Below are 51,342 nucleotides of genomic sequence, written 5' to 3' on the forward strand. Positions count from 1 at the left end.
CTGGAGTAGTATCAAGTCCGGCAACACGAACTGTAAGTCCAACAACAAATACAACATATAGTGTTACTGCATTAACGGATGCTAATTGCGCTTCACAATCAGGAGACAGAACGGGAAGCGCGGTTGTAAGTATCAAAACAACCATTTGGAAAATAACTTCTCCAGCTACCACACCAGCTTGGACAAATGGTTATCCGGATGCTACAACTGCAGCGATAATTGAAGCTTCTTATACTTCTGGTGGAAGTGATATTAATGCTTGTTCCCTAACAGTGAATAGTGCAACAGTTGTAATCTCTTTTGGCGATACTGTAACGCTGAGCGGTCCACTTGTAGCAAACGTTGGAAGTTTTGTGACATTTAATAATAATGCCAATTTAATACAAACTGGTTCAACATACACAAACTCGGGTGCCATTATTATTAAAAGAGATAGTTCTCTTTTGTATCGACTGGATTATACTTTGTGGTCATCTCCGGTTGCGGCGCAAAAACTGTTTGCTTTCTCGCCTTTAACTTCAATAAGTCCAACGGTACGTTTTTATACATATAATACTGCAACCAATGTTTATAATTCGGTTGTAGGTGTTTCGGCCGGGGCTGCTAGTACAGATGTCTTTGCAATCGGAACCGGATATCTAATTCGTATGCCTTATAATTGGCCAACTTATGTTAATTCATCCATTCAGGGAACTGCTTGGACGGGGACTTTTACAGGAGTGCCAAATAATGGTGACATTCAAGTAGCAGTATCTCTTTTAGGAACACCAGCAACTATAGGCCCGCCCCCTTATCCAGATAGATATGGCTATAATGCAGTAGGGAATCCATACCCGTCAAAAATTAATGTTCACAATTTTATAGATGCAAATGCTAATATCTCAGGGACATTATATTTCTGGAGAAAAACAAATACTACCGCCCCTTCGACTTCTTATGCAACCCTAACCAAAACTGCTTATGTAGCTAATGGTGCAGCGGGAGGTGATACTGGCGCAGGGTTCTTTCCTACAAGTCTAGACGGATCATCAGAACAAAACTGGGTTATAAATATAGGTCAAGGATTTTTTGTAAAAGCGACAAGTGGGACTACCATAAGCTTTACCAACGGTATGAGAAGAAGTTTAAATACCAATCAGTTTTTTAGAAATTCACAAACTACTACTACGGTAAACAACGGTTTGTATTGGTTGAATTTAACAGACAATACGGGAGTATACAGTCAAATGGCTGTAGGTTATAGCGCTGAAGGAACCCTTGGTTATGATAGAGGAATTGATGGTGAAAATATAAATAGGGAATTCTATTTAACCAGCTTGATAGGTGCGGATGAATACTCTATTCAAGGAAGACCTGATTTTGATTCGAGCGATATTGTTCCATTGTCATATAAAGCAGTTACTGCTGGGAATTATAATATCGCTATTGATCATACAGCTGGTTTATTTACAGATGTTAGTCAACCAATTTATGTAAAAGATAATTTAACAACGACTTATCATGACTTAAATACAGGAGCCTATAATTTTGCTACAGATGCAGGAACTTTTAACGACCGTTTTGAAATAGTATATGCGTTGCCATTAGGAATTGAAAATCCAATATTTACGGCTAACAGTGTGATTGTTTATAATCAGAATAATGAATTGATAATTAATACAGGTAGTGTAATTATGGCTTCTGTCAAGATATATGATATCAGAGGTAGATTATTGCAAGAACGAAAAGGAATTAACGCTAGTCAAACTTCAATGACCGCCGGTTTAGCAAACGAAGTGCTCTTAGTTCAAATTACTTCAGAAGATGGAGAAATGGTGACCAAGAAAGTAATCAAGTAAACATACTTACATTTTAAAACAAAAATCCTCACTAGTCATAGTGGGGATTTTTTTTGCTACATAGTTTGTTCATAACTACTGTATTACTTAGTTGTCTGATTTATACAGTTAAACTAGTTTAATGCTAATTTTGCCGAAAGATTATAATATAAATCACATTTAAAATACTTTTGAATATTTTAATGTTTATTCATTTTGTTTTATATAAATAAAATGATTACAAAAAATTTTAAAAAAAGCATTTAAACGCATAAATACGCATTTTATCGATAAATCATTTTTTTTAAAATGCGAACCTGGTATATTTGAAACTTAAAATCATTAATAAAACAAAACCCCAAATTCAAATAGTTAATCTATGAAAACTTTACACAAGCTATTCATTTTATGTATTATGCTAACGATGTATAATGGTGTAGCACAAACAGCAGGGCTGATTTACAAACCGGCAGGTAATGCATTAGGCAAAAGTGTTTTAGATCCAAATAATGATGGATTTGCATCGCCTTCTATATCAGGATTTTCAGGAACAGATTACGGTACCGGAAGTGAGTTACAAATGATAGCGTTGCCCGTTATTGTTGATGAGCCACTAGGCGATTTAACAACTGGTTCCGCTGGCGGTCATACCGATATTGTTACCAATAGTTCTGGTTCAAGACAATCATGCTATGTATTGGTAAAAAATGTAGACGGTATAGATTATCTTATTGTACGTTTTAGAATGGGTGGTAATTCCACTTCACCAAAAGCATATTCTATTTTATTTGATACCGACGGAAGTATCACTAATAATTATTCAGCATCAAATCCTGGTTTTGAACGAGAGGTTGTTTTGTCTGCAACTAATTCGGTTTCTGTTTATTCGCACAACGGAGCAGGAGCCACATTATTGCAAAGTTATAATGTTGATAATTATCAACAGCGGTCTGTTGCTTTGAGTACGGTTGGTGGAAACGCGGATTATTTTTATGATTTTTTTGTGCCTTTATCGGCAATTAATGCGGCAAGTGCCGTTCGTATGGCCGCTATAACTGTAAACTCACTTTCGAGTGGATTAGCGGGAACCATTTCAGATATAAATGGTCTTAATGATACTAGTTACGGTGGTAATCCAACTGCTATATTTCAAGCTGTCATAAGTGCTTCACCTCCTGTAACCTTAACTTCTTTAACTACAGGTTATTCGTTTCCCAATTTGATTACTTCAACACCTGTAATTACGAGTGTTTTGACCACTGCCAGCACAACTGTTGTAGGAACAAGTCAAGAAGCCAATGGAACTACCATTACTGTTTATAAAAATGGAACAAGTATTGGAACCACAACAGTAACTGCAAACGCATGGACTTTAACAGGAGTTTCGGGTCTGGTTGCTGGAAATTTAATAACAGCCAAAGCCACTGCTACAGGTAAAGATATATCAGCGGTTTCTAATACCGTTGAGGTCACAGCGGTGCAAACGTGTTATACACCAGCACCAATCAATTTAGTTAGAAATACAGGTCAAATAATTACTGGAAATTATGCGCATGCTGGTGGAGGAACTATTGTAGCGAGTACTGTTAGAATAAGACTTTATGAACAAGTGAATGCCACTACCTTTACAGAGATAAATGCCGCTTCAACAGTTTATGTAGCTACTAATGGGACATGGTCTTTTTCAACGGGTTTGGGACAAAGTGTTTTTAATACTACGACAATTATTGCTACCGCTACCTACAGCGGATGTATTTCAGGATATTCTGCAATAAATAAAAAAACATCTGGAAACGTAGGTACTACAACGGCTACGCCAACAATGGTTACTACTCAAATTATAGCTTCCCCATCGGTAGCAAGAAGCGTTCAGGTAACTAATAATGATGCAACAGCAAGTAATTTAATATTGTATATAAACGGATATCAAGTAGCAATTTCGCCAACAACGATAGCTTCAGCTGCATCCTATACTTTTAGTTATACTGGTTTTATACAAGGTGATATAGTAACCGCAAGAGCACAATCGACAACGATTGATTATTGGCTTTCCAATCCGACTACTGGTGTAATTGTAATAGCATCGGCAACGCCAAGTACAGCTCCAGTAATAACAGGAAGTTATACAGCGGGTGCAGGGAAAACCGTTACAGGAACTAGTGTTGAAATTTCGGGAACCGTAATTACTTTGTATAAAGCAGGTACTACTTTACTAGGAACCACAACAGTAAATTCTTTTGGGAATTGGTCTGTTGCTGGCTTGACTTTAGCTACAAATGATGTGCTTACAGCTTATGCCAAAGCAACTGTGAAAACTTTAAGTTCGGTTTCAAATTCTGTGACAGTTGCCGCTTCTGTGCCAACAGCACCTACGGTAACAGCACCTATAACGGCGGGCCAAACCACAATTAGCGGAACAGGTGGATTAGGAACAATTACAGTATATGTTGATGGTTCTTCCATTGGTACTACCACAGGCGCAAGTTGGACTTTATCCAGTATAAACCCATTGTATGTTTATAGAGGAGGAGTTGTTACAGCAACAAATACCGTAAGTGGCGTGCCTAGTGTATCTTCCAATCAAGTTACTATTCAAGGGGTGGTTAGTTTTTGTATTACAGATACAAGCGGAAATCCTATAACGACTAAATTATCAGAGGATCCGTTTTCTATAAGAATTACAGCAATGAGTGGTGCAAACTGTACCGGTAGCGTTTTCACAAGTTTTACCGGAACCGTTACAATTAGCAGTTCCAATACTATTGTTTCCGGCGGCGGAACAACGGCTAGTTTTGTAAATGGAGTTTTAACCACCACAATTGCAATTGGAGGTTCTGGAACAGGCGTTACAATAAATGTTGTTAATACGAATGATCCAACAGCAACTGGTACAACTTCATTGAATGTAACGGCTATAACGGCTGTTGTTTCTTCAAATCAAACTATTTGTTCGGGAACAGCACCAGCTAATTTAACTTTAGCAACCAATTTGAGTAGTATTGTGAAATGGCAAAAATCATCGGATACCTTGTTTACTTCTCCAGTAGATATTGCAAATACTACAACGACCTTAACGGGAGCAAGTATTGGTAACTTAACAGCAACAACTTATTTTAGAGCAGTACTTTTAACAGGAAGTAGTTCGACTGTATATTCTAATTATGTAACCATAACCGTTACCCCGGTATCAGTTGGAGGAACAGTTTCAGGAAGTGCAACAGTGTGTACAGGAACTAATAGTACCACAGTAACTTTAAGTGGTAATACAGGTAGTATTACGAAATGGCAATCTTCAACAGTAAGTGATTTTTCATCTGGTGTTACCGACATTGCTAATACAACTACAAGTTTAACGGCTACTAATTTAACGGCTACCGTGTATTACAGAGCGGTTGTTACTAATGGTGTTTGTACTTTTGCAAATAGCGCTATTGCGACAGTAACGGTAAACCAAGTTCCAACAGCTACAGCAGGAGGAAGCCAGACCATTTGTCAAACCGGAACTGCTACAGTAAGCGGAGCAAGTTCAACCAACGGTACAAGATTATGGACACATAACGGAGCAGGTTCAATAACTAATGCTACTACATTAACTCCAACTTATACTGCTGCGGCAGGCGATGCAGGAAACACAGTAACCTTGACGATGACAGTTACAAACAGTCCTTGTACAGCAGCAACTGCTACTTATACAGTGAATGTCAGTGATACACCAACAGCTACAGCAGGAGGAAGCCAGACCATTTGTCAAACCGGAACTGCTACAGTAAGCGGAGCAAGTTCAAGCAACGGTACAAGATTATGGACACATAACGGAGCGGGTTCAATAGCTAACGCTACTACATTAACTCCAACTTATACTGCCGTAGCAGGCGATGCAGGAAACACAGTAACCTTGACTATGACAGTTACAAACAGTCCTTGTACAGCAGCAACAGCTACTTATACAGTAAGTGTTAATGCCAGCTCTGTTGGAGGAACTGTTACGGGAGGTATAGCAACTTGTTCAGGAACAACTAGTGGATTGTTAACTTTATCAGGCCATATAGGAACAATAGTACGATGGGAATTTTCAGTTAGTCCTTTTACTAGTTGGACTACTATAGTTAATACTGCTACAACCTATGCTTCGGGAGCATTAACTCAAACAACCCAGTTCAGAGCTGTAGTACTTAGTGGTGTTTGTTCTGAAGCTAATTCAGGACCGACTACAGTTACTATAAGTAGTACTACATGGGACGGAAGTACTTGGAGCAATAATGCGCCAACTTCAACTACCTCAGCTAATTTCACAGGAAATTATACAGCTACTACTGATATCGTTGCTTGTAATATTACAGTATCTAATAATGCAGTCGTAGTAATTTCTAGTAATTTTGATGTTACATTAAATGGTGCTTTGACTGTATCATCAGGTAGTTTTACCCTTAACAATACTGCCAATTTAATTCAAAATGGTACAAACTTTACAAATTCAGGAAATATTATTGTTAAACGTAATAGTTCTGCATTAATACGTTTGGATTATACATTATGGTCATCTCCAGTTTCCGGACAAGGGCTATATGCTTTTTCACCGTTTACTTTTGCAAATCGTTTTTATGTGTATAGAACAACTAGCAATTTATATAATAACGCTGATATTGGATTTAATATAACCGGTTTAAATGGAAATGGTGTTAACGGTACAGATAATAACAATGTTCCATTTGCTTCAGCAAAAGGATATTTGATTAGACTGCCATGGAATCATCCAACCGCAGCAGCTGTTTGGAATGGTACTTTTACAGGTGTTCCAAACAATGGGAATATAACTATTGCAATGACTACAGGATATAATGCAGTTGGAAATCCATATCCATCAAGAATTAATGTTCACAATTTTATTGATGGAAATACTAATATTTCTGGACCATTATATCTTTGGAGAAAAACAAATGACACTGCGGCAACTTCATACGCAACACTTACCAAAACAGCTTATGTTGCCAATGGTGCAGTTGGTGGAGATACAGGAATAGATCCCGATACAGGAATAAGTTTTTTCCCAAATGGAGGTGGACTTGAGGCCAATTGGGTTATTAATATTGGACAAGGGTTTATTGTAAATGCTACAAGTAATACAAATTTAACTTTTACCAATGGCATGAGAAGAAGTTCAAATACAAACCAATTTTTTAGAGGACCGCAAACTATAAACACCGCAAATAATGGATTGTATTGGTTGAATTTGAATACTGATACGGGTATTTATAGCCAAATGGCTGTAGGGTATAGTCAAGAAGGAACACTAGGAGATGATAGAGGTATAGACGGAAAAAATATTAATCAGGAATTTTATTTAACAAGTTTGATAGGAACGAATGAATATTCTATTCAAGGGCGTCCAGAATTTCAAGCTACTGATAGTGTTCCATTATCTTATAAAGCTGTAACAGCGGGTAATTACACCATAACCATTGATCATGTTGATGGTCTATTTACAGGTGGTTCACAACCTATTTATTTGAAAGATAATTTGACTACAACTTACCATGACTTAACTACGGGAGCTTATTCATTTGTATCAACAGCAGGAATATTTACTGATCGTTTTGAAATAGTATATGCCTTACCACTAGGAACCGGAAACCCAATCTTTACAGCTAATAATGTTGTTATCTACAATCACAATAACGAATTTGTAGTTAATTCAGGTAACATTATTATGTCTTCTATTAAAGTATTTGATATTAGAGGTAGATTGTTGCAAGAGCGAAAAGCGATTAATGCTAGTCAAACTACAATTGGTAGTGGAATAGCAAATCAAGTTTTGTTAGTTCAAATTACTTCTGAATACGGAATAACAGTTACCAAAAAAGTAATTAGATAATTGAATTAGAAATACAGTTAAAATAAAAAATCCATCTTATGATGGATTTTTTATTTTGGAAAGGAAATTATTTTTAACCTTTTGAGTATTTAAGCGGTTCTTCTGTTTTTTTTGAAGGTATAAATTACAAATAAAACACCGGCAATTGCTAATAGAATCATTTTTCCATTAATAGGTGCTGGCTGTGGGTCATCACCTTCAAGTCCACCTCCACCTTGATCATCTCCAGGTTGCGCAAAAGCGACAAAATCAGACAATAAGATAAACGACAACAAATATAATTTCAAAAGCTTTTTCATAGACACTTTATATATAAGTGGTAAATATACTAATCATTTTTAAAAATAAAAAAAATAGTGCGTTAATAAAAGATTATTAATCAAATTCAGAAGTAAAGAATAATTTCACAGTAGGGAATTTGCTTTGTGTCATTTGTATAGTGAATTCAGAATCAGCTAAAAATACTAATTGACCATATTTATCATGCGCTAAGAATTTTTGCTTGATCCTTTTGAACTCTTTAAATTCTTCACCTTTTGGGTCATCGGGTTTTACCCAACACGCTTTGTGAACCGGAAAATTTTCATAACTGCATTTAGCGCCATATTCATGTTCCAAGCGGTATTGAATAACTTCGTATTGAAGTGCACCAACGGTTCCGATAATTTTTCGGTTATTCATTTCTAATGTAAACAATTGCGCTACACCTTCATCCATTAATTGGTCAATTCCCTTGTCTAATTGTTTTGCCTTTAATGGATCAGCATTATTGATATATCTAAAATGTTCCGGTGAAAAACTTGGAATTCCTTTGAAACTAATTATTTCAAATTCGTTTAAGGTGTCTCCAATTTTAAAATTCCCGGTATCGTGAAGACCTACAATATCTCCGGGATACGAGATGTCAACAATTTCTTTTTTCTCTGCAAAAAACGCATTTGGACTTGAGAATTTCAAATTCTTATTCAATCGTACGTGCATATAAGGTTTGTTGCGTTCAAAAGTTCCAGATACAATTTTTACAAACGCCAATCTATCTCTGTGTTTTGGATCCATATTAGCATGGATCTTAAATACAAAACCAGCCATCTTTTGTTCTTCAGGTTTCACTAAACGAGTTTCGGATTCTTTTGCTCTAGGCGCGGGTGCAATTTCAACAAAGCAATCAAGCAATTCTCTTACTCCAAAATTATTCAAGGCGGAACCAAAAAATACAGGTTGTAGATTTCCTGCTAGGTATTGCTCTCTGTCAAAAGCCGGATACACTTCTGAAATCAATTCCAGTTCATCACGAAGTTTAGCGGCTGGTTTTTCGCCAATGATTTTCTCCAATTCCGGACTTTCAATATCAGAGAAAGCAATAGTGTCTTCAATATTTTTGCGGCTATCACCACTAAACAAATTAATGTTTTGTTCCCAAATATTATAAATCCCCTGAAAATCATAACCCATTCCAATTGGGAAACTCAAAGGTGTTACATTTAGCCCCAATTTCTGCTCTACTTCATCCATCAAATCAAAGGCATCTTTTCCTTCTCTATCCAACTTATTAATAAAAACAATTATCGGAATGTGACGCATTCTACAAACAGAAACCAATTTTTCGGTTTGTTCCTCAACACCTTTGGCAACGTCAATTACCACAATAACACTGTCAACAGCGGTTAATGTTCTAAACGTGTCTTCGGCAAAATCCTTATGTCCTGGTGTATCTAGAATATTGATTTTTTTACCTTTATAATTAAATGCCAAAACAGAAGTCGATACCGAAATTCCTCTTTGACGCTCAATTTCCATAAAATCGGAAGTGGCTCCTTTTTTGATTTTATTATTTTTAACCGCTCCAGCTTCCTGAATAGCACCACCAAACAGCAATAACTTCTCTGTTAGCGTGGTTTTTCCAGCATCAGGATGCGAAATAATTCCAAAGGTTCTGCGACGTTCTATCTCTTTTAGAAAACTCATGATTTTGATAAATTGGTTGCAAAAATACTATTATTTACTGATTATTTCCACATGGTTTATATTTCAAATCTTTCTATAGGTTTTTCGTGTTAATAAAATTTTGTTAATACTAGTCACGATAGTTGTATAATGTGTTTGAATTGTTATTTTTGTTAATTGTTACCTTGCTTTCCTAAAGTATTTTTCGGAAGTTATTAAACACATGATTAATAGTTATTTAGTATATAAATTTTTTTTAGCATGAATATCAAACAGTTTTTTTTAGGGTTCTTCTTTTTACTCTCATTTGCAAGTAATGCACAAAATAATACAAAGGAAGTTTTGTTTACAATCAATGAGAAACCTTATTATACAGATGAGTTTTCTAGGATTTACAAAAAGAATTTAGATTTGGTAAAAGATGATTCTCAAAAAGATTTAAATCAATATTTAGAACTTTTTGTTGGATATAAGTTAAAAGTAAACAAAGCGTATAAACTTGGTTTGCAAGATGGAGCACAATACAAAAGTGAGTTAAAATCATACAGAGCGCAATTAGCCAAAAACTATTTTAACGATACAAAAATCACTCAGGAGCTTATAGAAGAAGGATATAACCGACTTCAAAAAGAAATCAGAGCTTCACACATTCTTATTTTAGTAGATGAAAACGCCTCACCCGAAGACACTTTAAAGGCCTATAAAAAAATTGAAGACATCAGTAAAAAAGCAATTGCCGGAGAAGATTTTGCAAACTTAGCTGTTCAGTATTCGGAAGATCCATCTGCTAAAGAAAACAAAGGAGATTTAGGTTATTTCTCCGCTTTCAGAATGGTTTACTCATTTGAAAATGCAGCTTACAAAACACAAAAAGGAAAAGTCTCTAAAATAATCAGAACACGTTTTGGATACCATATATTGAAAATTAATGAAATAAGAGCCAATCGCGGTGAAATTACGGTGGCTCATATTATGATTTTAAAACCAAAACCAGAAGAAACTGAAAAAGATGCTGAAAAAACCATCAACGAAATTTATCAAAAAATTCAGCAAGGAGAAAAGTTTGAAGATTTAGCCAAACAATTCTCAGAAGATAAATCCTCTGCTTCAAAAGGCGGCGTATTAAATAAATTTGGTTCTGGACAATTGAGTTCTGAAGAATTTGAAAATGTTGCTTTTTCTCTTGCGAATCCTAATGATATTTCAAAACCATTTAGCTCTGATTTTGGGTGGCATATTGTTAAGTTAATAGAAAAACATCCCATAAAATCAATGGATGAAATGAAAAATGAGTTAGAAGCTAAAATCGGTAAAGACGATAGATCTAAAAAAATCACAGCTTCTTTAAACGAAAAACTCAGAAAAAAATATACCTATAAAAAAGATGCTAAACAGTATGGACTGATTTCAAAATTAGTAACCAACGATTTTTATGAGGCAAAATGGGCACTTCCGGCAAACGCAAGTGAATACACTACTGCTTTACTCACTATTAATGAAAAGAAAATTGAGGGCAAGGCATTCTTGGATTTTATAGACAAACAACAAAAAGCAGGTTTAAAAGTAAAGCCGTTATCAAAGTTAGTTGACACTTTGTATGATAAATTTTTGGACGAACAATTGACCGCATACTATGATGAAAATTTGGAAACTGAATTTTCTGATTTTGCAAACGTGATGGAAGAATATCGTGACGGATTATTGCTTTTTGACTTAATGGAAAAAGAAATTTGGGATCGTGCTAAAACGGATACTTTGGGTTTGAAAAAGTTTTATGATGAGCATAAAATGGAGCATATGTGGAAGAAAAGAGTTGAGGTGACAATTGCTTCATCTACTAAACAAGACATGATTAAAAAAGCCCAAGCATTTTTGAAGAAAAATGAGAAGCCACAAGCTATTAAAGATAAATTGAATGTTGAAAATGTAATCAACGTAATGACAAATAGCGGAGTTTTTGAAGAAGGAAGTGATGGGTTGCCAAAAACAATGAAATACAATCCTGGCGTTTCAGACGTTTTTAAAGAAGGAGAATATTATTTTGTGACCAAAGTGGATAAAGTGATGCCAGCCGGAGTTAAAACAATTGAGGAGTGCAAAGGCAAGCTTATCAATGAATATCAGCAATATTTAGAACAAAGCTGGGTGTCCGATTTAAAAAAGGAATTCACCATTAAAGTCAACCAAGAAGCTTTTGACCGTGTAAAAAAACTTCTTAATCAATAAAATGATTCGAAATAGTTTTTTCCTCATTTTTTTAATGGTTTGCTCCTGTGATTATTTCAAACCAGAACAAAAATCGCAGTCAATTGCGCGAGTAGGTAAAAATTATTTGTACAAAAGTGATATTGCAAAATTAGTTCCTGCCGGAACTTCAAAAGAAGATAGTTTGCTTTTGGTTCGTGATTTTATTGATCGTTGGGCAAGTCAAAAATTGCTGATTGAAGCTGCAGAGAGAAATCTAAGCGATGCTAAAAAGAAAGAGTATAGTTCATTAATTAAACAGTATGAAATCGATTTATACACTAGTGCTTATATAGAAGAAATAGTAAAAAGCACTGTTGATACAGTCGTAACCCAAGAGGAATTAAAAAAATATTACGAAGAAAATAAGGAAAATTTCAAAGCCAACGGAACATTAGTTCGATTGCGATATGTCAATCTTTCAAAAGAGAATCCGCGTTTTGAAACCATAAAAAATAAGTTCTTTAATTATTCAAAAAAGGACAAAAAGTTTTGGGACACTTATGCTTTACAATGCAAGAGTTTTGCAATGAATGATAGTGTTTGGGTTGACATGAGTCAAGTATATGCGAAGCTTCCTGTTATAACACCCGATAATAGAGATGAAGTAATTCGACCGGGGAAAAAGTTGCAAATTCAGGATAACGATGATACGTATCTGATTAAAGTAACAAATGTATTAGATAAAAATCAAATTTTACCATTTGAGTATAGTAAATCAACGTTGAAAGAAGTTCTGTTGAACAAAAGAAAATTACAATTGATTAAAAAATTTGAAAAGGATATCACCAATGATGCCATTAAAAAAAATGATTATGAAATATACAAATAGCAAACTTACCATAGCAATTATCGCAATTCTTTGCTCAGTAGGCTTTGCCAATGCGCAGGAAATTATTAAAGACACTGTGAAAACGAAACCTGTAGCAAGTTCTTTTAAAAAGCAAAAAATTGATGGAGTTATAGCAACAGTTGGTGATTATATTATACTCGATTCTGATATTGATAAGTCTTTTTTAGAGTTGTCAAGTCAAGGAAATTCTATAAAAGATATTACACGTTGTCAAATGTTAGGCAAATTATTGGAAGACAAATTGTATGCGCACCAAGCGGTTCAGGATAGTATCATCATCAAAGATGAAGAGATCAAAGAAAAATTAAATGAGCAGGTTAACTATATGGTTGAACAATTGGGTTCAATGGATAAGGTGGTTCAATATTTCAAAAAAAGTACCGAAGACGAATTCAGAACAGAATTATTTGACATCATTAAAACAAATAAATTGGGTGCTGAAATGCAAAGAAAAATCATTGATGGTGTCGAAATTACTCCGGAGGAAACACGTAATTTCTTCAAAGCTATTCCGCAAAATGACTTACCCGTTTTTGGTGCTGAAATGGAAGTAGCGCAAATTGTTGTAGCTCCAAAAATTTCGGAAGAAGAAAAACAAAGAGTAATAAACAGGTTAAAAGAAATTAAGGCTGAAGTATTGGCAGGCTCAAGTTTCAAGACAAGAGCTGTTATCTATTCTGACGATAGAGGTTCAGCATCTAGTGGAGGTTTCTATAAAATTAACAGAAAAACCCAATTCGTAAAAGAGTTTAAAGATGTTGCTTTTTCATTGGGAGAAGGTGAAGTCTCTGAACCATTTGAAACAGAATACGGCTATCACATCATTATGGTAGAAAAAATTAAAGGACAAGAAGTTGAATTAAGACATATCTTGATGATGCCAAAAGTTTCTGACCAATCTTTGAAAGATGCCAAAGAGAAAATCATTACCATAAAAAGAAAAATCGAAAACGGTGAAATCACTTTTGCTGATGCGGCAAGAACAATGTCTGATGAAAAAGAAACACGTACTAATGGAGGTGTTTTGATTAATCCTAAAACACAAGACACACACTTTGAATTAACCAAAATGGATCCGAGTTTGTATAGCGAAGTTTCTAATTTGAAAGATAAAGCGATAACAGCGCCGATTTTAGATGATGACCCAAGAACCGGAAAAAAATATAAAATCATCACGGTGACTGACAGAATTGATCAGCACACAGCTGATTATGCAAGAGATTATGTGAAAATAAAAGATTTGGCACTAAAAGAAAAACAAATCAAAGCCATTGCCAAATGGACTGATGAAAAAATCAAAGAAACCTATATCAAAATAAATGGTGAGTATAAAGATTGTGCCTTCACTAACAATTGGTTAAAAAAATAGTAATTAAATTTAGATTATCGAAATCCTAATTCCTTAATCCTTAAATCCTAAATAAATATGTCAGACGTTGCAGCCATTCAAAATTTAGTTCAAAAAAGAACGGAACTTAAAAAAGAAATTGCCAAGATAATTGTTGGTCAAGACGATGTGATTGATCAAATTCTATTGAGTATATTTTCGGGTGGACACGCACTTTTAGTTGGTGTTCCCGGTTTGGCAAAAACATTGATGGTGAATACGATTTCACAAGCATTAGGATTAGATTTTAAAAGAATACAGTTCACACCCGATTTGATGCCTTCGGATATTTTGGGAAGTGAGATTTTGGACGAAAGCCGTAGTTTTAAATTTATCAAAGGGCCAATTTTTGCCAACATTATTTTGGCAGATGAGATTAACAGAACACCACCAAAAACACAGGCTGCTTTACTGGAAGCCATGCAGGAACGCTCGGTAACCATTGCAGGTCAGAATTATAAATTAGATTTACCATACTTTGTTTTGGCAACCCAAAACCCAATTGAGCAGGAAGGAACGTATCCATTGCCTGAAGCACAATTAGACCGTTTTATGTTTGCTATCAAATTGGATTACCCATCGTTTTCTGAAGAAGTTGATGTAGTTAAAAGTACTACATCGGATCACAAACCAGTAATTAATCCATTGTTTACGGCTCAAGAAATTATTGATTTTCAACACTTAGTTCGTAGAATCCCAGTGGCAGATAACGTAATCGAATATGCGGTTACTTTGGTAAGCAAAACACGTCCAAATAATCCGTTGTCTAATGATTATATTAAAAATTATATAGATTGGGGAGCAGGACCAAGAGCATCACAGAATTTAATTTTGGCCGCTAAAGCCAATGCTGCTTTCAACGGAAAATTTTCACCAGATATTGAAGATGTAAAAGCTGTAGCAACCGGAATTCTTCGTCACCGAATCATCAAAAACTACAAAGCGGACGCCGAAGGAATCACCGAAGAAATGATTATTGATAAACTACTTTAACCCGTTGGGTGTAATTAAATAATAGCTATAAATAGAAAAGGTTTCCCTAAAAAATACAGCCAATTATTAAAGAAGTGTCAGTCTGAGCTCCGCTTGTGCTGACTAAGGGAGTATCGAAGACCATTAAAAAGATACATTTCGACAGGCTCAATGTGACAACTTGCCATTAATTAACACTAAAAAAAATTACACCCAACGGGTTACTTTAGTCCTTTTTGAAGTAACGCATCCAACTCTTTGTCGTAAAAGAACAAAAACATACTTCCCATCATATCTTGACTGATTTGGGTAGTATTGTTGACTTCCAATACAATTTCATACTCATGATTTTTGTACAACCAAATGCCTTCCACAGATGAAAAAGGGTCAATGCTTGTTAAGCCAATTTTTCCTTTGTGATTCAAAATTTTGCTGCTGAAAATTGCTTTTTTTCCCGTTTTGTCATACAATGAAATTTTGGTTGCAAATGGATGAACGTGAATCGCTGCAGCATGCAAACGTAAACTATCCTGAATTTCTAATTGACGGTTAACCCTACTTCTATAGGTGTTTTTCCCAACAGGAATTACCCAATGACCTGAAAGTTTATTACCCTTACCATCATCATACGTATGGTTCTTGGTTTCAACAGGAATGCATTGATTTGTGCCTGGATCTAAAGGAGATTTATATGGATTGGACTGATTAAATGGAAGCATGATAAAAGCCGATCTGCTCATCAATGGTTTCAAATTTTTTTCTCGTGAATAGTTGATGTCTACTTCATGGCGCATCCAAAAATTAGCATCCGGAATATTGTGATTTAAAGATTGTGTGGTTACATACAAGAATTCATTTCCTTTCATCGGAACACCATAACCTGCAGGGAAACTGAAATTTTCCATACCATGCGAAAGTGATGTCAATCGTGGATATTGCTTGCCAATTCTTTTATTTAAATGAAAAGAACTATAATAGTTTACATCATTGAAATCAACATTGGTATGACAAATAAAATCCTTTGAAATAGCCTTTAATGTTTTTGAGTCTAAGGCGTCGACATGAAAACCCGTCAGCCAAAGCAAAGTTGAATCCTGCGAAAGTTGAACATAATTAGAAGCTTTTGGGCCTTCCATCGATTTATAAATTCCATCAATATAAAACTCAGGCGAAATCATTCTATAGGTTTCCGATTGGTTTTCAACCTTCCAATTTGGATTTACGACACCTAATTTTTCAAACAAAAAAGATTTTACAATAGCCTTGTGACGAGTGGGTAATTGCCAATACCAAATTCCGCCTCCAATTATGGTAAGCAAAATTAGAACTCCTAAAATTTTATATATCTTTGATTTTCTCATCGATGTCAAATTTACATTTTTATATGAATGATAGAAAACAAATAAACGCAAAAAGATTTTTTGGACTCGATTTTTTACGGGCACTTTCTATAAGTTTACTATTGTTTTCGCATTCTTCATGGATTTATAATTCTACTGGAATTCTGGGAAAATTGCAAGACGCAAGTGGTTTTTTAGCTGTCGAATTATTCATTGTCTTAAGCGGATTTTTAATAGGAGGAATACTTTACAAACAGTTTCTTCATGAAAATTACAGCCTAAAAGATGCCGGTTTATTTGTGTCCAGAAGATTAATGCGTGTTTTACCAAGTTACTATTTGGTCATTCTGATACTTACCCTAATTTATTTGTTTTTCGGTTTTTCTGTGTCAGAAGTATGGAAATATCCTTTGATGATACAAAATTTCAGTTCGCCAATTCCAGCTTTTTTTCCTGAATCCTGGAGTTTACCCGTTAAAGAAATGGGTTATATTTTTGTGGTGATTTTATTGGTAATGATTTCAAAGATATTTGGTAAAGCTTCGAAACCTATTATGTTCTTATTTGTTATTCTTGGGCTTATTGCTTTTACCTTTCTTTCGAAATTATATTATGACATTCACTCTACTAATTTGTCGATGACAAGCTGGAGTTTTGATATTCGTTCGGTTGTGATTTATAGAATTGATTCGGTTTTGATTGGAGTGCTTTTTGGCTATTTTTATAACAATTATGCAGCATTTATAATGTCAAAACGAAAACTGTTTTTTGCCCTTGGTATTTTAATTTTCATAGTATTGTTCTTGTGCATAATGGTATTTAAATTAAGGTTAACCAATGCATCTTGGTTTTGGAATATTCTATGTTTGCCATTGCTTTCGGTAGCTATTTGTATGTCTATTCCGTTTTTACTGAGTTGGGAATTACCATCAAAAAGAATTGGAAACGGCATTACTTTTATTTGCAATATTGCCTATTCTATTTATTTAGTGCATTACAGTATAGTGCTTTTTCTATTGAAATATTTTATAGACACGACAGATTTCGGCCTATGGCAATTGAATATTTTTGCTATCTTGTATGTGTCAATAACAGTTGGGTTGAGCTATCTTTTTTATAATTATTTCGAAAAACCCATCAACCAGTTCAGAGCTAAAAATTTAAAGTTGAATGACAAATAATACAGCCAGAGTTTTTGGATTAGATTTAATGCGTGCGATGGCGATTTGCATGGTTTTATGTTCGCACATACTTTGGATTTATAATCCGGAAGACGGAATTATTAGGCAGCTTTTTGCGCTTTTTGGATTCCTGGGCGTTGAGTTTTTCTTTGTATTAAGTGGGTTTTTGATTGGAAGAATACTCTATGGCATCTACATCAAGGATGATTACACTATAAAAAGTGCTTTGTATTTCCTCAAAAGAAGATGGTTTAGAACATTACCCAATTATTTTCTAATACTGATCATCAATATAATAATTACTACTTCTTTAGGATATTCGATGCCTGAACTTGGCTTATATTTTATTTTTCTCCAAAATGGATTTTCCAAAATGTCAACTTTCTTCCCGGAATCGTGGAGTTTATCTGTTGAAGAATGGGCTTATGTAGTTTTGCCTATTTCGCTTTTAGCATTCTCATTTTTATTTAAACCCAAAAATAAAAACCGTTTTTTTTTAGTAATTGTATTGTCATTGATAACGTTATTTATTGGTTTTAAAATCGCCTACCACATCAATACAAAAACTACCACGCTTGATGAATGGAATGTTTCTCTAAAATCGGTTATGATTTATAGATTAGACGCTATTTTTATGGGAGTTTTATCCAGTTGGATAAGTATTAATTATGAAAAAAACTGGAGTAAGTTCAAATTTTCATTGGCGTTTATTGGCGTTTTAATTATGATATTTATGTATTTTGGAATGGGTTTTTTACGGATTTTACCCGCAACGTATCCTTTTGTATGGAATGTAGTTTATCTTCCTTTGGCATCGCTTTCTATTGCATTTTTCGTCCCTTTATTTTCTCAAATGGAAACTTCAATCCTAATTCTAAAACGTCCAATTGTATTTATCAGCAAAATATCTTATTCTATTTACCTGCTTCATTATAGTGTAATCATGCAATTGTTGATGTTGTTTGTTGATAGAGAAAAAACGGCTTTGTTTCAACTTCATTTGATAACTGTAGTTTATCTCACTACTACAATTGTTTTGAGTTATCTTTTTTACCGTTTTTATGAAAAACCAATGATGAATTTGAGGGATAAGAATTAAGAATAGTCATTTTGCATTGCTTTTATTGAAGTATTTGTAAAAAAGTATTAGTAAAAACAGTCATTTCGCAAAATAGTACTCCGATTCAATATATTTTATTAAAAACTTTTATAGAAGTACGACGTTTTCGTAAATTTGCACAGCACTTGAGGCCTCATGGCCGAACAGAACGCAGTTAAATAATTAAACCCAATATACTATGGCTTTTGATATTGAAATGATTAAAAAAGTTTATGGAACAATGGCAGAACGTGTTGACAAAGCGCGTGAGTTAGTTGGTCGTCCATTGACACTTTCTGAAAAGATTTTATACTCACATTTATGGGAAGGAAATCCAACACAAGCTTTTTCTCGCGGAAAGGATTATGTTGATTTTGCTCCCGATAGAGTTGCTTGTCAAGACGCAACCGCTCAAATGGCATTATTGCAATTCATGCATGCCGGAAAAAAGACAGTTGCCGTTCCAACGACAGTTCACTGTGATCACTTAATTCAGGCAAAAGTTGGTGCTACTACTGATTTAGCTGTTGCCAATTCACAATCAAAAGAAGTTTTCGATTTTCTTTCTTCAGTTTCTAATAAATACGGAATTGGTTTTTGGAAACCAGGTTCAGGTATTATTCATCAAATCGTTTTAGAAAATTATGCATTTCCTGGCGGAATGATGATTGGAACCGATTCACACACAGTAAATGCTGGTGGTTTAGGAATGTTAGCTATTGGTGTTGGTGGTGCTGATGCCGTAGATGTAATGTCAGGCATGTCATGGGAATTGAAGTTTCCAAAACTAATCGGAGTAAAATTGACCGGAAAATTAAACGGTTGGACTGCTCCAAAAGATGTAATCTTAAAAGTGGCTGATATTCTTACCGTAAAAGGTGGAACTGGAGCTATAGTTGAATACTTTGGTGAAGGTGCAACTAATATGTCATGTACCGGAAAAGGAACTATATGTAATATGGGTGCCGAAATTGGAGCAACAACTTCCACTTTTGGTTACGATGATTCAATGAGACGATATTTGGCCGCGACCGATAGACAAGATATTGTGGATGCTGCAGATAAAGTAGCGGATTATTTAACTGGCGATGCTGAAGTGTATGCCAATCCGGAACAATATTTTGACCAAGTTATCGAAATCAATTTATCAGAATTAGAACCACATATCAACGGACCTTTTACGCCAGACAGAGGAACTCCGGTTTCAAAAATGAAAGAAGAAGCTGCTGCGAATGGTTGGCCATTAAAAATAGAATGGGGATTAATCGGTTCTTGTACCAATTCATCCTACGAAGATATGGCACGTGCCGCATCTATTGTGGAACAAGCTGTTGCTCACGGAATCACTCCAAAAGCAGAATTCGGAATTAATCCAGGTTCAGAACAAATTAGATATACCATAGAAAGAGATGGCATCATTGCTACTTTTGAGAAAATGGGAACCAAAGTTTTTACCAATGCTTGTGGCCCATGTATCGGACAATGGGATAGAGCTGGTGCTGATAAACAAGAAAAAAATACCATTGTGCATTCGTTTAACAGAAACTTCTCTAAACGTGCTGATGGAAATCCAAATACACATGCTTTTGTAACTTCGCCAGAGATGGTAGCTGCTTTAGCGATTTCGGGAGATTTGAGTTTTAACCCAATTACGGATACTTTGTTAAACGATAAAGGGGAAGAGGTAAAACTAAATCCACCTCACGGTGATGAGTTGCCAAAAAGAGGATTTGATGTTGAAGATGCTGGTTTTCAAGCTCCGGCAGCTGATGGTTCTAGTGTGCAAATTTTAGTGAGTGAAACGTCAGACAGATTACAGTTGTTAGCACCATTTGATGCTTGGGACGGAAAAAATATTAAAGGGGCTAAATTGCTTATCAAAGCATTTGGAAAATGTACAACGGATCACATCTCTATGGCTGGACCTTGGTTGCGTTTCCGTGGTCATTTGGATAATATTTCTAATAATATGTTGATTGGAGCAGTGAATGCTTATAATCAAGAAGCTAATAAAGTTAAAAACCAATTAACTGGAGCATACGATGCAGTTCCTGCTGTGCAAAGAGCATACAAAGCAGCTGGGGTTTCTACAATCGTAGTGGGAGATCATAATTATGGCGAAGGTTCTTCTAGAGAACATGCTGCCATGGAACCAAGATTTTTGGGAGTAAAAGCAGTTTTGGTAAAATCGTTTGCACGTATTCACGAAACGAATCTGAAGAAACAAGGAATGTTAGCGTTGACATTTGCTAACGAAGCGGATTATGATAAAATCCAAGAGAACGATACAATCAATTTCTTAGACTTAACCGAATTCACTCCGGGCAAACCGTTGTCTTTAGAATTTGTTCATACCGATGGTTCAAAAGATGTAATCTTGGCAAACCATACATACAACGACAGCCAAATTGGTTGGTATGTTGCTGGTTCTGCCTTAAATTTGATTGCTGCAGCGAAAGATTAATCAATAATAGATGATAAAAAATGCTCAACATTTGTTGAGCATTTTTTTTGAACTTAATCTAGCAAATAAAAAAAGATAAAAAACTCTTTTTATTTTTAAATATAATTTCTACATTTGTATAATAATTAGCAATCCATGTTTTCAAAATCTTGTGAATACGCGATTAAGGCGATGATATTTGTAGCCCAAAAATCTAAAGATGAGGTTAGGGTAGGAGTAAAGGAAATTGCGAAAGGTATTGATGCACCTGAACATTTTATTGCAAAAATATTACAGGATTTAGGCAAAAAAAAATTAGTGAATTCTGTTAAAGGCCCAAATGGAGGATTTTACATGGATCAAATAAATTTAAAAAGCTCTATTGCAGATGTTGTAAAAGCAATAGATGGGGATGGAATTTATAAGGATTGTGTTATTGGTTTAAAACTTTGTTCTGAAAAAAATCCGTGCCCAGTTCACTTTGAATTTAAAGAAATCAAGAAAAATTTAATTACAATGCTTGAAGAAAACACTATCGCAGATTTTAATGACAAATTAGATACAGGAAAATTTTTCCTCAAAAATCAATAACTTTTTTTAATATAATTAAAGATAAAAAGATATTAATATATTAAAATTTTATTTTCGACAAAGCCCGTTAATTGTATAACAACTGATAATAGTTATGTAACTCAATTCGAGATATAAGAGCCACCTTTATGTAATTTATTGAATAATACTAAGTTATAATTAAAGGTTAGTAAAGAAATAATTTTAAAATAATACAAGGAAATATGAAACTAAACAAAAAATTAACCATCACTTTTTTGATAACCTTTTTAATGTCAATAAATATTTATGCACAAGAAGCAACTAATATCATTACTGATAATTCGGATACTTTAGGTTTGTGGTTGGTGTTTTTGGTATTGGTAATTCCAACCTTACTTTTTATTGGGAGTTTGTATGTTAAATTTAAAACTAAAGTTGAAGAAAATGAAGAATGGAATAAAACAGGAACTCAAAACCATTTTTCTGAGTATTTGAAAAGCTTGAGTAAAATTCAAGTTCAAAAATTGCTAAATTTCAAAAATCAAGATGCTTCCACTTCTAAAAAAAGCATTTCTGAAAAAGCTAAATTATTGTCGTTTTTACTTTTAACTTCAACAACATTATTTGCAGAAGATTTTAAAAATCAAAAGGATAATTTCTTTTCCCAACCCGGAATTATTATCACTATAATTTTAATACTAATTCCAGTTTTGCTTGGTGTTGCTTTTGCTATGGTAAAAGCCAATAACACAATTAAGCGTTATTTAAATAAAGAGAAATTTGCAGAAGCGGAAGAATTTGCAACCCATTTGCAAAATATTGACACATCAAAATTAGAAGAAACACTTCACAATAGAGAAGCTGCGTTGGACTTTAAGTTAACCAATAACGAACTTTCCGGAACAGAAAAAGCCGAAGACAAAATAGGAATTCTAAATAATATTAGCGACAAACACCAAGTGCATTTCACTGCTTTGAAAAAAAGAGCAGTTCAAAAACCTAGTTTGGATCCTGAAATTGCAAAACTAATTTTATGGTATTTTGGTTGTGCTACTTTTTGGTTGGTTGTAGGAACAGGAATCGGAGAATATCTTGGGATAAAATTTGTAGCACCAGATGTGGATCATCAGAGTTGGTTGAGTTTCGGACGATTGCGACCAGTTCATACCAATATTGTTTTTTGGGGTTGGGCGTCAATTGCAATGATTGGGTTGGGATATTATGTGGTTCCAATTGTAAGCAATGCTAAAATTTATAGTGTAAAATGGGGATGGTACGCATTGGTATTAACCAATTTGATGGTACTGTTTGGAACCTTTTGCCTAATGTCTGGTATCAATAATGGCGGTGGTGAATTTAGAGAATATATTTGGCCGGTCATGGCGCTTTTTGCAGTTGCGCTTATTCTTACTTTGGCAAATTTTATTCTAACAGTAGCAAGACGAACGACCAAAGAAATTTATATTGCAAATTGGTACATTGTTTCTGCTTTAATTTTTACAATAATTGTGGCACTAACCGCTTATTTACCTTTCTGGCAGGACGGCGTTTCAGAAACTATTGTGCAGGGATATTTTATGCATTCCGGAGTAGGAATGTGGTTTACACTATATACGCTTGGTTTGCTATATTATTTTATTCCGCAACAGCTTAATAGACCAATATATGCTTATAGTCTTGGGATTTTAGCTTTTTGGACACAAATATTATTCTACACCATAATTGGTACACACCATTTTATTTTTGCACCATTGCCTTGGTGGCTTCAAACTGTTGCAATTGTGGGAAGTGCGGGAATGATAATTCCTGTGGTAGCTGGAACTATAAATTTTACGATGACTTTTAAAGGTCAATGGAACAAAGTAGCTACAAGTTATACTTTACCTTTTTTCCTGGTTGCAGTCATTTATTATTTTATTGTGTCATTACAAGGCACAGCTGAAGCATTTAAGTTTACCAATTTAATATGGCATTTCACCGATTTTACTGTGGCACACGCGCATCTTGGTTTCTACGGAATTATAACGTTTGCACTTTGGGGTGGATTTTATGTTGTGATACCACGATTAACAGGAAAAGAACCACCACAACACTTGGTTGGAGTTCATTTTTGGTTGGCTCTAATCGGATTATTGTTTTATTCCATACCATTATCGATAGGTTCTACTTTAAGAGGACTAATGTGGATGGATGGAAAACCATTCATTGATAGCGTTGTCTTAATGTTTGACTTTTGGATTTGGCGTGCCATTGGTGGAAGTTTAATGTTTATTTCTCACTTAGTTTTTGCGTATAATTTTTATCAGATGACTACAAAAGAAAAGGAAGAAATGGATGTGAAAGAAGAAGCATTTAAGATTCTAGAGCAACAAATCAAATAATTTATAGCCATGAATATTTTCAATAACCACAAGCGATTATACATTACAGCTGGACTATTATTTGCATTTTTAACCTACTTGACGGTAATAATGCCAGCATTTAAAAATCAATACAACAATTTGCCTTTGCCAGGAACAAAGCCACTTTCTGGAGATGCTAAAGCTGGAAAACTACTATACATAGCTGAGGGTTGTGTAGGTTGTCACTCGCAACAAGTTAGAAATGTGGAAATGGATAAAGTGTTTGGAAGCCGTCCTGGAATGGCTGCTGATTACGCAAATATTGGTCGGACAAGCATTTGGCAAAATACAGCAACATTGATGGGAACTGAACGAACTGGACCAGACTTAACGGATGTTGGAAACCGTCAACCAAGCATAGATTGGAATTTAATGCATTTGTATCAACCAAGATCTGTTGTGCCACAATCGATAATGCCTTCTTATAAATGGCTTTTTGAAATGAAAATAAATCCAACTAAAAATGATGTTGTTGTAAGCATGCCAAGTCAATTTCTAAATGGGGAAACAGGGAAATTAGTAGCCACAAAAGAAGCCTTGCAGTTAGTTGCTTATATTCAATCATTAAAACAAACACCATTGCCACAAGGAATTATTGCAAATGATTTTTTATATAAAAAAGCAATTAAAATAGAATTAGGCAAAGATGGTTCTGCATCGTTAGACGGTAAAGCCCTTTACGAAGCCAATTGTGTTGCCTGTCATCAAGCCAATGGTGAAGGACTAAAAGGAGCTTTTCCACCACTAAAAGGAAGTCAAATTGTAACCGACGGAAATCTGGAATTATATGTAGATATTATTATGAACGGGTATGACGCCAGAGCAGAATATGGTGTTATGGCAGCCGTTGGAACCAATATGAATTTTACAGAGAAAGAAGTAACTGCGATTATCAATTATGAGAGAAGTTCGTGGGGAAATAAAGGTAAAAAAGTCACTGAAGAAGAGATAAAAAAAGTCATGGATTTTGTAAAAATTAAGGCTTCGGCATCAAATCAATAATTATGAAAAAAACAATCACATTTTTATTTTTACTACTCATTCAATTGGTTGCATTTGCTTGTCCGGTTTGCCAAAGAAATCAGCCTAAAGTACTTCGTGGTATAGTTCATGGCTCTGGACCGGATAGCAATTGGGATTATGTAAGCATTTGGATCACAATTATAATCTCAGTAATTGCCTTGTGTCTTTCTATAAAATGGTTAATCAAACCTGGGGAAAAAAATTCAGACCACATTAAATATTCAATTTTAAATTAAGAAATTATGAGCACTAACAGTTCAATAATTGTTTTTTTGGATAATGAAACCAAACCTTTTGGCGAATTTAATGCACCAATAAATTTTGAATTAGATACCCGAAAATTAGTTGATGGGGATCATGTTTTAAAAATTGTAAGCAAAGATCCAAATGGAAAAGAAGGTATTCGGTTTATTCCTTTCAAAGTTAGAAATGGTCCTGCAATTGCCATTGAAGGCATCAAAGAAAATGAAGTTGTTGACGGTATAATTCCATTAATGATAAATGCTTACAGCAAAGGAAATCAAAAACAATTTTTGATAGAAGGAAGCGAAACACCACAATCTACACCAGCTTGGTTTTGGGCTATTATTATTGGTTTTATAGGGTTCGCCATATATTACTTTATTACAGCAATGAAAATCGATTTATAAAAAAAATGCTCAACATTTGTGAGCAATTTTTTTATTTTGTTTTCTTCTTATACTTTTCTTTTAGTCCTGACTTCCATTCAACCAAATCATAATAAAAGTCTACTGAAACGAGATTGTCTTTTTTTCTAACAACACACTTCCCGGTTACATCAGCTTCATCTCCACAAATGGTTGTTTTTGGGCCAACTGTCAAATTATCATTAGCATACAATTGATAAATTTTATAAGCTATATCTTGACGAATCGTCATTTTGGAATTGTAAGTGCTGACGATAATCATTCCTTCTCCAGAACGCGCTACAAACTCCATTCCGTTATGACCATAATTGTAGGTTTGTATTTTTGTGTCACCTTCATTAAAGGCAAAACAGCTCATAATCAATAAACTAAAAAATACTTTTTTCATATGTTGTAAGTTATTTGGGGTAAAAATAGGGGCGAAAAATAATGATTAATTTAATATAAAACGGATTAATTTGGAAAATATTGTGTTTAAACGATAAAAACCGTCTAATCAACGAAGAATAGACGGTTTTTCTGAACTAATAATCTATTAATAATAAGTATAGCGTCTAACTTTTGCTATATATTTTGCCAAACGAATCACCTGATGGCTGTATCCGTATTCATTATCATACCAAACATAGAGTACAATATTTTTTCCGTCGCCCGAAACAATTGTCGCATTGCTGTCATAAATAGATGGTTGTGCAGTACCAACAATATCAGAAGAAACCAATTCGTTGTTCAAAGAATACCTAATTTGCTCTACTAGTTCACCTTCCAAAGCATATTTTTTCATAATTGTATTTACTTCCTCAACGGAAGTTTCTTTGTTGACTTCTAAATTCATAACAACCAAAGAACCATTGGGTACAGGAACACGAATAGCATTCGAAGTTAACTTTCCGGCTAAACTCGGCAGTGCTTTGGCGACAGCTGTTCCGGCACCGGTTTCCGTAATTACCATATTTAAAGCGGCTGCACGACCACGACGATATTTTTTGTGCATGTTGTCTACTAAGTTTTGGTCATTGGTATACGCATGAATAGTTTCAATATGACCTTTTACCACACCAAGCGAATCTTCAACCACTTTTAAAACCGGAGTAATAGCATTGGTTGTACATGATGCAGCTGAAAAAATGTCTACATTATCCGGGTTGTGCTCGTTATGATTTACACCATATACAATATTAGGAACACCTTTTCCCGGTGCCGTCAATAATACTTTATCAACTCCTTTTGAAGATAAATGGCGTTTTAATTGTTCTTCGGTTGTAAAAGCTCCGGTGTTATCAATTACTAACGCATCTGCAATTCCGTATTTAGTATAATCAATTTCTTCCGGACCATTAGCCGTAATAACATGAACAGTAGTTCCGTTAATGATTAAGGCATTATTATCAGCATCGGCTTGGACCGAACCATGAAAATCTCCATGAACAGAATCATAACGCAATAAAGAAGCTCTTTTTTCTAAAGAGGAAGCATCATTTCTATCACGAGTGACTATGGCACGAAGACGAAGTTGTTCCCCTTTACCCATTTTGCTCATCATTTCACGAGCTAACAAACGGCCAATTCTACCAAAACCATATAAAACAACATCTTTTGGTTTTAGGTTTTTAAAATCTTTGGCATTTTTTAATTTGTCAATAACAAAAGCGCGGCTATCATCATATTTATTATCTTCAAGATGATATTCATACGTTAATTTTCCGATATCAATTCGCGAAGGCGGCAAGTCTAAATTTAGAATGGAGCGAGCAATTTCAACAGAATCAAAGATGTTGATTGGTTTTTGAACAAACTCTCCGGCATATTCGTGAAAGTTGATAATATCGCTCACGTTTCTATCAATTAACTGATTTCTAAAAAGAACCAATTCGATTGATTTGTCATACCATAAATCGCTTATAATCTTAATTAATTCAACGCATGCTTTACGTCTGTCAGCCTGAAAAGATAATTCCTTCTCGTATAACTTGTTACTGTCCATAAAAATAAATAAGTGTTTAGTTGTGTGTAAAAAATAAATTTTGGCGCAAAAGTATAAAATAGAAGTGTTTTACGAAAACGATTTCGTAACTTTTTTATGGAGTTAGAATTTTTACCACATAGAATTATAGTTTTTTGAAACTTTATAAAGTTGCTTTGCTCTATTTTCAGAACGCAGTAGCTGTATTTTATACCTAAGTTTCGGAAAATTTCTATGAAATTCTTATTTTCTATGTTTCTATGTGGTAGAATTTAGTTGCCTTTATAAAACAAAAAAACCAGTCCAAATTTTGAACTGGTTTTAATGAGTATTAACCTTTTAACCTTATAAAATTACCTGAATGATTTGTCCTATTTTGTTAATCATTTGAATGCTAACATTTTGATTTTCGTCTTTTTTATTTAAAAGGCTTGAAATGGTCTCCACATCAGTCGCTTTTACATTATCAACCGAAAGAATAATGCCTCCTTTTAATTGATCATAGTAAGGTCTCAGATTGTCGTTGTTGATTTCTTTGATGCGAACACCATATCCAATTTTGAATTTTTTCTTATCCGAAGCATCGATATTCTCCAACTCCAATCCTTTAAATTCGGTAGTCAAAATATCATTTTTGATTAAAGTAACTAATGCTGTTTTGGTTTCTCCGTCTCGAAGGAATGTTACTTGCACTTTATCGTTTGGTCGTTTCGTACTGATGTATCCGGAAAGTTCGGAGAAAGTATTAATTCTTTGACTGTCTAATTTTTTGATGATATCGCCTTTTTGCAAACCTGCTTTTTCGGCACCTGAATTTTTAGTTACTTTATTAATATAGAAACCTTCGGTATCATTTACTCCTAATTCTTTAGAAGCTTTACTGTTCAATTCGCCTCCTTCAACGCCAAGAATACCACGTTGTACATTGCCAAATTCCATAATATCTTCAATGATTTTTCGAGTAATATTTGATGGAATTGCGAACGAATAACCAGCATAACTTCCTGTTGGAGACGAAATCATCGTGTTAATTCCAATTAATTCACCGCGAGTATTAACCAATGCGCCACCGGAATTCCCCGGATTTACTGCAGCATCGGTTTGTATAAAAGATTGAAGACCATTGTTTTCTAAATTTCTGGCTTTCGCCGAAACAATTCCGGCAGTAACCGTCGAAGTTAAATTATACGGATTTCCAACTGCCAAAACCCATTCGCCAACTTTTACCTGGTCTGAATCGGCAAACGCGGAATAGGGTAATTTTTCGTCCGCACTTATTTTTAGTAACGCGATATCCATTTTTGAATCGGTTCCGATAAGTTTAGCTTTGTATGATTTGTTGTTGTTCAAAGTAACCTCAAGTTCAGAAGCACCTTGCACCACGTGATTATTGGTAACAATATAACCATCTTCAGAAATAATAACTCCAGAACCTGTTCCTACTTGTTCTTGTTGCTGACCGCCACGTTGACCGTAAAAGAATTGCATAATTGGGTCAGAAAGTGTTCTTACGGAGACATTTTTAACGTGGACAACAGTGTGAACCGTACTTTCTGCAGCTGCAGTAAAATCGACTCCTTCAGCTGATAAACCAACAGTTCTGCCATAATTTTTTGACGCTGTCGTTACAATCGAATCGCGACTGTTTTTTTCTTCAATAAATAATTTGTAAGCACCAAGTGTGGTTGCACCACTTAATAAAGAAACCAAAAATAAACTTGATAATCGTTTCATATGTCTATAATTTTTGTTTTTAATTGGTCATATGTAATTCGCATAACAGCCACTTGTTTTTAGACAAATTTTTGGTTATGCTCATTTCATAATCATTAACATTTTAAATTATTTGAACGTAAAATTATAAATTTATTTTTTTCAAAAAATCAGTTTAACGCTCGTTTAACAATTTTTAAGTTAATCTTAATATTTGCTATATTTGTGAGAGTTAACCATGCTATGCAATTCACATTTTACAAATACGAAGGAACAGGAAATGATTTTATCTTTATAGATAATCGTCAAAACGAGTTTCCAAAAACGGATATCAAACTCATTGAAAAACTTTGCGACCGACGCTTCGGAATTGGTGCAGACGGATTGATACTGCTAGAGAACGATATTGAAACCGATTTCCGAATGGTTTATTTTAATTCTGATGGCAACCAAAGTTCAATGTGTGGCAATGGAGGCAGATGTATTGTGGCTTTCGCCAAAAGCCTGAATCTTATTAATGACCAAACTACTTTTTTGGCAACAGATGGTCTGCACAAGGCGTATGCTTATGAAAACGGAATCGTTTCGTTGGGAATGAAAGATGTTGATGAAGTAAAAATTGAATCCGATTATGTTTTTCTGAATACCGGTTCGCCACATCACGTGATGCTTGTGGATGACTTAGACAATTATGATGTAAAAGGAATTGGTGCCAAAATTCGCTATTCTGATTTGTATGGAAAAGTAGGAAGCAACGTAAATTTTGTGAAGCAGCTGTCAGATGATCATTTTCGTTTGCGAACCTATGAACGTGGCGTAGAAGACGAAACCTATTCGTGTGGAACTGGAGCAACAGCTGCAGCAATCGCGATGAATGCTCTCGGTAAAACAAATTCCAATCATATAAAATTAGATGTTGAAGGCGGAAAACTGGAAGTTTCGTTTGTAAAAGAGGGAAGTGTTTATACTAATGTCTTTCTGAAAGGTCCGGCAACTTTTGTTTTTGAAGGGGAAATAGATATATAATTACGAATTAGAAATTACGAATTATGAAATCTGAAAATATCGTTCAAACAAAAAGCTATGATTTTGCTTTTAAAATTATTAAAATTTATAAATATTTATCTCAAGATAAAAGAGAATTTGTTTTGTCAAAGCAATTATTGCGAAGTGGAACTTCAATAGGGGCAAATATTGAAGAATCTATCGGAGGTCAATCTAAAGCAGATTTTTTTGCAAAAATAACAATAGCTTACAAAGAAACCAGAGAAACAAAATATTGGATAAGACTTTTGAGAGATTCAGATTATTTAACAATTGAGCATTCTAATGATTTATTAAATGATGCGGAAGAACTTTTGAAAATAATTGGTTCTATTCAGAAGTCAATTCGTAATTCGTAATTTCTAATTCGTAATTTTTTTATGGCATTACAGGGAAAAAATATCCATTTACGTGCACTCGAACCCGAAGATTTAGAGTTCGTTTATGCTATAGAAAATGATGAAAACATTTGGGAAGTTAGTAATACGATAACGCCATATAGCAAATTCTTAATCCGGCAGTATCTCGAAAATGCACATCAGGACATTTATGAAGCCAAGCAATTACGATTAGCTATCTGCAAAAAAGATAATTCAGAAGCCATTGGATTAATTGATTTATTCGATTTTGATGCCAAAAACAAACGCGCTGGAATTGGAATAATCATTCAAAATGAAGCCGATAGAAATAATGGTTTTGGAAAAGAAACTTTAGATTTGTTGATTAATTATGCTTTTGAGCAATTACAATTACATCAATTGTACGCAAATATCGGAACAGAAAATAAAGCAAGTGAATCGCTTTTTATTACATTTGGATTTGAAAGAATAGGTGTTAAGAAAGATTGGAATTTTACCAATAATGCTTTTCATGATGAAGCGGTTTTTCAATTAATTAAAAAATAAATAGTTTTGAATAGAAATAAAATTATCAAGATTTCAGGAATTGTTATCCTTGTTTTTGTAGCGGTTATTTATATTAAGTTTTTAACATCTGACACAACTTTTGACAAAGGCGAACTATATGTTGAAGTTCCAACAGGTTCAACCTATCAGGATGTTGAAAAGATACTTTCACCATTGGTAAAAAACATGAGCGATTTTGAGTTCATCGCTAAACGCCGTTCGTATCCGGAAAATGTGAAAGCCGGACGATTTTTGCTAAAGAAAGGCATGAGTGCTTTTCAATTGGTTGCCGCCATGCGAAGAAATGTTCCGGTTAAACTAGCTTTTAACAATCAGGAGCGATTGGAAAATCTTTGTGAGCGATTGAGTTCTCAAATCGAACCAGACACAACAAAACTCTTGGCAATTTTTCGTGACTCAACTTTTCTGCAAAAAAACGGTTTTACCAAAGACAATGTTTTTGCCATGTTTTTACCAAATACATACGAAGTATACTGGAACATTTCAGCAGAAAAATTTAGGGGTAGAATGCTTGATGAATACAATAGGTTTTGGACAAAAGAGCGAATTGCAAAAGCTGCAGCTTTAAATTTAACACCGGTTCAAGTGATTACTGTGGCATCGATTGTCCATAAAGAATCTGTTAAGAAAAGTGAAAGACCAACAATTGCAGGTGTTTATCTCAACAGATTGAATCAAGGAATGGCTTTGCAAGCTGACCCAACGGTGATTTATGCTTTGAAATTGCGTGACAATGATTTTGACCAAGTCATCAAACGCGTTTTATATAACGATTTGTTTATCAATTCTCCTTACAACACCTATAAAAATATTGGTTTGCCTCCTGGACCAATTGCCATGCCTGACGTTGATGCTATTGATGCGGTTCTGAATGCGGAGAAACACAATTATATTTATTTCTGCGCAAGCGTTGAAAAATTTGGCTATCATGTTTTTGCTTCAACTTATGAGCAACATCAAGTGAATGCAAAGAAATACGCTGATTGGATGAACAAACAAGGTACAAACAGATAATTTTGAAAGTAGCCAAAAGCATAGTTATACTTTTGTTTTTTTGGTGTTCCCAAATTACCGTTGCTCAAAATTCTATCGAAAATTTTCTAAAACCTTCGGATACTTTAAACAAAAAGCGTCTCAAAACACTAGTCATTTCCGAAGTTGCCATTGGTTCGGCAACGTTGATTGGTTTAAATCAAATTTGGTATGCCGATTATCCTCGTTCTAATTTTCATTTTATAAATGACAATGCTGAGTGGCTTCAAATGGATAAAGTCGGGCATGTTTTTTCATCTTATCACTTGGGAAGTTTTGGCGCTAATGCATTGAAATGGTCAGGTGCAAGTCGGAAAAGCCAATTGATTTACGGTTCTACTTTAGGTTTAGCTTTTATGACAATAGTTGAGGTTTTTGATGGTTATTCGGCAAATTGGGGAGCTTCTTTAGGCGATGTAGCAGCTAACATTTCAGGAACGGCGTTATATGTTTCTCAGGAATTACTTTGGAAGGAACAACGAATCGTTCCTAAATTTTCTTTTCATACAACGCCTTACTCTTCTGCGAGACCAAACGTTTTAGGAAGTTCTGTTCCTGAGCAAATTCTGAAAGATTATAACGGACAAACGTATTGGCTTTCCGCTAATATTCATTCATTTGCAAAGTCTTCTAAAATTCCAAAATGGTTGAATGTAGCCGTTGGTTATGGCGCGGAAGGAATGATTACCGGAAATGATGAGTTTACCAACATGATTTTTTTACCAGAAAGTGAAAGATACCGACAATTTTACCTCTCGCTTGACGTTGATTTGACAAAAATTGAAACTAAATCACATTTTGTTAAGACAATTTTAACAATTTTTAATTCCATTAAAATTCCAGCTCCAACGTTTGAAATCAGGGGTTCAGGTGGAACGAAACTGCACTTAATCTACTTTTAATATAGTTTAACTACTTGATATTCAATTTTATAAAATAAGTTGTATATTTGCACTCGGAAATATCAATGTCGGTGACAGCGCTTGAGAAATAACCTTAAATGATAAAAAAAGGAATTTTTTACACAACAATCCTACTAACTGTAGCTTTCATAAGTTCCGGTTTTAAGCCTTACAATTCCCAAATCAGCAGCTTCTTATTTGCTGATGAAAATGAAGAACAATCTTATGTTTTTCCTTCTCAAAACAGCATTGATTATTTTAAATTAAAAGTCCCATTTACGGGAAGGTATTTTATTGGCTTTAAAGAAGCAGTTGCTCATAAAGAGTCGCAAGGCAAATATGGCAAAATAAATACTTTAGGTTATATGGGAAAATACCAATTCGGAATAGAAACTTTAAAATCTATTGGTATTAAAGATAGCGTTGGTTTTATGAATAATCCAAGACTTCAAGAAAAAGCTTTCGTAGCGCTACTTTCTAAAAATAAATATGAATTGAAGAATTATATAACTAAATATGAAGGTAAAATAGTGGATGGTGTTAAAATAACCGAATCAGGGATTTTAGCAGCAGCACATTTAGGAGGTTCAGGATCAGTTAAACGTTTTTTGAATTCGAATGGCGAGAAAAAATGCAAAGACGATTACGGAACTTCAGTTAAATCATATATGAAAGATTTTGGTGGATTTGAAACTACTGGAATTAGAGCAATCCAAAACGCGAAAGTAAAATAATTTAAGTTTTGTGAATAATAAAAATGGTTGGTCTGTTGTGCAGGTCAACCTTTATTTTTTTCCAGTCTGCCACACGAAACGTTTTGATAAATTCTGTTGGCAAAGTAATATCGGTTGCAATGCAGAGATGTGTGTTAGGCTGTAATATTTGCAATAAATCTTCTAACAATTTATTATTTCTATACGGCGTTTCAATAAAAATCTGAGATTGATTTTTTGTGCTTGATAGATTTTCAAAGTTTTTTAAAGCTGTTTTTTTATCTCCTTTATCAATAGGAAGATACCCATTGAAGGCAAAACTCTGACCGTTCATGCCGGAACCCATCATTGCCAATAGGATAGAAGATGGCCCAACTAAAGGCACAACCTGTATTCCGTTTTCGTGAGCAATTTTTACAATAACGGCGCCGGGATCAGCAACTCCGGGACATCCGGCTTCGCTCATTAAACCAATGTTCAAACCATTAAGACATGGAGCAATCATCGCTTTGTATTCTGAAACTTCAGTTCTTTTGTTGAGGGAAGAAATTCTTAAACTGTTTTGAACTTTTTCAGGATGAATAGATTTGATGAATTTTCGAGCTGTTTTTTCATTTTCAACAATATAGTCGTCGATAAAATCTATGGCTCTTTTTACTGTTTGAGGTAAAACATCATGAGGATTCATTTCTCCCAAAGTAGTTGGAATTAAATAAAGTTTGCCTTTTAAACTTATTGGCTTCATGGATGTTTCTCGATTAGTTTTTTGGCTAAAATATCGCAAGTTTCATCAAGCATTTCATAAACCATATCAAAACCATTTTGCAATCCGTAATAGGGATCAGGAACATCTACATTATCACCAGGAAACAAATCATTCAGAATTAGTTGTACTTTCTGTTTGTGCTCTTCTTTTTTTGCCAATCCGATTACATCATTATAGTTGGTATTATCCATGACATAGATATAATCAAATTCTTCAAAATCTTGAGGTGAAAATTGTCTTGCTTTTTGATTGGTAATGTCTAAGCCATTTTTTTGAGCCGTCATAATTGAACGTTGGTCAGGTTGTTTACCAATATGATAAGTTCCTGTTCCGGCGGATTCAACTATAAATTTATTTTGGGGAAGTTTAGCTGCAAGAAGCCCTTCTGCCAATGGTGATCGGCAAATGTTTCCTAAACAAACCATTAAAATTTTAACGGGCATAGTGTATGATTCTAAAGCGCAAACTTACTCAAAAAGGAATTATAGCGATAATTTTTTATGAATATCTTCTACAAATTTTTTGAACTGTTTATCAGTCGATACCAAGTTGTCAACTGTTTTACAGGCGTGAAGAACGGTAGCGTGATCTCTATCTCCAATTTGGGAACCAATATTTGCCAAAGATGACTTCGTAAATTTCTTAGCAAAAAACATGGCTAATTGTCGAGCTTGCACCACATGACGCTTTCTGGTTTTAGATTGTAAGGTGTCCAAATCTAATTGGAAATAATCAGAAACAACTTTTTGAATGTATTCAATTGAGATTTCTCTTTTAACATTTTTGACAAACTTCTCGACTACATTTTTAGCCAAATCTAAAGTCACTTCTTTTTTATTGAAAGAAGATTGTGCAATCAACGAAATAATAGCGCCTTCTAATTCTCTCACGTTTGACTTGATATTTCTAGCCACATACTCTATAATTTCATCAGGCATTTCAACACCATCACGATACAAAATATTTTTTAAGATAGAAATCCTGGTTTCATAATCCGGTTGGTGTAATTCGGCCGATAAACCCCATTTGAAACGAGACAACAAACGTTGTTCGATATCTTGCATGTCAACAGGTGCTTTATCTGAAGTAAGAATTACTTGTTTACCGTTTTGATGTAAGTAATTGAAAATATGGAAGAATACATCTTGTGTGCCAGTTTTTCCAGAAAGAAATTGAACATCATCAATAATCAACACATCAATCAATTGATAGAAATGAATAAAATCGTTTCTGTTATTTTTCTTAACCGAATCAATATATTGCTGAGTGAAAACTTCAGCCGAAATGTATAAAACTGTTTTTTCTGGATATTTATCTTTGATTTCAACACCAATAGCATGCGCTAAATGGGTTTTTCCTAATCCAACACCACCAAAAATTAGTAATGGATTGAATGATGTTCCGCCTGGTTTATTGGCAACAGCCATACCAGCTGAACGCGCTAATCTGTTTGAATCACCTTCAAGGAAATTGTCAAAACTATAATTTGGATTAAGTTGTGACTCGATTTTTAAGTTTCTAATTCCCGGAATTACAAAAGGATTTTTTAACTCTGGATTCAGATTTTTAAACGGAGCATCAACATCTTGCGATTTTATTGGGCTGCGGTGAGCACTTGGCAGTTGTTCAGTAAATGGTTGTTTATTTCCATAAGTGTTCTCCATTTTAATTTTATAGAGTAACTTTGCATTTTTTCCAAGTTCTTTAGTTAACGCTACTTTCAGCAATTTTACATAGTGTTCTTCAAGCCATTCATAAAAAAATTTGCTTGGAACTTGAATGTATAAAGCGTTATCAGTTAGTTCAACTGACTTAATCGGTTCAAACCAAGTTTTGAAAGCTTGCTCTTGAATATTGTCTTTTATAAATAGCAGACAGTTTTCCCACACCGATTGCGCAGTTTTGCTCATATTTAATTTAAATTAATGTAATTAGTTATTTTGTTTTTAACATAAAAAAACATTGAATTTTTTCATGCTTTTCGGGGTAACAAATATGTGAATAAAATTTGTTAAAAAAAATAAAAATAGCATTGATTTTTTAAAAATATTGTTGTAAAGAAAAAATCAAATTTAGATTAAACGCAAAAAAATCAGATGAAAGAACATCAAATTCAAGTTAGAGTACGTTACTCTGAAACCGACCAAATGAGTGTTGTTTACCATGGCAATTATGTGCCTTATTTTGAAATGGGACGCGTGGAATGGCTTAGAAACAAAGGGATTTCGTATAAATCGCTTGAGGAGAACGGAATTGCCCTTCCAATAGTATCCATGACTTTAAATTACAAAAAGCCAGCACGTTATGATGATTTACTTACAGTGATAACCAAGTTCAAAAGTCAAACGACTGTGAAGGTAGAATTCGATTGCGAAATTCGTAATGAAAATGATGAGTTGTTAACAACTGCGTATTTTTTGTTGGTTTTTGTGAACATAAATTCAGGAAAACCTATTGCGCCGCCACAATACATTTTGGATATTATGAATGATTAATTTTTTTAATCTCAATCTCAAATAAATTTGTAAAAATGTCGAAAATCATTTCGGCATTTTTTTTTCGGGTGCTGATTTCAATTAGACAGCTTTCCTCCATTTGTTGGGAAATGATTTCTAAGTTTTTCTCTTTGATTATTCGCATTACTTTATTCATGTTTTTATAATCAAAGGAAATTTGGAAATGAATATCTATTGTTTTTTCAATAATTTCAGCTTCTTCTAAAGTCATTTGTGCTGCCGTTTTATAAGCTGAAATTAATCCACCAACACCCAATTTTACTCCGCCAAAAAATCGAACCACAACAACTAGAATATTAGTTAAACCAAAAGATTGAATTTGTCCATAAATAGGCATTCCTGCCGAATTGCTTGGTTCACCATCATCATTGACACGAAAAGAAATGGAATCAGTACCGAGTTGAAAAGCATAACAAAAATGACCGGCACCAAAGTGTTGTTTGCGTAAGTTGTATAAAATGGATTTGATTTCGTCTTCCGAAGTGACAGGAAAGGCTAAGCCAAAAAACTTGCTGTTTTTTTCTTTGAAAAGAATTTCTGTCGAAGGAGATGCAATGGTTTTAAAAGTGTCATCCATTTAAAGCACAATACTTAAATTCCAATTTCCAATGGTCGGATTAATTGTAATACAACCAAAATTCACTTTTGGGATTTGGAATTTCATTTTTTGGAAATTTATAAAGGCAGATGCTTTTGGTCAAATAAATCGACTACATCTTCTTCACCAACTTTTAAATTCCAAACGTGCAATCCCAGCGATGCTGCGGCATCAGTATTGTCCTTTTTATCATCAATAAACAAAGTTCGTTTCGGAGATAAATCGTGTTTTCTGATTATTCTATTGAAAATTTCTGCATCTGGTTTGCGCATACCCATTTCATAAGAGTAATATACTTTTTCAAAACAGCGATAAAAATCGGTGTAAAAAGACATCCCAACTTTATGTTCAAAACGACTAATGTGAATAGAATCGGTATTGGTTAACAAAAAAAGGCGGTATTTGGAAGAAAGCATTTGTAAAAACTCCAATCTTTCAAGCGGAAAATCACCAATAATGGAGTTCCATGCTTTAATTATCGCATCAATACTGGCATTCGGAATATAGGTTAAAAAGGAATTTATGAATTCGATTTCGGTTATTTTTCCTTTTTCGAATAAATCATTATGTGCTATCAAATCTTCATTTGGACCATCCAATCCTAACTTTTTAAACTCTTCAATCGATGTTTCTTTATTGAGATTAATAAAAACATCTCCAAAATCAAAAATTATAGCGTTAATCATGGTTGAAAAAAAGTTTAAGTTGGTCGTCTTTTATAGTTTTTACTTGGAAATTTCCATTTAAACTCGGGGCTTTTATACCACTTTTTAAATGACTGTTCCCAATAAAAACCCTAGCTTCATCCCAAAGATTATCGTCTATAAAACTTTGAAGTGTTTGTTTTCCGCCTTCAATTAGTATAGATTGAATGCCATATTTGTATGAAATATCGGCAATAGTTTTGGTTAGCTTAACGTCAAAGATAGCATTTTCATAAATACAATTTTCACTAAATGTTAAATTTTCTTGCTCGGTTATAATGATAGTTTTAATTTGACCATCCTTTACATAGTGGCTTTGGTTAATTCTACCACTTTTGTCTAAAACAATTCGTGTCGGATTTTCACCTGTCCAATCCCGCACATCCAATTTCGGATTGTCATCTAAGACCGTTTTGGTTCCAACCAAAATAGCTTGTTCTTCACTTCGCCATTTATGAACCAATTGTCTCGAATATTCATTGGATATCCAAACGGGTTCTTTTTTATCTTTAGTCAATGGGGCAATAAATCCGTCCTGACTTTCTGCCCATTTCAGTATGATGTAAGGCAGTTTTTTTTGATGAAAGGTAAAAAAACGTTTGTTCAATTCGTTGCATTCTTTTTCTAAAACACCAATAGTCACATTCGCGCCGTTTTCTTCTAAACGCTTTATTCCAGTACCAGAAACTTTACTGTTTGGGTCGATAGATCCAACCACAACATTTGGAATTTTATGCTTGATAATTAAATCACAACACGGTGGTGTTTTTCCATAATGACTGCACGGTTCCAACGAAACATATATAGTGGCTTTTGCTAATAATGAATTGTCTTTTACTGAGTTTATTGCATTGACTTCGGCATGTGGTTCGCCCGATTTTCGGTGCCAACCTTCGCCAATGATTTCATTATTGTATACAATGACACTGCCAACCATCGGATTTGGATAGGTTGTTCCCAAGCCATTTTTGGCTAATTCGATGCAGCGTTTTATGTAAATTTCATCGGCTTTCATTTTGCAAAAATAGGGTTTTATCTCTTAAGTTTTTAGCCACAGTTTAACACGGATTTAAACAGATTTCCACATAAACTAACATAATTAATTTCTTAATCGGTGTTAATCTGTAAAAATCTGTTAAATCTGTGGTTGATTTTTTTGGTATTAGTAACGGACACAAATAAAAAAATTCATTCATGACTTTTTTAACAAGCCTATTTTGAGTGAAGTGACTTTTATTAATTATTGTTTCTATATGGTTAGAACAATTGCCTTATTTTTGTAATATTAATATTGTTTAGATGCTAATCAGAGAAATCAAAAAAGAAGATAACCAACAAATTGCAGCGGTTATTCGGGAAGTTTTTATTGTAGATAATTTTCCTAAAACAGGAACCGCTTTTGCGGATACACAATTGGATTTTATGTTTGAGGCTTATGATAAACCACGGGCAACTTATTTTGTAGTTGAAAGTGAAGGCAAAATCATTGGTGGCGCAGGCGTTTCACAATTGGAAAGTTCTCCTTCAACCATCTGCGAATTACAAAAAATGTATTTTTTGCATGAAGCCAGAGGCAAAGGAATTGGGTTTAAAATGATACAAAAATGTTTGGAAAAAGCTACTGAATTAGGTTATGAAAAGTGTTATCTCGAAACCTTACCCGAAATGCTGACGGCACAACATCTATACAAAAAAGCAGGTTTTGAATATCTTTCTACTCCAATGGGGAATACAGGTCACACGACTTGTCCTGTTTGGATGATACGAAGTTTAAATCCCAAATTATAAATTCCAAAATCCAAATGCTACTTAAAAATTACAAAGCCACTTTTCTTCAGGAACTTTCTTCTTCGTATGACGAACACGAAATGGACAGCTTTTTCTATATCATATTGGAGAAATTGCATGGTTTGAAACGAATAGATTTGGCGCTCAATCCTGAAACGGTAATGGATGGCACTCATTTAAAACAATGGAAAAGTATTCTCTCCGATTTAAAAATTCAAAAACCGATTCAATATATTTTAGGAGAAACCCAGTTTTATGGTTTGCGATTTGAAGTCAATGAAAATACGTTGATTCCAAGACCCGAAACGGAAGAATTGGTTGAATGGATTATAAAGGAAGAGGGAACCTGCCTGCCGGCAGGCATGGAAGGGAAGAGGGAAGAGGGAAAAGTTATAATTCTCGATATAGGAACAGGAAGTGGCTGTATTGCAGTTTCGTTAGCCAAAAATCTTCCAAATGCTGAAGTTTTTGCGATTGATGTTTCGGAGAAAGCTTTGGCTACAGCTAAAAAGAATGCGGATATCAATAATGTTAAAGTAAATTTTATAAATGTAGATATATTAAAAACCAACGATTTAGAAAAACTTCCAACTTCTAACTTCCAACTTCCAACTTCGTTTGACATTATAGTTTCTAATCCGCCTTATGTTCGAAATTTAGAAAAGGCTGAAATTAAGCCCAATGTTTTAGAGTATGAACCACATTTGGCATTGTTTGTTGAAGATACTGATGCTTTGCTTTTTTATCGAAAAATTGCGGAACTAGCAAAGAAAAATTTAAATCCGAACGGAAAACTTTATTTTGAAATTAACCAATATTTAGGAAAGGAAACTGTTGAATTAGTTGAGAGTTTTGGGTTTAAAAATGTCAAATTGATAAAAGACATTTATCAAAATAACCGAATCGTATTTGCAGTAAAACAATGATTTTTTTGTTTCACAGAGATTCACAGAGAAAAAAGAGATGCACAGAGTCTAAACTGAACACTAATTTCTGAATACTGAACACTTACTCATACCTCAACGCTTCTATCGGATCAAGCTGAGAAGCTTTTATTGCGGGATATAATCCGGAAACTAATCCAACAATAAAACTGGTCACAAAGGCAGCGAAGATGGCACCCCAAGGAGTCACAAATGCCAAGTCAAGTAGTGACGAAATTCCGTAGCCAGCTAAAATCCCCATTATTATTCCTAAAACACCACCTATTTGTCCGACGGTTATTGTTTCGATAAAAAACTGAATAGCAATAGCGCTTTTCTTGGCGCCTAGTGCTTTTCTTACGCCAATTTCACGTGTTCTTTCGGTTACAGAAACAATCATAATGTTCATCAAAGCAATCGACGAACCTAGTATAGTAATTATCCCAATTAGCCAAGCAGAAACGCCTAAGAAATCTGTGATACTAGCAATTTTATTGACTAAATCATCACTTCGAGAAATGCTAAAATTTTCTTCTTCAACCGGATTTAGTTTTCTGATTTTGCGCATGGTGATAATCGCATTTTCAATGGCAGCATCGAGCAATTCTGTTTTTTGAATCATGGTACTCAATGAGTAATTGATATTGGGTTGCGAAAATAACGAGCGCGCCACTTGAATCGGAATCATAACTCTCAAATCCTTTTTGTTACTAAAAGAGGAACCTTTTTCTTTTAACACGCCAATGACTTTAAATTTGGCACCACGAACAGAAAGAATTTTATTAATTGGGTTGACATCTTTCAACAAACCTTTTGTAACAAAATCAGAACCTACAATGCAGGAATACACATTATTTGAAATGTCAAATGAGTTGAAGTTTCTGCCTTGGGTGACTTCCAAACCAGAGTTTGTTATATAATATTCGTCAATACCAAGAACCGAAATTTCCGGGTCTGTTTTTTGATTTTCAAATTTCACTTCAGCACTTGAAGTCGCTACAAATGAAAGTGAAGTCACTGTCATTATGAAGTTGTATTTTTCTTTAAAAGCTTTGGCTTCGGGATAGGTAATAATTGGATTTATTTTTTCAATTTTTTTACCACCATCTCCACGTAAGGTGTTTGGGTATTGATTTATATTGAACGTATTGGAACCCATTGAGGCAAAAGTGGAATTCAAATTGTTTTCGAAAGCAGCAACCACAGTCAAAATCCCAACCAAGGCTGTAATTCCAATGGCGATAATAACAACAGTCAAAATGGTACGAAGCAACTGCGTTCGTATGGAACCCAACGCAATTTTTACATTTTCTCTAAATAGTCCTATTCCAAGCATAACGCAAATTTGACACTAAAATAGACGATTTGTTACAAGAATATTTATATAGTTGTGTAAATAGTTTTAAAAAATAAGATATTTGTCAAAGGAATTTTAAATATTAAATATCAAATATTTAAAATCTAAAATCTAAAATCTAATATTAAAATGGCATCAAAACCAAGTATTCCAAAAGGCACACGAGATTTTTCACCGGCAGAGGTTGCTAAGCGTAACTATATTATTTCGGTAATGAGACACTATTTTGAGAAGTTTGGTTACCAACCAATCGAAACACCATCGTTTGAAAACTCGGATACTTTGATTGGAAAATATGGGGAAGAAGGTGATCGTTTGATTTTTAAGATATTGAATTCAGGAGATTATTTGGATAAAGTTCCAACCGAACAACTACAATCTATTAACTATAAACAATTAACCGGTGAAATCTCCGAAAAAGCTTTACGTTACGACTTAACTGTTCCATTTGCACGATACGTTGTGCAACACCAAAGCGAGATTGAGTTTCCGTTTAAGCGGTATCAAATTCAGCCGGTTTGGCGCGCTGACCGTCCACAAAAAGGTAGATTCAGAGAGTTTTATCAATGTGATGCTGATGTGGTTGGTTCCAAATCGTTGTGGCAGGAAGTGGAGTTGGTACAATTGTATGATTCCGTTTTGGCTGAATTGGGTTTGAATGGTGTTACTATTAAAATCAATAACAGAAAAATTTTATCGGGAATTGCTGAAGTAATTGGTGCTTCGGATAAACTGATTGACTTTACGGTGGCTTTAGACAAGCTCGACAAAATAGGCGCCGACGGTGTTAAAAAAGAAATGCTTGAAAAAGGGATTTCGGATGCGGCTATAGTAAAAGTACAAGCGTTGTTCAACTTTACCGGAACGATTCAGGAAAAATTAGAAAAACTAACACAATTACTATCCTCTTCTGAAGAAGGCAAAAAAGGTGTTGAAGAGTTGCGTTTCATTTGTGACAACGTAACTAAACTTGGTTTGCAAAAAGCAATTTTAGATTTGGATGTGACTTTGGCTCGTGGTTTAAATTATTATACCGGAGCTATTTTTGAAGTTACTGCGCCCAAAGAAGTTGCTATGGGTTCTATCGGTGGTGGCGGACGTTATGATGATTTGACAGGGATTTTCGGTTTGAAAGACATGAGTGGTGTTGGAATTTCGTTTGGTTTGGATAGAATATATTTGGTTCTGGAAGAACTGAATTTATTTCCGGAAACGGTAACAAAATCGACTAAAGTATTATTTCTGAATTTTGGCGAAAGCCAGACTTTTGATGCGATGAAAGCTGTTACTATACTTCGCAATCAAAATATCAAAGCTGAAATGTATCCTGATGCAGCAAAGATTGACAAACAATTTAAACATGCAGAGCGAAGAGGAATTCCGTTTGTGGTAAAAGAAATTGATGGATCAAACTTCACTTTAAAAGATATTCAAACAGGAGAACAAGTTCAGTTAAATCTTGAAAACCTTATTGCAAAACTTAAGTAAATTGCTTCTCTATGAATCCCGTCTCATTATGAATAACGAGACAGGACAAACGAAGTGACGAATACACTAAACAAAAAAAACCCTGCCGAAGCAGGGTTTTTTTTCTTGTAGAAAAAAGCAATTTAGTGTCAAATAAACAGCAGAACAAGATATTATTTTAGTATTATTTTTTTAGATATTTCGCCTCCATCAGTAATTACTTTTACTATATAAGTTCCAGAACTTAAGTCGCCAATGCGTAATTGTATGTCAGCTTGATTTTGGTTATAAACTTTCCAAACAGTTACTTCTTGTCCCAATAAGTTGTATAATGAAACTGATTTCACATTTACTTCTTGCAACTCGTTTTTGATGTTTATCATGTTGTTGACTTGTGAATGTATCACGCTAATTCCATGATTTTCTTCAGTATGATCAACTGTTCCAAGAGAGGTACCATTAGTAAATCTTAATGAAAATCTTGTATCATACGTTCCGGCAGGTAAGTTGATTTGGAAGTTTTGGTCTTTGATACTGTGATAGATTGAAGTTACATTGTCATAAATGTATATTTCTTGATCATTATCAAAATTTTCTTTTCCATCTACAACAAAGGTAACATTACCAGCCACTGCATTTTTAACACCTAAAGGATAGATATTGTTTACGTTAAAGTAGCCATCACCATTAATGTTTAACTTGTTGGTTCCATTAATGAAATACATATCATTAGTAAGTGTTTCGATGCTTACACCATCATAACCGCTATCAAATCCTGAAGTTGCATGTTGATTCATAAATCCTAACAGTGTTTGTCTGTGATAGTTGTCAGCCGAGTTATATCCAAGTCTTAATTTCATAAATTGTTCTTCAACAAAGCTATCGCGTTGATTGTTAAATGCCGGATTGATAACAGTAATTGGGTTATTGTTTTGTTTGAACATAGTATATGAAGTTGCATCGTCTTCTTTAACAAATAGTCTTTGACCATTGTTAAATGTAATAGTTCCACCTGTAGCAGTTCCAGTTACAAAGAATCCTTGTCCAACTGGGATGAATCTTTTTGGAGTTTTACTACTTGACCCTAATCCGCTTACACCGGCAGTGGCAACAGGTGCCGTTCCACCCGTCTTAGTATAAGTTGCATAACCACCTTGATACTGAGAAGTTGTGTGCGAGGGATTTGTACTATAATGCTCCCAGATGTATAGTGTTCCTACTATGCTTGATGCATTATCGTCAATAAATTGATTGGCATCGATAGCGGACGCGTATGGGTTACCACATAGGTTTAAATTATTAGGTCCAACCGTCGAAGTAATAATTCCGCTATTTGGTTTACCTACGAAAGTATAATTTTGATCTGCTGTTGCTGAGCCGCATCCTTTCATAGTGTATCCTTGTCCAGCCAATAACGTTCCGTTTGGACCCGCTGATGACCAGTTAGCATAACTGTTTGTTGAATTTTGGAATTTAAAAATCCAATAGCTACTCAAAGTAATAGGTGTTGTTGGCGAACCATTAACTCCAGTTGTCCATAGCATGTTTTGTATATTATTTGGATCAGTACCATCTTTCATAACTCCAGCCACAGTAAATCCGTGATTAATAGTCGTGTTATTGATAGAACTAACAGGTGAAGACCAGTAGTTATAGTTATATTTTATAGCTTGACCTTGTTGATCTCTTTCTAAAGAACCAGTACTTGTTACATCTAAATCAGAATTTGCAGTTTGAATTAATTGAGATTTTCCAACTAAATCAATTTTACCATCAAGTTTTAGATACCAGTCATTTTGAATTTTAGTATCGTTTGTCATACTTACTGTAACTCCTGGGTCAATAAACATAGCTAAATCTGTATCGTTAGCAGTTTCAGTTATATTATGTTTCACTTGAACAATTGAATAATCAAAGTCTACAACGTCTAATCCTCTAATATCTTTTGTAACATCATTAATAGCAGTTGCAAATGTTCCTGTTCTTACTGTTGTAAAAGGCATTGGAGCTTGTTGTACAGCTATTACTTTATGGTTATACAATTTCATTCCAGTTCCGGTATCGATAGATGCTGTTGTTAGATCATCTACAATATCATCTTTGTATGCATCCATTCTGTAATATCTTAATACGTTTGCAAAAGGTAGTGAACCAACGTCTTTAGGGACAATAGCACCTCGAACTTGAGAAGCCGTATTTTGTATTTCTTGGTAAACCATTCTTTGTACTTGAGTAGCTGTTAAGGCAGCATTAAATACTCTAACTTCATCAATTTTTCCTTTGAAATAATTTGAATTTCCTAGAGGATTTCTACCCAAAGTTAATTTTGATGCATCGGCTGCAATATTTCCTGATATTGGTTGTGTAGCCACTAATTTTCCGTTTAAATATAGATTTAAATTACCACCACCATAAGTTGCAGCAACATGATACCATTGAGAAGTTGTTAAAGCTGTATTAAAGGTTACAGTAGTTCCATTGATAATCGCTTCAAATTTTTTAGCACTGTTTATTCTCAATTGGAATTTATCTTGTCCAACTACAACACCATTAGTACTAAAGGTACTATTTAAATCAATCCATGCCATTAGAGTGGCATTGGCTAATCCGCCAAGAAGCGCAACGTTTTCAGCATAATCATTTCTTCCATCAAAATCTAAAAACAATTTCCTGTCTAAATCTCTTGGTGAACCTTTTGCAGTATCATTAGTATCAAAGGCATCAAGAATTCCATCGCCATCTGCATCACCTGAACCATCAATTTTTCCATCAGCATTGGTATCAAAACTAGCATATAAACCTGTTTCTATATCATTAGTCCCGTCATCGTCATCGTCAATCTCTAAATAATCAGGAATATTATTTCCGTCAGTATCTTGAGCATATGCTCTTAGTGTTGTTCCATAAACAATAGAGTTATCATAAAGGTTTAATAATCCATCACCATCACTATCTGCTCCATCTCCTTTACCATCCCCTGTTATATCTCCGTCGCCATTCAAAAGTCCTGATTCATCTACATCAAAAAACGAATCATTATCACTGTCTAAATCTAAATAATTTGGAACACCGTCACCATCAGTATCAGGCAATGAATACGTACCTCCAGAAATCATAGCTTCTATATAATCATTAAGCCCATTATTATTTGCGTCTATCCAAGTAGCTGCACTAGTTCTATCCATAGTCGATTTACCAGTACTGTAAGCTTTAAATCCTGCTTCTTCAATATCTGGAATTCCATCATTTTCATCATCTACATCCAGAAGGTCAGCAATTCCATCACTGTCACTATCAATACAGTTTTGGTTAATGATAATTTGAACATCGTCAATAAAATTCCCAACAGAAGCACTACCTGAAGCAGTTGGACCAGCTTGGAAGGTTAAAACAATTGAGGTTTGTCCTAATGGAATGTTATAAGTTCCAGAATAAGAACCCCATGATGTGTTTCCATCTATCATTGTAACAATTGGAGAAGAAGCTATAGCATTGGCTAAATTATCTCCAAACTTCACATAAGCTGTATCAGTTCCAGCTCTTCCTCTGTGTTTAATAGCCCAGTTAATTGTTCCACCGGCGCCATTCAAGCAAAATGTTTGGTATAAAATTCCAGGAACATTAGCGTTTAATTCCGCAAATTGATTCCCTGCAGCTGCTGGCACAGGACCACCACTACCACTACTAAATCCAGAACTCCATATTTCTATAAAAGGTTCAGCACTAGTTTGCCATCCCGTAACATTAGCTGTTGGCTCTATACTATAAGTTGCCGTACCAATTACTGGTGTTTCAAAACTTCCGTTTACAAATGAATCACTAACACATGTACCACATTCTACATTATCTATAATTCCATCATTATCATCATCTTGATCGGCATTGTTTTCTATGCCGTCCCCATCATTATCAAGTAAACCTATTCCTTGAATAGCAAAAGTATAAGGGTTTTCGTCGCTATCATTATTTACGATATTAATTTGTGCAACTCTTGTAAAAACAGCATTAGGGTTAAATGTTACTTGGAAAGTTGTACTAGCTCCAGCTCCAAGAGCACCTGTTCCCGGGTTAGCAGTAACACTAAATTCAGATGCATTAAGTCCAGTAATAGTTGGATTTGAGATTGATAATGGAATTGACCCTGTATTTCTAATAGTAAAAGTACGGGTTATTGTAACCAAATTAATATCGGCTGGACCAAAATCAGTATGGTCTGAAACGGAAGTTACCAAATCACCATTTGTAATAGATAAACCGTTACCTTGCAGATCTATTTCTCTATTTGAACCAGTACCTTGAATGTTAAAATCATATGGGTTTTCATTAGTATCATTGTTAACAATACTAATATTGGCTGTTCTTACTCCAACAGCAGTTGGAATAAACGTTATTACAAAAGTGGTATAACTAAGAGCAGATACTGTTGCACTTGGAGGTGTGGTAACGGTAAACTCAGAAGCATTTGTACCTGTAATGGTTATTGTACCAACGTTTAATTGGAAATTTCCACTATTTATGATTGTAAATGTTCTTGTCCCATTACTTGAACCAAAATCAGTCCAATCCGCAGTAGATGGAGTTAAATCACCATCAGCAATTGAAGTTGTATTTCCTTGAACATCAATCTCTGGGATAATTCCAAATCCTTGTATTGCAAAATCATAAGGGTTTTCAGAATTGTCATTATTCACGATACTGATTGTTGCAGTTCTTGTACTAATAGCACTTGGTGAAAATGTTACTACAAAAGTTGTACTGCTATTAGGACCAACCGAAGCAGCAGGGAGTGTAGTAATAGTGAAGTCAGAAGCATTAGTACCACTAATAGTAATGGTGCCAATAGTTAATGCAATATTTCCAGTATTAAAGATTGTAAATGTTCTTGTTGAGGCTACTGTACTAAAATCTGTCCAGTCAGCTGTAGTAGGAGTGGTGTCTCCATCAATTATAGAAATAGCATTTCCTCGAATGTCAATTTCTTGTTCAACTCCAGTTCCTTGCAAAGCAAAATCATATGGGTTTTCGTTAGTATCATTATTTACAATAGAAATGTTAGCTGTTCTTAAGCCGATTGCTGTTGGTGTAAAAGTCACCGTAAATGTAGTGCTTGAACCAATTGGTACTGTAGCACTTGGAGCACTAGTAACTGTAAATTCACTGGCGTTAGTTCCAGAAAACGTAATCGCCCCTACTGTTAATAAAGCAGTACCCAAATTTCGTATAGTAAAAGTTCTAGTTGAATTAGCAGTTCCAAAATCAGTCCAGTTAGTAGTAGCAGGATTCGTGTCACCATCTACAATTGAGGTTGCATTTCCTTGAATATCAATTTCTGAGTAATTGACTGTGGCTACAACTGCCGTTCTTGTAGCAGTAGTACAACCATTATTTGTAGCATCAACATAATATGTAGTTGTAGTTGAAATAGTAGGAGTTGTAAATGAATTTCCAGTACGTAAACTAGCTCCTCCAGTTGCCGCAGCATACCAATTAATTGTACCTGCACTGGCGGTAGCTCCAAGATTTACAGTTCCAGTTCCAGTTCTTGATCCAGGAGTAGTTCCTGTTATTGTTGGAATTACATTAACCCTAATTGTTCCTGTAGCCGTAGTAATAGGTCCACAACCACCAGTTAAGGTAACGGTATAATTAAATGTTCCTGAAGCCGTTGGCGTACCAGAAATAGTAACCACATTAGCAGCCCAAGCTCCAGTCACTCCTGCTGGTAATCCAGAGAATGTAGCTCCAGTAGCTGACACTGTAGTGTAAGTTATATTTGTTATTGCCGTATTAATACATCTGGTTTGAGCATTTGTACCCACAGCAGAAGTTAATGTAACAGTATTGTTTGGATTAACAGTAATTGTACCTATTGCAGTAATAGTTCCACAACCACCAGTTAAAGTAACGGTATAGTTAAATGTTCCAGAAGCTGATGGCGTACCAGAAATAGTAACCACATTAGCAGCCCAAGTTCCAGTCACACCTGCTGGTAAACCAGAGAATGTAGCACCAGTAGCACTAGTTGTACTATAAGTGATATTAGTTATAGCAGTACTAATACATCTGGTTTGAGCATTTGTACCCACAGCGGAGGTTAAAGAGATTGTATTGTTTGGGTTAACGGTTATTGTTCCTGTAGCCGTAGTGAGAGGTCCACATCCACCAGTTAAGGTAACAGTATAATTAAATGTTCCTGAAACCGTTGGCGTACCAGAAATAGTAACCACATTAGCAGCCCAAGCTCCAGACACACCTGCTGGTAAACCAGAGAATGTAGCTCCAGTAGCTGAAACAGTAGTGAATGTAATATTAGTCAAAGCAATATTAATACATTTTGTTTGGTTGTTAGTTCCAGCACCGGAAGATAAAGTAATTGTATTATTTGGATTAACACTAATTGTCCCAGTTGCAGTTATGGTTCCACAACCACCAGTTAAGGTAACGGTATAATTAAATGTTCCAGAAGCTGATGGCGTACCAGAAATAGTAACCACATTAGCAGCCCATGCTCCAGTAACACCTGCTGGTAAGCCAGAGAATGTGGCGCCTGTAGCACTAGTTGTACTATAGGTGATATTAGTTATAGCCGTATTAATACATCTAGTTTGGTTATCAGTACCTACTGCTGAAGTTAATGAGATTGTATTGTTTGGGTTAACGGTTATTGTTCCTGTAGCCGTAGTAAGAGGTCCACATCCACCAGTTAAGGTAACGGTATAATTAAATGTTCCAGAAGCCGTTGGCGTACCAGAAATAGTAACCACATTAGCAGCCCAGTTTCCAGTTACACCTGCTGGTAAACCAGAGAATGTAGCACCAGATGCTGATACAGTACTAAATGTAATATTGGTCATAGCAGTATTAATACATCTAGTTTGGTTGTTAGTTCCAGCACCAGAAGATAAAGTAATTGTATTGTTTGGATTAACAGTAATTGTACCTATTGCAGTAATAGTTCCACAACCACCAGTTAAGGTAACGGTATAATTAAATGTTCCAGAAGCTGATGGCGTACCAGATATAGTAACCACATTAGCAGCCCAAGATCCGGTAACACCTGCTGGTAAACCAGAGAATGTAGCACCAGTAGCACTAGTTGTAGAGTATGTAATATTAGTCATTACAGTATTGAT

38 protein-coding genes are annotated in these 51,342 nt (G+C 34.7%); 24 read left to right on the forward strand and 14 right to left on the reverse strand.

All coding sequences use genetic code 11. The annotated features are described in order from the left end of the window. On the forward strand, positions 1 to 1,838 hold a 1,838-nt coding region (locus tag RMN97_RS07185), incomplete at its 5' end, for a hypothetical protein (protein WP_309613841.1). A 358-nt stretch (positions 1,839 to 2,196) separates the two neighbouring features. Continuing rightward, on the forward strand, positions 2,197 to 7,689 hold the full coding sequence (locus tag RMN97_RS07190; protein ID WP_309613842.1) for a hypothetical protein: 5,493 nt from the start codon (positions 2,197 to 2,199) through the stop codon (positions 7,687 to 7,689). Positions 7,690 to 7,778: 89 nt separating this feature from the next. Here RMN97_RS07190 and RMN97_RS07195 read toward each other — a convergent pair whose 3' ends face one another. Beyond that, on the reverse strand, positions 7,779 to 7,988 hold the full coding sequence (locus RMN97_RS07195) for a signal peptidase (RefSeq protein WP_309613843.1): 210 nt from the start codon (positions 7,986 to 7,988) through the stop codon (positions 7,779 to 7,781). A gap of 76 nt (positions 7,989 to 8,064) precedes the next feature. After that, a complete protein-coding gene (locus tag RMN97_RS07200) occupies positions 8,065 to 9,654 on the reverse strand; it encodes a peptide chain release factor 3 (RefSeq protein WP_309613844.1) in 1,590 nt (529 codons plus the stop codon). Positions 9,655 to 9,894: 240 nt separating this feature from the next. Here RMN97_RS07200 and RMN97_RS07205 point away from each other — a divergent pair, with 240 nt between their 5' ends. From RMN97_RS07205 to RMN97_RS07220, 4 genes are read left to right on the forward strand one after another with little or no spacing between them, the layout of a single operon-like run. Beyond that, positions 9,895 to 11,859 (forward strand): peptidylprolyl isomerase, encoded by a 1,965-nt coding sequence (locus tag RMN97_RS07205; RefSeq protein ID WP_309613845.1) that lies wholly within the window; start codon positions 9,895 to 9,897, stop codon positions 11,857 to 11,859. Between the two features lies 1 nt (position 11,860). Then, positions 11,861 to 12,709 carry a hypothetical protein gene (locus tag RMN97_RS07210; RefSeq protein WP_309613846.1) on the forward strand — a complete coding sequence of 283 codons (849 nt, stop codon included), beginning with the start codon at positions 11,861 to 11,863 and terminating at the stop codon, positions 12,707 to 12,709. Next, on the forward strand, positions 12,672 to 14,099 hold the full coding sequence (locus RMN97_RS07215; protein ID WP_409024882.1) for a peptidylprolyl isomerase: 1,428 nt from the start codon (positions 12,672 to 12,674) through the stop codon (positions 14,097 to 14,099). Before RMN97_RS07210 ends, RMN97_RS07215 begins: the two co-directional genes overlap by 38 nt. 57 nt (positions 14,100 to 14,156) lie before the next feature. Continuing rightward, a complete protein-coding gene (locus tag RMN97_RS07220) occupies positions 14,157 to 15,110 on the forward strand; it encodes a MoxR family ATPase (RefSeq protein WP_309613848.1) in 954 nt (317 codons plus the stop codon). A 200-nt stretch (positions 15,111 to 15,310) separates the two neighbouring features. Here RMN97_RS07220 and RMN97_RS07225 read toward each other — a convergent pair whose 3' ends face one another. Then, positions 15,311 to 16,450 (reverse strand): hypothetical protein, encoded by a 1,140-nt coding sequence (locus RMN97_RS07225; RefSeq protein ID WP_309613849.1) that lies wholly within the window; start codon positions 16,448 to 16,450, stop codon positions 15,311 to 15,313. 23 nt (positions 16,451 to 16,473) lie between these two features. On the opposite strand from RMN97_RS07225, the gene RMN97_RS07230 reads away from it, so the two are divergent. From RMN97_RS07230 to RMN97_RS07265, 8 genes are all read left to right on the forward strand, one after another. Next, positions 16,474 to 17,610 carry an acyltransferase gene (locus RMN97_RS07230; RefSeq protein ID WP_309613850.1) on the forward strand — a complete coding sequence of 379 codons (1,137 nt, stop codon included), beginning with the start codon at positions 16,474 to 16,476 and terminating at the stop codon, positions 17,608 to 17,610. Then, positions 17,600 to 18,709, forward strand: a complete 1,110-nt coding sequence (locus RMN97_RS07235; protein WP_309613851.1) for an acyltransferase — start codon at positions 17,600 to 17,602, stop codon at positions 18,707 to 18,709. The genes RMN97_RS07230 and RMN97_RS07235 overlap by 11 nt, the downstream gene beginning before the upstream one ends. 199 nt (positions 18,710 to 18,908) lie before the next feature. After that, positions 18,909 to 21,173: an aconitate hydratase gene (locus tag RMN97_RS07240; protein WP_309613852.1), complete on the forward strand. Its 2,265-nt coding sequence runs from the start codon at positions 18,909 to 18,911 to the stop codon at positions 21,171 to 21,173. A gap of 135 nt (positions 21,174 to 21,308) precedes the next feature. Next, positions 21,309 to 21,743, forward strand: a complete 435-nt coding sequence (locus RMN97_RS07245; RefSeq protein ID WP_309613853.1) for an Rrf2 family transcriptional regulator — start codon at positions 21,309 to 21,311, stop codon at positions 21,741 to 21,743. 203 nt (positions 21,744 to 21,946) lie between these two features. Continuing rightward, positions 21,947 to 24,085 carry a cbb3-type cytochrome c oxidase subunit I gene (locus RMN97_RS07250; protein ID WP_309613854.1) on the forward strand — a complete coding sequence of 713 codons (2,139 nt, stop codon included), beginning with the start codon at positions 21,947 to 21,949 and terminating at the stop codon, positions 24,083 to 24,085. 9 nt (positions 24,086 to 24,094) lie between these two features. Continuing rightward, a complete protein-coding gene (locus RMN97_RS07255; protein WP_309613855.1) occupies positions 24,095 to 25,108 on the forward strand; it encodes a cbb3-type cytochrome c oxidase subunit II in 1,014 nt (337 codons plus the stop codon). A 2-nt stretch (positions 25,109 to 25,110) separates the two neighbouring features. Further along, positions 25,111 to 25,365: a hypothetical protein gene (locus RMN97_RS07260; protein WP_309613856.1), complete on the forward strand. Its 255-nt coding sequence runs from the start codon at positions 25,111 to 25,113 to the stop codon at positions 25,363 to 25,365. A 6-nt stretch (positions 25,366 to 25,371) separates the two neighbouring features. Next, the gene (locus RMN97_RS07265) at positions 25,372 to 25,779 is read left to right on the forward strand and encodes a cytochrome C (RefSeq protein ID WP_309613857.1); all 408 of its coding nucleotides are present in this window, start codon (positions 25,372 to 25,374) and stop codon (positions 25,777 to 25,779) included. Positions 25,780 to 25,810: 31 nt separating this feature from the next. Here the strand turns inward: RMN97_RS07265 and RMN97_RS07270 are convergent, their stop codons facing one another. The 3 genes from RMN97_RS07270 to RMN97_RS07280 all read right to left on the reverse strand — a co-directional run bounded on the left by RMN97_RS07270 (position 25,811) and on the right by RMN97_RS07280 (position 29,494). Further along, positions 25,811 to 26,185, reverse strand: coding sequence for a hypothetical protein (locus RMN97_RS07270; protein ID WP_309613858.1), 375 nt, complete (start codon positions 26,183 to 26,185; stop codon positions 25,811 to 25,813). 147 nt (positions 26,186 to 26,332) lie between these two features. Continuing rightward, a complete protein-coding gene (locus RMN97_RS07275; RefSeq protein WP_309613859.1) occupies positions 26,333 to 27,781 on the reverse strand; it encodes a glyceraldehyde-3-phosphate dehydrogenase in 1,449 nt (482 codons plus the stop codon). Between the two features lie 324 nt (positions 27,782 to 28,105). Continuing rightward, positions 28,106 to 29,494, reverse strand: coding sequence for a trypsin-like peptidase domain-containing protein (locus tag RMN97_RS07280; RefSeq protein WP_309613860.1), 1,389 nt, complete (start codon positions 29,492 to 29,494; stop codon positions 28,106 to 28,108). A 222-nt stretch (positions 29,495 to 29,716) separates the two neighbouring features. On the opposite strand from RMN97_RS07280, the gene dapF reads away from it, so the two are divergent. The 6 genes from dapF (at position 29,717) to RMN97_RS07310 (ending at position 34,111) form a co-directional block, all read left to right on the forward strand. Continuing rightward, complete coding sequence (dapF, locus tag RMN97_RS07285; protein ID WP_309613861.1) at positions 29,717 to 30,499, forward strand: diaminopimelate epimerase; 783 nt, start codon at positions 29,717 to 29,719, stop codon at positions 30,497 to 30,499. 23 nt (positions 30,500 to 30,522) lie between these two features. Further along, positions 30,523 to 30,876, forward strand: coding sequence for a four helix bundle protein (locus RMN97_RS07290; protein ID WP_309613862.1), 354 nt, complete (start codon positions 30,523 to 30,525; stop codon positions 30,874 to 30,876). 21 nt (positions 30,877 to 30,897) lie between these two features. Beyond that, positions 30,898 to 31,422, forward strand: coding sequence for a GNAT family protein (locus tag RMN97_RS07295; protein WP_309613863.1), 525 nt, complete (start codon positions 30,898 to 30,900; stop codon positions 31,420 to 31,422). Positions 31,423 to 31,428: 6 nt separating this feature from the next. Beyond that, positions 31,429 to 32,457, forward strand: coding sequence for an endolytic transglycosylase MltG (mltG, locus tag RMN97_RS07300; RefSeq protein ID WP_309613864.1), 1,029 nt, complete (start codon positions 31,429 to 31,431; stop codon positions 32,455 to 32,457). A gap of 2 nt (positions 32,458 to 32,459) precedes the next feature. After that, positions 32,460 to 33,377 carry a DUF2279 domain-containing protein gene (locus RMN97_RS07305; RefSeq protein WP_309613865.1) on the forward strand — a complete coding sequence of 306 codons (918 nt, stop codon included), beginning with the start codon at positions 32,460 to 32,462 and terminating at the stop codon, positions 33,375 to 33,377. 98 nt (positions 33,378 to 33,475) lie between these two features. Beyond that, the gene (locus tag RMN97_RS07310; protein WP_309613866.1) at positions 33,476 to 34,111 is read left to right on the forward strand and encodes a peptidoglycan-binding protein LysM; all 636 of its coding nucleotides are present in this window, start codon (positions 33,476 to 33,478) and stop codon (positions 34,109 to 34,111) included. Between the two features lies 1 nt (position 34,112). Here RMN97_RS07310 and RMN97_RS07315 read toward each other — a convergent pair whose 3' ends face one another. From RMN97_RS07315 to dnaA, 3 genes are read right to left on the reverse strand one after another with little or no spacing between them, the layout of a single operon-like run. Continuing rightward, positions 34,113 to 34,835, reverse strand: a complete 723-nt coding sequence (locus RMN97_RS07315) for an SAM-dependent methyltransferase (RefSeq protein WP_309613867.1) — start codon at positions 34,833 to 34,835, stop codon at positions 34,113 to 34,115. Further along, the gene (locus RMN97_RS07320; protein ID WP_309613868.1) at positions 34,832 to 35,299 is read right to left on the reverse strand and encodes a low molecular weight protein-tyrosine-phosphatase; all 468 of its coding nucleotides are present in this window, start codon (positions 35,297 to 35,299) and stop codon (positions 34,832 to 34,834) included. The genes RMN97_RS07315 and RMN97_RS07320 overlap by 4 nt, the downstream gene beginning before the upstream one ends. Before the next feature lie 39 nt (positions 35,300 to 35,338). Beyond that, positions 35,339 to 36,766 carry a chromosomal replication initiator protein DnaA gene (gene dnaA / locus RMN97_RS07325; protein WP_136150566.1) on the reverse strand — a complete coding sequence of 476 codons (1,428 nt, stop codon included), beginning with the start codon at positions 36,764 to 36,766 and terminating at the stop codon, positions 35,339 to 35,341. A 186-nt stretch (positions 36,767 to 36,952) separates the two neighbouring features. Between dnaA and RMN97_RS07330 the strand changes: the two genes are divergently transcribed. Then, the gene (locus tag RMN97_RS07330; protein WP_309613869.1) at positions 36,953 to 37,351 is read left to right on the forward strand and encodes a thioesterase family protein; all 399 of its coding nucleotides are present in this window, start codon (positions 36,953 to 36,955) and stop codon (positions 37,349 to 37,351) included. On the opposite strand, the gene RMN97_RS07335 is transcribed toward RMN97_RS07330, so the two are convergent. The 3 genes from RMN97_RS07335 to ribD form a co-directional block, all read right to left on the reverse strand. Beyond that, the gene (locus RMN97_RS07335) at positions 37,338 to 37,949 is read right to left on the reverse strand and encodes a YigZ family protein (RefSeq protein ID WP_309613870.1); all 612 of its coding nucleotides are present in this window, start codon (positions 37,947 to 37,949) and stop codon (positions 37,338 to 37,340) included. The two genes, RMN97_RS07330 and RMN97_RS07335, sit on opposite strands and share 14 nt — an antisense overlap. A 98-nt stretch (positions 37,950 to 38,047) precedes the next feature. Further along, complete coding sequence (locus RMN97_RS07340) at positions 38,048 to 38,656, reverse strand: HAD family phosphatase (RefSeq protein WP_309613871.1); 609 nt, start codon at positions 38,654 to 38,656, stop codon at positions 38,048 to 38,050. Next, positions 38,649 to 39,689 carry a bifunctional diaminohydroxyphosphoribosylaminopyrimidine deaminase/5-amino-6-(5-phosphoribosylamino)uracil reductase RibD gene (ribD, locus tag RMN97_RS07345; RefSeq protein ID WP_309613872.1) on the reverse strand — a complete coding sequence of 347 codons (1,041 nt, stop codon included), beginning with the start codon at positions 39,687 to 39,689 and terminating at the stop codon, positions 38,649 to 38,651. Before ribD ends, RMN97_RS07340 begins: the two co-directional genes overlap by 8 nt. Positions 39,690 to 39,973: 284 nt before the next feature. On the opposite strand from ribD, the gene RMN97_RS07350 reads away from it, so the two are divergent. Further along, positions 39,974 to 40,462: a GNAT family N-acetyltransferase gene (locus RMN97_RS07350; protein ID WP_309613873.1), complete on the forward strand. Its 489-nt coding sequence runs from the start codon at positions 39,974 to 39,976 to the stop codon at positions 40,460 to 40,462. A 14-nt stretch (positions 40,463 to 40,476) separates the two neighbouring features. After that, complete coding sequence (gene prmC / locus RMN97_RS07355; protein WP_309613874.1) at positions 40,477 to 41,388, forward strand: peptide chain release factor N(5)-glutamine methyltransferase; 912 nt, start codon at positions 40,477 to 40,479, stop codon at positions 41,386 to 41,388. A gap of 82 nt (positions 41,389 to 41,470) precedes the next feature. Here prmC and RMN97_RS07360 read toward each other — a convergent pair whose 3' ends face one another. Continuing rightward, entirely contained in the window at positions 41,471 to 42,721 is a 1,251-nt protein-coding gene (locus tag RMN97_RS07360) for an ABC transporter permease (RefSeq protein ID WP_309613875.1), read from the reverse strand. Between the two features lie 150 nt (positions 42,722 to 42,871). On the opposite strand from RMN97_RS07360, the gene hisS reads away from it, so the two are divergent. After that, the gene (hisS, locus tag RMN97_RS07365) at positions 42,872 to 44,230 is read left to right on the forward strand and encodes a histidine--tRNA ligase (protein ID WP_309613876.1); all 1,359 of its coding nucleotides are present in this window, start codon (positions 42,872 to 42,874) and stop codon (positions 44,228 to 44,230) included. Between the two features lie 152 nt (positions 44,231 to 44,382). Here hisS and RMN97_RS07370 read toward each other — a convergent pair whose 3' ends face one another. Next, a complete protein-coding gene (locus tag RMN97_RS07370; protein WP_309613877.1) occupies positions 44,383 to 51,330 on the reverse strand; it encodes a choice-of-anchor D domain-containing protein in 6,948 nt (2,315 codons plus the stop codon). Positions 51,331 to 51,342: the final 12 nt, after the last annotated feature.

Source organism: Flavobacterium sp. (assembly GCF_031381455.1).
Taxonomy (GTDB): Bacteria; Bacteroidota; Bacteroidia; order Flavobacteriales; family Flavobacteriaceae; genus Flavobacterium.

Excerpts from the sequence above, each read along its gene's own strand:
- ribD (WP_309613872.1), bottom strand. The coding sequence starts at position 39,689 with ATGAAAGCCGATGAAATTTACATAAAACGCTGCATCGAATTAGCCAAA.
- RMN97_RS07315 (WP_309613867.1), bottom strand. The coding sequence starts at position 34,835 with ATGAAGCCAATAAGTTTAAAAGGCAAACTTTATTTAATTCCAACTACT.
- RMN97_RS07210 (WP_309613846.1), top strand. The coding sequence starts at position 11,861 with ATGATTCGAAATAGTTTTTTCCTCATTTTTTTAATGGTTTGCTCCTGT.
- RMN97_RS07295 (WP_309613863.1), top strand. The coding sequence starts at position 30,898 with ATGGCATTACAGGGAAAAAATATCCATTTACGTGCACTCGAACCCGAA.
- prmC (WP_309613874.1), top strand. The coding sequence starts at position 40,477 with ATGCTACTTAAAAATTACAAAGCCACTTTTCTTCAGGAACTTTCTTCT.
- RMN97_RS07195 (WP_309613843.1), bottom strand. The coding sequence starts at position 7,988 with ATGAAAAAGCTTTTGAAATTATATTTGTTGTCGTTTATCTTATTGTCT.
- RMN97_RS07280 (WP_309613860.1), bottom strand. The coding sequence starts at position 29,494 with ATGAAACGATTATCAAGTTTATTTTTGGTTTCTTTATTAAGTGGTGCA.
- dapF (WP_309613861.1), top strand. The coding sequence starts at position 29,717 with ATGCAATTCACATTTTACAAATACGAAGGAACAGGAAATGATTTTATC.
- RMN97_RS07265 (WP_309613857.1), top strand. The coding sequence starts at position 25,372 with ATGAGCACTAACAGTTCAATAATTGTTTTTTTGGATAATGAAACCAAA.
- RMN97_RS07360 (WP_309613875.1), bottom strand. The coding sequence starts at position 42,721 with ATGCTTGGAATAGGACTATTTAGAGAAAATGTAAAAATTGCGTTGGGT.
- RMN97_RS07330 (WP_309613869.1), top strand. The coding sequence starts at position 36,953 with ATGAAAGAACATCAAATTCAAGTTAGAGTACGTTACTCTGAAACCGAC.
- RMN97_RS07225 (WP_309613849.1), bottom strand. The coding sequence starts at position 16,450 with ATGAGAAAATCAAAGATATATAAAATTTTAGGAGTTCTAATTTTGCTT.
- hisS (WP_309613876.1), top strand. The coding sequence starts at position 42,872 with ATGGCATCAAAACCAAGTATTCCAAAAGGCACACGAGATTTTTCACCG.
- RMN97_RS07220 (WP_309613848.1), top strand. The coding sequence starts at position 14,157 with ATGTCAGACGTTGCAGCCATTCAAAATTTAGTTCAAAAAAGAACGGAA.
- RMN97_RS07350 (WP_309613873.1), top strand. The coding sequence starts at position 39,974 with ATGCTAATCAGAGAAATCAAAAAAGAAGATAACCAACAAATTGCAGCG.
- RMN97_RS07235 (WP_309613851.1), top strand. The coding sequence starts at position 17,600 with ATGACAAATAATACAGCCAGAGTTTTTGGATTAGATTTAATGCGTGCG.
- RMN97_RS07310 (WP_309613866.1), top strand. The coding sequence starts at position 33,476 with ATGATAAAAAAAGGAATTTTTTACACAACAATCCTACTAACTGTAGCT.
- RMN97_RS07250 (WP_309613854.1), top strand. The coding sequence starts at position 21,947 with ATGAAACTAAACAAAAAATTAACCATCACTTTTTTGATAACCTTTTTA.
- RMN97_RS07230 (WP_309613850.1), top strand. The coding sequence starts at position 16,474 with ATGAATGATAGAAAACAAATAAACGCAAAAAGATTTTTTGGACTCGAT.
- RMN97_RS07190 (WP_309613842.1), top strand. The coding sequence starts at position 2,197 with ATGAAAACTTTACACAAGCTATTCATTTTATGTATTATGCTAACGATG.
- RMN97_RS07205 (WP_309613845.1), top strand. The coding sequence starts at position 9,895 with ATGAATATCAAACAGTTTTTTTTAGGGTTCTTCTTTTTACTCTCATTT.
- RMN97_RS07215 (WP_409024882.1), top strand. The coding sequence starts at position 12,672 with ATGCCATTAAAAAAAATGATTATGAAATATACAAATAGCAAACTTACC.
- RMN97_RS07270 (WP_309613858.1), bottom strand. The coding sequence starts at position 26,185 with ATGAAAAAAGTATTTTTTAGTTTATTGATTATGAGCTGTTTTGCCTTT.
- RMN97_RS07240 (WP_309613852.1), top strand. The coding sequence starts at position 18,909 with ATGGCTTTTGATATTGAAATGATTAAAAAAGTTTATGGAACAATGGCA.
- RMN97_RS07290 (WP_309613862.1), top strand. The coding sequence starts at position 30,523 with ATGAAATCTGAAAATATCGTTCAAACAAAAAGCTATGATTTTGCTTTT.
- RMN97_RS07275 (WP_309613859.1), bottom strand. The coding sequence starts at position 27,781 with ATGGACAGTAACAAGTTATACGAGAAGGAATTATCTTTTCAGGCTGAC.
- RMN97_RS07320 (WP_309613868.1), bottom strand. The coding sequence starts at position 35,299 with ATGCCCGTTAAAATTTTAATGGTTTGTTTAGGAAACATTTGCCGATCA.
- RMN97_RS07245 (WP_309613853.1), top strand. The coding sequence starts at position 21,309 with ATGTTTTCAAAATCTTGTGAATACGCGATTAAGGCGATGATATTTGTA.
- dnaA (WP_136150566.1), bottom strand. The coding sequence starts at position 36,766 with ATGAGCAAAACTGCGCAATCGGTGTGGGAAAACTGTCTGCTATTTATA.
- RMN97_RS07335 (WP_309613870.1), bottom strand. The coding sequence starts at position 37,949 with ATGGATGACACTTTTAAAACCATTGCATCTCCTTCGACAGAAATTCTT.
- RMN97_RS07255 (WP_309613855.1), top strand. The coding sequence starts at position 24,095 with ATGAATATTTTCAATAACCACAAGCGATTATACATTACAGCTGGACTA.
- RMN97_RS07260 (WP_309613856.1), top strand. The coding sequence starts at position 25,111 with ATGAAAAAAACAATCACATTTTTATTTTTACTACTCATTCAATTGGTT.
- RMN97_RS07340 (WP_309613871.1), bottom strand. The coding sequence starts at position 38,656 with ATGATTAACGCTATAATTTTTGATTTTGGAGATGTTTTTATTAATCTC.
- RMN97_RS07370 (WP_309613877.1), bottom strand. The coding sequence starts at position 51,330 with ATGACTAATATTACATACTCTACAACTAGTGCTACTGGTGCTACATTC.
- RMN97_RS07200 (WP_309613844.1), bottom strand. The coding sequence starts at position 9,654 with ATGAGTTTTCTAAAAGAGATAGAACGTCGCAGAACCTTTGGAATTATT.